This is a genomic window from Acidovorax benzenivorans, assembly GCF_028680575.1.
GTDB lineage: Bacteria > Pseudomonadota > Gammaproteobacteria > Burkholderiales > Burkholderiaceae_C > Acidovorax > Acidovorax benzenivorans.
Map to the genome: position 1 here is coordinate 1 of NZ_JAPCKI010000011.1, position 57,671 is coordinate 57,671.

The 57,671-nt window shown below is 61.8% G+C and carries 44 protein-coding genes (1 of these 44 running past the window's edge); 14 read left to right on the forward strand and 30 right to left on the reverse strand.

Annotated elements, in window-relative coordinates; genetic code table 11:
- Positions 1–283 precede the first annotated feature (283 nt).
- Positions 284–1,816, forward strand: a complete 1,533-nt coding sequence (locus tag OIN59_RS17275) for a YecA/YgfB family protein (protein ID WP_274112305.1) — start codon at positions 284–286, stop codon at positions 1,814–1,816.
- A 271-nt stretch (positions 1,817–2,087) separates the two neighbouring features.
- On the opposite strand, the gene OIN59_RS17280 is transcribed toward OIN59_RS17275, so the two are convergent.
- From OIN59_RS17280 to OIN59_RS17295, 5 genes are all read right to left on the reverse strand, one after another.
- On the reverse strand, positions 2,088–2,231 hold the full coding sequence (locus OIN59_RS17280) for a hypothetical protein (RefSeq protein ID WP_274112306.1): 144 nt from the start codon (positions 2,229–2,231) through the stop codon (positions 2,088–2,090).
- 160 nt (positions 2,232–2,391) lie between these two features.
- Positions 2,392–3,624 carry a tyrosine-type recombinase/integrase gene (locus OIN59_RS17285; RefSeq protein WP_274112307.1) on the reverse strand — a complete coding sequence of 411 codons (1,233 nt, stop codon included), beginning with the start codon at positions 3,622–3,624 and terminating at the stop codon, positions 2,392–2,394.
- 443 nt (positions 3,625–4,067) lie between these two features.
- Entirely contained in the window at positions 4,068–4,433 is a 366-nt protein-coding gene (locus tag OIN59_RS25380) for a helix-turn-helix transcriptional regulator (RefSeq protein WP_407655117.1), read from the reverse strand.
- A 239-nt stretch (positions 4,434–4,672) separates the two neighbouring features.
- Positions 4,673–6,013, reverse strand: coding sequence for a type II toxin-antitoxin system HipA family toxin (locus tag OIN59_RS17290; RefSeq protein WP_274112308.1), 1,341 nt, complete (start codon positions 6,011–6,013; stop codon positions 4,673–4,675).
- A gap of 1 nt (position 6,014) precedes the next feature.
- Positions 6,015–6,278 (reverse strand): helix-turn-helix domain-containing protein, encoded by a 264-nt coding sequence (locus tag OIN59_RS17295; protein ID WP_108625314.1) that lies wholly within the window; start codon positions 6,276–6,278, stop codon positions 6,015–6,017.
- A 463-nt stretch (positions 6,279–6,741) separates the two neighbouring features.
- Here OIN59_RS17295 and OIN59_RS17300 point away from each other — a divergent pair, with 463 nt between their 5' ends.
- The 3 genes from OIN59_RS17300 to OIN59_RS17310 are packed head-to-tail and all read left to right on the forward strand — an operon-like array spanning position 6,742 to position 11,825.
- Entirely contained in the window at positions 6,742–7,662 is a 921-nt protein-coding gene (locus OIN59_RS17300; protein WP_274112309.1) for a DUF4007 family protein, read from the forward strand.
- A complete protein-coding gene (locus OIN59_RS17305) occupies positions 7,655–10,990 on the forward strand; it encodes an ATP-binding protein (protein WP_274112310.1) in 3,336 nt (1,111 codons plus the stop codon). The genes OIN59_RS17300 and OIN59_RS17305 overlap by 8 nt, the downstream gene beginning before the upstream one ends.
- Positions 10,983–11,825 carry a phosphoadenosine phosphosulfate reductase family protein gene (locus OIN59_RS17310; RefSeq protein ID WP_274112311.1) on the forward strand — a complete coding sequence of 281 codons (843 nt, stop codon included), beginning with the start codon at positions 10,983–10,985 and terminating at the stop codon, positions 11,823–11,825. The genes OIN59_RS17305 and OIN59_RS17310 overlap by 8 nt, the downstream gene beginning before the upstream one ends.
- 34 nt (positions 11,826–11,859) lie before the next feature.
- Here OIN59_RS17310 and OIN59_RS17315 read toward each other — a convergent pair whose 3' ends face one another.
- The 10 genes from OIN59_RS17315 to OIN59_RS17360 form a co-directional block, all read right to left on the reverse strand.
- On the reverse strand, positions 11,860–13,320 hold the full coding sequence (locus tag OIN59_RS17315; protein WP_274112312.1) for a restriction endonuclease: 1,461 nt from the start codon (positions 13,318–13,320) through the stop codon (positions 11,860–11,862).
- Between the two features lie 9 nt (positions 13,321–13,329).
- Entirely contained in the window at positions 13,330–14,214 is an 885-nt protein-coding gene (locus OIN59_RS17320) for an SIR2 family NAD-dependent protein deacylase (RefSeq protein WP_274112313.1), read from the reverse strand.
- Positions 14,215–14,225: 11 nt separating this feature from the next.
- Entirely contained in the window at positions 14,226–15,266 is a 1,041-nt protein-coding gene (locus tag OIN59_RS17325; RefSeq protein WP_274112314.1) for a DUF262 domain-containing protein, read from the reverse strand.
- Between the two features lie 43 nt (positions 15,267–15,309).
- Positions 15,310–20,721, reverse strand: coding sequence for an FtsK/SpoIIIE domain-containing protein (locus tag OIN59_RS17330; RefSeq protein ID WP_274112315.1), 5,412 nt, complete (start codon positions 20,719–20,721; stop codon positions 15,310–15,312).
- Positions 20,715–22,274, reverse strand: coding sequence for a hypothetical protein (locus OIN59_RS17335; RefSeq protein WP_274112316.1), 1,560 nt, complete (start codon positions 22,272–22,274; stop codon positions 20,715–20,717). Before OIN59_RS17335 ends, OIN59_RS17330 begins: the two co-directional genes overlap by 7 nt.
- Positions 22,271–24,175: a hypothetical protein gene (locus OIN59_RS17340; RefSeq protein WP_274112317.1), complete on the reverse strand. Its 1,905-nt coding sequence runs from the start codon at positions 24,173–24,175 to the stop codon at positions 22,271–22,273. The genes OIN59_RS17335 and OIN59_RS17340 overlap by 4 nt, the downstream gene beginning before the upstream one ends.
- 202 nt (positions 24,176–24,377) lie before the next feature.
- Positions 24,378–24,998 carry a class I SAM-dependent methyltransferase gene (locus OIN59_RS17345; protein WP_274112318.1) on the reverse strand — a complete coding sequence of 207 codons (621 nt, stop codon included), beginning with the start codon at positions 24,996–24,998 and terminating at the stop codon, positions 24,378–24,380.
- A 24-nt stretch (positions 24,999–25,022) separates the two neighbouring features.
- Positions 25,023–26,000 (reverse strand): hypothetical protein, encoded by a 978-nt coding sequence (locus tag OIN59_RS17350; RefSeq protein WP_274112319.1) that lies wholly within the window; start codon positions 25,998–26,000, stop codon positions 25,023–25,025.
- Positions 26,001–26,225: 225 nt separating this feature from the next.
- Positions 26,226–26,678 (reverse strand): helix-turn-helix domain-containing protein, encoded by a 453-nt coding sequence (locus OIN59_RS17355; protein WP_274112320.1) that lies wholly within the window; start codon positions 26,676–26,678, stop codon positions 26,226–26,228.
- A 99-nt stretch (positions 26,679–26,777) separates the two neighbouring features.
- Positions 26,778–27,089, reverse strand: coding sequence for an HU family DNA-binding protein (locus OIN59_RS17360; protein WP_110958448.1), 312 nt, complete (start codon positions 27,087–27,089; stop codon positions 26,778–26,780).
- Positions 27,090–27,197: 108 nt separating this feature from the next.
- Between OIN59_RS17360 and xseA the strand changes: the two genes are divergently transcribed.
- Both xseA and xseB read left to right on the forward strand, forming a co-directional pair.
- Complete coding sequence (gene xseA, locus OIN59_RS17365; protein WP_274112321.1) at positions 27,198–28,937, forward strand: exodeoxyribonuclease VII large subunit; 1,740 nt, start codon at positions 27,198–27,200, stop codon at positions 28,935–28,937.
- A gap of 3 nt (positions 28,938–28,940) precedes the next feature.
- Positions 28,941–29,279: an exodeoxyribonuclease VII small subunit gene (gene xseB, locus OIN59_RS17370; protein WP_274112322.1), complete on the forward strand. Its 339-nt coding sequence runs from the start codon at positions 28,941–28,943 to the stop codon at positions 29,277–29,279.
- Between the two features lie 183 nt (positions 29,280–29,462).
- On the opposite strand, the gene OIN59_RS17375 is transcribed toward xseB, so the two are convergent.
- Positions 29,463–30,350 (reverse strand): LysR substrate-binding domain-containing protein, encoded by an 888-nt coding sequence (locus OIN59_RS17375; RefSeq protein WP_274112323.1) that lies wholly within the window; start codon positions 30,348–30,350, stop codon positions 29,463–29,465.
- Between the two features lie 168 nt (positions 30,351–30,518).
- Between OIN59_RS17375 and OIN59_RS17380 the strand changes: the two genes are divergently transcribed.
- The 4 genes from OIN59_RS17380 to OIN59_RS17395 all read left to right on the forward strand — a co-directional run bounded on the left by OIN59_RS17380 (position 30,519) and on the right by OIN59_RS17395 (position 35,921).
- Positions 30,519–31,877 carry an MmgE/PrpD family protein gene (locus tag OIN59_RS17380; RefSeq protein ID WP_274112324.1) on the forward strand — a complete coding sequence of 453 codons (1,359 nt, stop codon included), beginning with the start codon at positions 30,519–30,521 and terminating at the stop codon, positions 31,875–31,877.
- A gap of 62 nt (positions 31,878–31,939) precedes the next feature.
- On the forward strand, positions 31,940–32,950 hold the full coding sequence (locus OIN59_RS17385) for a Bug family tripartite tricarboxylate transporter substrate binding protein (protein ID WP_274112325.1): 1,011 nt from the start codon (positions 31,940–31,942) through the stop codon (positions 32,948–32,950).
- A 32-nt stretch (positions 32,951–32,982) separates the two neighbouring features.
- The gene (locus OIN59_RS17390; protein ID WP_274112326.1) at positions 32,983–34,572 is read left to right on the forward strand and encodes an amidase; all 1,590 of its coding nucleotides are present in this window, start codon (positions 32,983–32,985) and stop codon (positions 34,570–34,572) included.
- A gap of 368 nt (positions 34,573–34,940) precedes the next feature.
- Entirely contained in the window at positions 34,941–35,921 is a 981-nt protein-coding gene (locus OIN59_RS17395; RefSeq protein WP_274112327.1) for a Bug family tripartite tricarboxylate transporter substrate binding protein, read from the forward strand.
- Positions 35,922–35,955: 34 nt separating this feature from the next.
- Here OIN59_RS17395 and OIN59_RS17400 read toward each other — a convergent pair whose 3' ends face one another.
- The 14 genes from OIN59_RS17400 to OIN59_RS17465 all read right to left on the reverse strand — a co-directional run bounded on the left by OIN59_RS17400 (position 35,956) and on the right by OIN59_RS17465 (position 53,736).
- Positions 35,956–36,642, reverse strand: coding sequence for a peptide arginase family protein (locus tag OIN59_RS17400; protein WP_274112328.1), 687 nt, complete (start codon positions 36,640–36,642; stop codon positions 35,956–35,958).
- A 68-nt stretch (positions 36,643–36,710) separates the two neighbouring features.
- Complete coding sequence (locus tag OIN59_RS17405) at positions 36,711–37,541, reverse strand: hypothetical protein (RefSeq protein ID WP_274112329.1); 831 nt, start codon at positions 37,539–37,541, stop codon at positions 36,711–36,713.
- Positions 37,542–37,787: 246 nt separating this feature from the next.
- Positions 37,788–38,963 carry an endonuclease/exonuclease/phosphatase family protein gene (locus OIN59_RS17410; protein WP_274112330.1) on the reverse strand — a complete coding sequence of 392 codons (1,176 nt, stop codon included), beginning with the start codon at positions 38,961–38,963 and terminating at the stop codon, positions 37,788–37,790.
- 40 nt (positions 38,964–39,003) lie between these two features.
- On the reverse strand, positions 39,004–39,879 hold the full coding sequence (locus OIN59_RS17415; protein ID WP_274112331.1) for an LOG family protein: 876 nt from the start codon (positions 39,877–39,879) through the stop codon (positions 39,004–39,006).
- Positions 39,880–40,604: 725 nt separating this feature from the next.
- On the reverse strand, positions 40,605–41,678 hold the full coding sequence (locus OIN59_RS17420; protein WP_274112332.1) for an NAD/NADP-dependent octopine/nopaline dehydrogenase family protein: 1,074 nt from the start codon (positions 41,676–41,678) through the stop codon (positions 40,605–40,607).
- Positions 41,679–41,808: 130 nt separating this feature from the next.
- Positions 41,809–42,951, reverse strand: coding sequence for an NAD(P)/FAD-dependent oxidoreductase (locus OIN59_RS17425; RefSeq protein ID WP_274112333.1), 1,143 nt, complete (start codon positions 42,949–42,951; stop codon positions 41,809–41,811).
- Complete coding sequence (locus OIN59_RS17430) at positions 42,948–44,348, reverse strand: FAD-dependent oxidoreductase (protein ID WP_274112334.1); 1,401 nt, start codon at positions 44,346–44,348, stop codon at positions 42,948–42,950. The genes OIN59_RS17425 and OIN59_RS17430 overlap by 4 nt, the downstream gene beginning before the upstream one ends.
- Positions 44,345–44,707, reverse strand: coding sequence for a (2Fe-2S)-binding protein (locus OIN59_RS17435; RefSeq protein ID WP_274112335.1), 363 nt, complete (start codon positions 44,705–44,707; stop codon positions 44,345–44,347). Before OIN59_RS17435 ends, OIN59_RS17430 begins: the two co-directional genes overlap by 4 nt.
- Positions 44,708–45,000: 293 nt before the next feature.
- Positions 45,001–45,912: a LysR family transcriptional regulator gene (locus tag OIN59_RS17440; protein WP_274112336.1), complete on the reverse strand. Its 912-nt coding sequence runs from the start codon at positions 45,910–45,912 to the stop codon at positions 45,001–45,003.
- Between the two features lie 169 nt (positions 45,913–46,081).
- On the reverse strand, positions 46,082–47,149 hold the full coding sequence (locus OIN59_RS17445) for a porin (protein WP_274112337.1): 1,068 nt from the start codon (positions 47,147–47,149) through the stop codon (positions 46,082–46,084).
- A 307-nt stretch (positions 47,150–47,456) separates the two neighbouring features.
- On the reverse strand, positions 47,457–48,425 hold the full coding sequence (locus tag OIN59_RS17450; RefSeq protein ID WP_274112338.1) for a Bug family tripartite tricarboxylate transporter substrate binding protein: 969 nt from the start codon (positions 48,423–48,425) through the stop codon (positions 47,457–47,459).
- A gap of 93 nt (positions 48,426–48,518) precedes the next feature.
- On the reverse strand, positions 48,519–50,294 hold the full coding sequence (locus tag OIN59_RS17455; RefSeq protein ID WP_274112339.1) for a hydantoinase B/oxoprolinase family protein: 1,776 nt from the start codon (positions 50,292–50,294) through the stop codon (positions 48,519–48,521).
- A 9-nt stretch (positions 50,295–50,303) separates the two neighbouring features.
- The gene (locus OIN59_RS17460; protein WP_328517985.1) at positions 50,304–52,346 is read right to left on the reverse strand and encodes a hydantoinase/oxoprolinase family protein; all 2,043 of its coding nucleotides are present in this window, start codon (positions 52,344–52,346) and stop codon (positions 50,304–50,306) included.
- A gap of 487 nt (positions 52,347–52,833) precedes the next feature.
- Positions 52,834–53,736: a LysR substrate-binding domain-containing protein gene (locus tag OIN59_RS17465; protein ID WP_274112340.1), complete on the reverse strand. Its 903-nt coding sequence runs from the start codon at positions 53,734–53,736 to the stop codon at positions 52,834–52,836.
- 440 nt (positions 53,737–54,176) lie between these two features.
- Between OIN59_RS17465 and OIN59_RS17470 the strand changes: the two genes are divergently transcribed.
- The 4 genes in view from OIN59_RS17470 to OIN59_RS17485 are tightly spaced (at most 1 nt apart) and all read left to right on the forward strand, a layout consistent with a single transcriptional unit that may run on beyond the window.
- Entirely contained in the window at positions 54,177–55,223 is a 1,047-nt protein-coding gene (locus tag OIN59_RS17470) for an ABC transporter ATP-binding protein (RefSeq protein WP_274112341.1), read from the forward strand.
- Between the two features lies 1 nt (position 55,224).
- A complete protein-coding gene (locus tag OIN59_RS17475; RefSeq protein WP_274112342.1) occupies positions 55,225–56,091 on the forward strand; it encodes an ABC transporter permease in 867 nt (288 codons plus the stop codon).
- Positions 56,088–56,885: an ABC transporter permease gene (locus tag OIN59_RS17480; RefSeq protein WP_274112343.1), complete on the forward strand. Its 798-nt coding sequence runs from the start codon at positions 56,088–56,090 to the stop codon at positions 56,883–56,885. The genes OIN59_RS17475 and OIN59_RS17480 overlap by 4 nt, the downstream gene beginning before the upstream one ends.
- Positions 56,882–57,671, forward strand: the 5' portion of a protein-coding gene (locus tag OIN59_RS17485) for an NAD(P)/FAD-dependent oxidoreductase (RefSeq protein WP_274112344.1). 320 nt of this gene lie beyond the right edge of the window; the window shows 790 of its 1,110 coding nt (coding positions 1–790); its start codon is at positions 56,882–56,884; its stop codon lies beyond the right edge, outside the window. Before OIN59_RS17480 ends, OIN59_RS17485 begins: the two co-directional genes overlap by 4 nt.

A 57,671-nucleotide genomic window follows, 5' to 3' on the forward strand; every position in this document is an offset into this window, starting at 1 on the left:
ACCACGCTCGGTCACCTGTTTGACGGCTTCTGCCTTGAACTCAGCCGGGTATCGCACTCTCTTCATTTCTCACTCTCCAGTTCAATTTCGACCTTGATAGGTGTCTATTGAACCGGGTGAAGTCCAAGTAATATCACCGCAGCAATCTGGGCTTGCTGAGCCCATTAAATTGGGCACGGCTCCGTCTGCATGTCATCGAGACTAATTGGCCAATCGTCTGACGAGCACGAAAAGGCCCACGGCAAATCTGAATTGTCGAGGCAGTTCTTACGAGGAGGTTTAGATGCTCAAGAAGATAACCAAGTCATCCGGATTCAATGACTCCGAACGAGCGCTAGCTAAGCTGTGCAGTCGCACTTTTCTTGACCTTTGGAGCTATCCGTCACTTTGGAAGCCAGAGGGAAAAAAGGGCATAAATGGTGTGGGCACAGAGCTGTGCGACGTCACGATCGTGTTTGGAAACAGCATCATTCTGTTTTCTGACAAAGACATCAAGTTTCACTCAGACATTGATGCCACCACAGCATGGAAACGTTGGCGAAAGAAAGCCATTGACTCATCTAGAAGGCAACTGTTTGGTGCCATGAAATGGCTAAAAGAACGACCCCAGGACGTTTATTTAGACCCCGAGTGCAAGGAGCGATTCCCCTTCATTGAAGCAGATGAGGAGTATGAGTTCTATCTGGTGGCTGTAACCAGAAACACCTATGAGGCCACTGCTCGTTACTTCGGGGGAAACAGCTCAGGATCGTTGATGTTGCATAGTCTTGAGAACTATCCAGAAGAAGAGACTCCCTTCTGTGTGCGAGATAACCGCAAAGAGCACTATGTGCATGTGTTCGACGAAGTTTCCATGAAGATGGTTCTTCAGGAGTTAGACACTGCTCCGGACTTCATCAAATATCTAAAAGATAAGGAGCATGCAGTCCGTCAACTGCGGTACAGAATAATTCCCGGCGAAGAGGCATTTCTCGGGACTTACATGCTACAAAACGGCCCACTCGTTCAGAGACCTTTTGAGAAAATTGCTGGGGCCGCATCTGGCGACTTCGACTTTCTACAGGTCTCAGAAGGAGAATGGGATGCGTACTCAAGTTCAGGCCTTCAAGCTCATAGACGGCAGTTAAATCGAGGTAGCGCTTTCTGGGATGATTTCATTACTCTTTTTTGCAAAGCAATTTTGGAAGGTTATGCACCTAACCCCCTAGGGGCTACAGCGAATATGCACGAGATAGCAGTTCGTTCGCTTGCATCGGTATCTCGGCATTCACGCATTATTCTTTCGGAGACGTATCAAGCCAAAGTTAAAGAAACGCCGAGGCACGTCCGCAGTTCTCGTATATGGCATACCGAGAACAAAGACCAGCTCATCATTCTTGTGCTGACTCCCCGTCGTCAGGGAAAAACATACGAAGAATACCGTGAAGAACGTAGGCAGTGGATGCAAAGCTATTGCTACGCAGCCAAAGTCCGCTTCCCCAGCAAAAGCTATTTCACAGCGATAGGGACGGAGCCAGGTATCGGCGATATTCGTTCGGAGGATGTTTTCACTCTGCACATTCCGGAGCTTTCGCCCGAAGAGCTTGAGTCCACAAAAAAACTCATGAAGGAAGAGAACATCCTTAACGATACATGGCAGACAAAGCGCTCAATCTATTCTCAAGATACAGACATAAGAAAGCCAATTCGCAATCAGCTCGTTACCCCAGGGCGGAATGATCCGTGTGGGTGCGGGTCGGGCAAAAAATATAAGAAATGCTGTCTTGGTCGTGGCTATGACATGGGCGCTGTGCATGGGTTGGTGCACCCACGATGACCATCACGCGATTCACGTCCAGCGCAGAAAGGGAGGTTAGCCACTCGTTTTCCCCACCAAATACTCCGCCCACCACTGCATCAGTTCGATTCGGTCGACCATGTACGGGTGCGGTGGTATGCGACCCGAATCTCCCTCTGCTCCCCGCGCCAGAGCTGTCTCTCGATCACATCCGGACTCGATCCGTGTTGGTTGTCCACTGCCAAGAACAAAGCCCGGAATCGTTGGGCCGTGGCGATGCTCGTGTAGCCCATTCGCGCGTGCGCTGAGTTCAAGGTGTTCTCGCGCAGGGCTTTCTGGGGTAGTACGGGATTGGGATCACCAGCTCGCGGCCGCTGCTGATGAGCTCGATCCTGGCCAGCACTTCGAGGGCCTGTTTGGACAGGGGCACCTTGTGTTCCTCGCGCTTCGTCATGCGCCTTGCGGGGGATGGTCCACTGGGACGCCTTGCGGTCGATTCCCACCCACCGCGCACTTCCCCCGTGTGCTGCGAGTGACAGCAATGGCTACAACCCGCAGTCTGGCGAGCGGCCACGGCTTTCATCGTGGATGCTGCGGGCTCTTTCTCCCGATACCTATGGCAGCGAGCCCGGTGCTTTTTCGGAACGTAGCTCATCAAGATAATCCGCCCAGCGCTGCATCATCCGCGTACGGTGCGCCATGTACTGCGTGCGGTTGTACGCCCGACCATTGGCGTCCTTGACCGCGTGGGCAAGTTGCGCCTCAATCACAAGCGGATCAACGTCCAAACGCTCCGCAAGCATCGTACGAGCCGTGGCACGAAAGCCATGCCAAGTTTGCACATCTGGCGTGTAGCCCATGGAGATCAGGGCGGTGCGCACTGAATTCTCTGATATGGGGCGTTCATGGTTACGCTCGCCCGGAAACACCAGCTTGCTTCGGCCAGTCAGAGCGTGAAGTTCGCGAAGAATGGCCACTGCCTGAGTCGGTAGAGGCACTAGGTGTGGCTCCCCGTGCTCTTTACCGTCCTTGCCACGCTTCATGCGAGCCGCAGGGATGGTCCAAAGCGCTGCTTTCAGATCAATTTCCGCCCAGGCCGCAGCCCGCAGCTCCCCCGGCCGCTGAAACAGCAAGGGCGCAAGCTGCAATGCAGTTCGCACGATTGGCCCGCCCCGGTAAGCCTGAATGGCGCGCAGCAACGTTCCAAACTGGACAGGATCAGTGATCGCAGCGAAGTGCCGTCCCCTGTAAGGCGAAAGTGCGCCCTTGAGGTCACCTGTGATATCCCGCCCCACGCGGCCCGTAGCGACGCCATAGCGCCACACCTGCCGCGCGAGCATGAGCCCACGGTCTGCCGTTTCTATCGCACCGCGTTCTTCGATCTTGCGCAAGGCGGCCAGCAGCTCCATGGGGGAGATATCGACCATGCGCCGTTCCCCAAGCCAGGGGAACAGATCGCGCTCAAACTGTCGGAGGGCTCTCGTAGCGTGGCCTTCGCTCCACACGGGAATTTGCTTGGTGTGCCACTCCAGGGCCACCATCTGAAAAGAATCGCCCTCGGGGTTCATTGCCTTGAGCTTTTCCACCTTGCGAGCCTGAACCGGGTCAACCCCGGTGGCCTTCTGTTGTTTTGCTGCATCCCTCGCCCTGCGAGCAGCCGTCAGGGAAACCATGGGGTAGCTGCCCAGCGCCAACTGCTTTTCCTTGTTGTTGATCCGGTACTTGAGAAACCAGCGTTTGGACCCGTTCGGGCTGACTTGCAAATAAAGCCCGGCCGAATCACTGAAACGGGCTTGCTTGCGCTCGGGGGGACAAATTGCGTTGCGGCACTCAAGGTCAGTCAGCATGGGGGTACAAAACGATGGATAACAGTAAGCGGTGGGGGTACAGACTCCCCTATGGCGAACCCCCTTCTACAGAGGGAAGTGGGGGTACAAAACACCGATTTCACCAGATTTCTCTGCTTGTACCCCCATTTGTACCCCCAGTTTGCGTTGGCTGGGGATGGACAAGCCTGGACGACCATGGACGCTAAGCCCTTGATTTACCAAAGAAAAAGGGCATCCACTGGATTAGTGTGGACGCCCTTGGACGGGTGTATGGGGCTGGCGTCAATTGAATGAAACCTGGAAACCCGCATAGAAGCTGGATTTCACTTTTTTATTTTTTGACTTGTTCCCCCGTTTGTTCCCCCACCTTGTTCACCATAAGCTGCCGCGTGAAAAGTTTTCGATAGAGGCGGCCTCATGACAAATCAATTTGGGCAACCCAAGATGCCATCACCACATCGTCAGCGAGCTCTACATTGCTCCATCGGAGACAGACCATCCACACGCCGCGCTATCCAGCTTCGTACTGCCTTGGCTGACCATGAGGTCGCACGCTGCCCGATCTTGATAGAACCCGGAAACTGCCCTCGCGCCATTTGGTCGTAAAGGGCCGAGCGGCACATCCCCGTCAAGCGCAGCACCTCTGGCAACCGCAACAGGCGGTCTTCGTCGCCTCCATCTTCCAAAGGCGGCCTTCGCATCGACTCACCACTATCCAGCAGCGACAACGCCTGCCTCATCAACTGGGCAGCACGGTCGGTTTTTTCTCTATCGACAGCCTCCCGTTGGTTCCCGCGGTCCTTGCGATTCTGTGCGGCTGGTCTCATATGGCTCCCTTTCCGATCCTGCGACACCTGTCGCCGATTCCGTAGAGTGCCAGGGACATCCGACCCATTCCATCCATGCAAGCGCAGCCCAGCGCACCAGGGCAAATACTCCTATGGCTGTTCATCCGGCGGGATTTCTCCGTGATCCCGAAGCGGGGCAACTCCAGCCTCCCACACCCATTCGGATACACAACCTATTGAGACACGACATCCAAGCGCGCTCGGCCCCCTCTTCTACCTCACGGCGGCATCCCACCGAGTGTTCGGGCCGCCTGCTCAAGCCCGCCCAGGATGGCGTCAAGAACACGCGGTGAGAAGTCCTGTGGCAATTCGGCTTGCACCTCGGCGATGGCCGCTGGAGTCCGGGCAAGGATTTCTTCGATGATCGGCTCGGCGGTCGAGGCATAGCCGACCTTCTGCACGGTGCTATTGAAGTGCCTTCGCTGGATACCTTGCATCTCATAGTGCCGGTTTTTGCCGAGCAAGGCCATTGCCAACTTGATTTCATGTGGCGACCACTGGTTCGGAGCGTTGCCCAACACCGGATAAACCGACATTACGTCGTACAGCGGGGTCGACTGGAAACGCCCGCGTGGCAGAAGCTGGATACTGAAATTCTTGGCATGGCCATCGGGTGCTCGCAGCAACCAGAACAACACCTGAGCCGCCATCAGCGTTTTCATGTCGGCTTCGGCATTCACCGATTGCCGCAGTGTGCCAAACAACGCCTTGAGTCCAGGGCCGCCGTCGTTCTCATATTTGCGCAATGGCGAGCAGCCCTCGACCTGGCAAAAATCTTCCTGCGGCAGACGCATGAACCACTGCCCATTGGGTGCGATGCGCCTATCGAATCGCTCCACTACCAGCACGCGCTGTCCGCCAAAGGTCGCTATGCGGGCATCGGCCACCGGCAAGCCATAGGCCTTCAGCAGCCGCAAACACAGCCATTCGTTGTCGACGGACGTGCTGAAGTCCGACTGTCGCCCTCCCATCAGGCCGAGCGGGAGCTTGAAGATGTGGCTCGTCGGCGTGGCACCACGCGGCACGAGCCATTGCCCGCCCCACCACAGGAAGGCCGTCTTCTCCTGCGCACCGGCCAGCGAGATGCGGAAATCGGCATCCGGGTCTCGGCCCGCAGCGAAGGCCTGCGGCGAAACGGTTTCGATCAGGTGCCGCTCGATAGCCTCCTCGGACAGGGGATCGCCCTCGATTCGATCGAAACCAGTGGGCACCTCGTCTTCATCCAGGATCTGGACGGCGCCTACGCAATCGCGCCCGATAGCCTTCAACAAATCGAACGGTTCGGTCGAGCCCGTCCGGAATCGCTCGGCCACGCGGCGACGGATCGCGTCACTGTCCGGAAGCAGGTTGTCGAAGTAGTTCGAGACCTTTTCGCCCTTGGCCGGCAGATTCTGCAGATTGAACGGCAGGGACAGGGACAGCGGCCGGCCGATATCAGCCCCCATCCAGTCCGGGTCGTACTGCAGTTCCACCTCGCCGCGAGCGGGAATCGTCCACCGGCCCACGCGGACACCATTGGTCCAGATAGACAAGCTGCGGCTATGCGATCGACGTCCCATCTCACCAATCCGTGGTCGGCGCCGTCGACACCGCAGCGCTACCCCGGGTCCCAACGGCCAGTTCAAGGCCCAGCGCGGCACACCATGCAAGAAGTTGCTCCACACTCAGTTCGTGGGCGTTGAGTTCCAGATGAGAAACCCGTGACTGGCTCAGGCCGATGCGGCTGGCCAGCGCCGACTGGGTCAACCCCTGCGCCTTGCGCGCGGCCTGCAGCATCGACCCCAGTTGGCCGGCAGTGACCAGCGGATGTGATGTCGTCGCCATGGCTGATACCTGAAATTCAGATAAACGGAAAATATCTCAAAAACAGATATTAGTCAAATATCTGACATTCAACTATTTCTTGGCATTGCACAATGCGCTTGGATGATGCAACCTGACGGATGCTCTCACTCGATTGCGCCCAAGCCATGCCTGGTCCATGGACATGATCAGCAAACTAACCCATAGGTCGCACTCTTTCAAATCAGGCGGAGCCACCCGCATGCTCCTCAGGGTGCCAGAGGAGTTCGTCAATCCCAACCACTGAAGCGCAACACAGCGAAGACATCGACGCTGACATCAACGAGAAATCTACACAGAGGAGGCGCAAACCGGTGTATGCGATTCGCCCAAACCGAGCAGCGGACCCATCAATCTAAAATACTGTTGTTTTTTCCAGTATTATCGAAAAAGTCGAACTGGTGGGACTCACCAGTTCACGATACTTGGCGCTAAAATCTAACTTATGAAGACCACATCAAAACTTAGCGGAGGGATTCCGGCCCACTTTTCCGGGCATGAAACATTCCCCCTCCGTCAAATGTGGCTCAAAAAGGCCTTTGACGAATCAATCGAAAGAGGTCTCATCCGCAAATCTACGTTCTCTGATGAGAACGCGATCGCCTCCTTCGGGGTCGGCAAGAATATGGTCGCGTCCATCCGACATTGGGCCTTGGCATGCGGTGTAATGCGTGAGAGCGACGATGGGTTCCGCATAGGCAACCTCGCCATCGAGATCCTTCAAGACGGCGGTCTCGATCCCTACGCTGAGAGTCCATCTACGGCTTGGCTAGCCCACTGGCAACTCGCAGGCCGATGCTTCCGCTCGACCACTTGGCATTGGCTATTCAATCATGTGACGGCCCCGACCTTCACGCGCCAAGAGCTCGAAGAGCCGCTCGCGCGATACGCCCGCGAGCTCGACCCCAAACATCGGCTTTCGGCCTCGACGATCTCGCGCGATTTGGAGACTTGCCTCCGAAGCTACGCGCCTCGCGCGGCCGGCGGCTCGCCCGAGGACTTCGCCGAGCCGCTACTGGGTGAATTGGGTCTGCTGCAAGAAGTCCACAAGGGCCAATACGCCTTCCGTCGCGGCCCCAAGGCTTCGCTGCACGACGGCGTCTTCGCGTATGCCTTGGTCGACTTCTGGGACCGCGAGGCCGAAGGCCAAAGCTCGCTGGCCTTCGAAACCGTCGCATACGCCGAAGGCTCTCCGGGACGGGTCTTCAAACTCGACGAAGAATCGATCGCGCAGCGGCTTATCGCCCTCTCAGACTTCACGGGGCGCAGGCTCGAATGGACCGATTCCGCGGGACTCCGCCAGGTCCACCGCAAGCACATGACCCGGGAAGACATCAAGAACATGGTCAGGCGCGCCTATGACTGAAAAGAAGCAACAGGCTCTCTCTGACATCGTTCAGATCTCCCGCCAATACCAACGCTCGATTCGCGTCGACGCGGACATCGGCCGAGCCGACGCCCTCGCCGGCTACATCTGCCACGCGACTGCGGCCTCCGTGGTTGAAGGCATGTGCAGGCAAATCGCGGACACCAATCAACGCTGCTTCACCTGGACGGGGCCGTTCGGCGGGGGCAAAAGCTCATTGGCCGTCGCCCTGGCGAGCGCGCTGCACCCCGACAAGGCTCTGCGGGCGAAGGCTCGCCAAGCCCTGCATCTGGACTCCAAACCCTACTTCGACAAAGCCTTCCCCGTTCAGAAGGGGTGGTTGATCGTCCCGGCCGTGGGCCGGCGCGGCAGCGTCGTGGCCGAGCTCCATGCCGCCATGCGCAAGGCGCAGGGCAAGACGGTCGACGGCCGCAGCAAGCCCACCTCGCAATCGCTCATCGCCGATCTGCTTGAAGAGGCCAAGAGCCGCCCGCGCGATGGCGCGCTGGTTTTCATCGACGAGATGGGCAAGTTCTTGGAGGCCTCCGCCCTCGGCTCCGGCGACGATGTCTATTTCTTCCAAGAGCTCGCCGAGGCCGCGGCCCGCTCCGAAGGCCGCTTGGTGGTCGTCGGCGTGCTGCATCAGTCTTTCGCGCAGTATTCGGCTCGCTTGGGCATCGACACCCGCGACGATTGGGCCAAGGTTCAAGGGCGCTACGTCGACTTGCCCTTCGTGGCCGCGAGCGACGAGGTGGTCGAGCTCATCGGCCGCGCGATCGTTTTCAATGGAAATCTGCCCTGGATGCGCGAGGCGTCCGAGGCGATCGCCAACGCCATTCGCTCGCGCCGTCCCGCCGTCGGCAAGGACTTCGCCAAGGCCCTCGAAGCCTGCTGGCCACTGCACCCGGCCATGGCCGCCTTGCTGGGCCCGATCTCCAAACGGCAATTCGGACAAAACGAGCGCAGCACCTTCGGCTTCTTGTCGTCGGTGGAGCCGCATGGCTTCCGCTCGTATCTGAACTCGACGCTGCGCGAGAACGCGAGCTGGTATCGCCCGAGCGATTATTGGGACTATCTACGATCGAACTTGGAGCCGGCGATCCTGGCCTCGCCCGACGGGCACCGCTGGTCTCAGGCCGTGGAGGCGGTGGAGCGTGCCGAAGCGAAGACCGGAGACGCCCTGCTCGTCTGCCTGATCAAGAACATCGCGGTCATCGACATGTTCCGCAACGGCTCGGGACTTGCGGCCGACGCCGCGGTCATTGGCGCCCTCTTCTACGACAAGACGCGCGAGGAGCTCGACGCGGCGCTCAAAAAGCTCTCAGAGCTCAAAGTCGCCCTCTACAAGAGCTACACCGGCGCATGGTCGGTCTTCGAAGGCAGCGACTTCGACATCGACTCCGCCATCGCGCAGAGCTTGGCTGCCTCGCCGGGCATCGACTACGGCCGCTTGGCCCAACTCATGGGCATGCATCCGGTGGTGGCCAAGCGGCACTATCACGAGACTGGCTCCATGCGCTGGATGGAGCTCTCGCTGTGCAGCATCGAGCAGGCCGAGAAGATGGCGGCGGACTACCGCCCCAAGAAGGGCGAATTCGGCGCCTTCATCCTCGCGCTGCCGAGCAAGGGCATGAAGCCCAGGGACGCGAGAAAGCGCGCGCAGACCTGCGCGAAGCTTCGCCCATGGCCAGTGATGATTGGCATCCCTGAGAACCACGCCCGCATCGCGGAGCTCTCCGCTGAGCTGGTCGCCCTGGAGCAGGTCAAAGATCGCCACGAGCTCTCGGGCGACGCCGTGGCCCGCCGCGAGGTCTACGCCCGCCTGGCGGCCACCCGCGCGGACTTGGAGGACCAATTGCAAGCGGCCGTGTCGCTGGCGAAGTGGCATGACGGAAGCGAGCAGGTCGTCGAGCCTGGCTCGAAGCTCTCGCCCGTGGCGTCGAGCTTGGCCGAAGATCTATTTGGCGATTCGCCGCCGGTGTGGAGCGAGCTGGTCAACCGCGACAGCGTCTCGAGCAACAGCGTCAAGGCTCGCCGCGACCTGCTGCACGCGATGATCAACGCCGAAGGCCAAGAGGCCTTGGGCTTCGAGGGCTTCCCAGCCGAGCGCGGCCTCTACGAGACCCTGCTCAGAAGCACGGGGCTTCACCGCCAAGACGCGTCCGGCGCATGGCGCTGCATGCCACCTGGCAATGGCTTCGCCGAAGGCTTCGCGCCGCTGTGGGACGCCACCCGCGCCCTCTTCTCGGATGCTGACGCGCGCGTGGGCGCTCACGAGATCTATGCACTGTGGAGCGCGCCGCCGTTTGGCATGAAGCTCGGCATCCAGCCGGTGGTCCTCACGTCCTTCCTGCTGGCCCACAAGGCCAACGTCGCCGTCTACAAGGACGGGATGTTCGTGCCCCGGCTCACCGATTTCGACATCGACGAATGCCTGCAAGACCCTGACCGGTTCTCGTTGCGTTGGGTGGCCATCGACGAGGATAAGAACCAAATCCTTGATGGCATCGCCAAGGTCCTGGCTGAGATTGGCGAGAACGCCGGCGCGGCGGACCCGCTCGAGGCGGCCCGTGGCTTGGTGGCCATGGTCTTCAACCTGCCCGAGTGGGCTCGGCGCACCTCGCGCCTGGGCAAGACCGCCCGGGAAATGCGCGACATGCTCTTGAAGGCCAGCGACCCGCACAAGGTGCTGTTCGTCGACCTTGCCTCCCTCTTGGGCGCGACCGACGGCAAGGCCTATGTGAAGGCGCTGCGCGCGCCGCTGCAGGAGCTCGCCGGCGCTTACGGCAAGATGCTCGCGGAAGTCGAAGCGAAGATGCTCGCCGCGCTCGACGCCAGCCGCGATGACCTGGAATCCCTGCGCGATCGGGCGAACTCTGTCTCCGGCATTTCGGGCGACTACCAGATCGATGGCTTCGCGACGCGCCTGGCCAACTACGACGGCTCGCGCGCGGCCCTGGAAGGCATCCTGAGCATGGCGGCCGAGAGGCCTCCACGCGACTGGGTGGACCGGCATATTGACACCGCCGTATTGGAGCTGGCGAAATTCGCCCGGCGCTTCCGCGAGTCGGAGGCCTTTGCGGGCGTGCAAGGCCGAGCAGCGCACAGCGAGGCGATCGCGGTGGTGATCGGCGCTGGCGCGGACACCAAGACGATCTCGCGCTCGTTCTCCATCCCAGATCGCCATCGCAAAACGGTGGAGGCCAAGGCCGACGAGCTCGCCTCGATGCTGGAAGGCCAGGGCCTGGGGACTGAAGTATTACTGGCGATCCTGGCCAAGGCTGGGATGAAGCTGGCGTCCATCGACAAGGAGGCAGCCAATGGCTGAACGCCACGTTTTGGGGATCTCGGGCGGCAAAGACTCCGCCGCTCTGGCCGTCTACATGGCCATGAAACACCCTGAGCTCGACATCGAATACTTCTACACCGACACCGGCGAAGAGCTCCCCGAGGTCTACGAGTTCCTGGCCAAGCTTGAGGGCAAGCTGCACAAGCCAATCCTGAGGCTGAACCCCAATCGGGACTTCAAGTTTTGGCTGCGCCAATACAACCACTTCCTGCCCAACCCGAACTCGCGCTGGTGCACGCGGAAGTTGAAGCTCGCGCCGTTTGAAGAATGGGTCCGGCCGATGCTCGCGGCCGGCTACAAGGTCACATCCTATGTCGCCATCCGCGCAGATGAGGACTATCGCGAAGGCTACGCAGCCAAGGCCGACAACCTGTTCGTGAAGCTTCCCTTCCGCGAGGCCGGCATCGACAAGGCCGGCGTCATCGACATCTTGGAGAATTCCGGCGTCGGCTACCCCAAGTATTACGAGTGGAGATCGCGCAGCGGCTGCACCTTCTGCTTCTTCCAGCAAAAGATCGAGTGGGTGCGCCTGCGCGAGAAGCACCCCGAGGCCTACGAGGCCGCTAAGGCTTTGGAGAAGGATGCCTTGGAGCACGGTTCTCCCTTCACCTGGTCCAAGGGCGAATCGCTCTCCGAGATGGAGCAGCCTGAACGCGTCGCGGAGATCCAAGCCGAATACGGCATCCGCCGCGCTCGCATGCTCAAAGCCATCCCCATCAATCCGCTGCGGCCTGTGAAGGCCTGCCCGGACGATATCGACGACATCTACGGAGTAGACGAGGGCAACGGCTCCTGCGCCGTCTGCCATAAATAGGGACGATTGAAAGCGTCCATCGACTTAACAAGACTCAAGGCTTTCGGGCCTCGATTTTGACTAAGTCGGTGAATCTGGCGGCAAGATCAACATGCTTCCGAAGGCGTGACTCGATCTGGGCTCGGTCCCACCAACTTGTCCAGATGCCTCGCTTTGCCAACGCGGCCAAATGCTGGACAAGTGAGCCAGCTGGTTGAGGGAACGCGATCAGAAAGTAACCGTTCGCCTCGTGAGCTTCGACAGTGTCTCTGATGTCCAGCACCTTCGATTTGCCGACGGAAGGGTTCCTAGCTTTCACCTGAACGATAACGTTTAGCGCCCTTGCCGGTGTAGGAACTCCCCCATCAACAGCGGCGCCGCCCGCCCCTGGCATACCGTCGCCGATGGGAACTACCCACCGCGCCATGAAATCCCGGCCTCCGTCCCTTTCGTTAGTAGGGCTGGTCTGCCGGGCCCACATGACTCCTGGCTCTCGCTCCAGAAGAGCATAGATGAGGTCCTCGAACTTCGAGCCGTCCATCTTCTCCGGCCAATGAAAGATGTAGTCCGCTGCGAAAACGGCATTCTCTTTGGCCCGACGTTCTAGGAACTTCGTCCGCTCCGCCTCGAACTGTCTAAGCCCACACTCACCTTCCACCGCCACCAGTGTTTGTCCACCCAGGAAGACGCAATGGGACTCGAGGGGAATTGCAATGATTGCTGGTTCGCTGGCCAGAGTGTCCACCCCCCGCCATGGGAACGGAGGGTCCTCTATGGCACGGATGTATCTGAGACCTGTCGACACGACCTTCTTCGGTATCGCGTTCTTTAACCCACCGGCCAAGATAGATGTTCGGCTTCGACCTTCGACCGAAGTCGGCTCATAGGCGAAAAGCGCGCGGCGCAACGCAATCATGCATTCCACAGGAAAGATCGCCACACTGACCCGTCCCTTGTGTGACTTTGCGTAAAGCCAATCTGGGCACTCTCTTCTGCCTGCCATATCGCCGAAGTCTTTGAACTCGCCCGCAGCGTTCAGCAGTTCAACCATCTGATCGGCTTCGCCGTTCTGATCCTTCCACTTGGCATTCGGATACTTGATGTGCTCCCAACCCAACACGTCGTTGAGGACGTGATAAGCATGAGCGGCATAAGCGAGCAACCGCTGCTTCGCCGTGCTGTCGTCGTTAAATTCTCCTATTTGTTCAAAGACCAGCCACCTGGCGTAAATCTCCTCCTCTATCCCAGCAAAGCCGCCTTCGCTGAAAAGGCTTGGAGATGCTGCACCACAGGCCCGCATGACACAAGACCAGAGCAGTGAGAACACGTCGTGGACATCTGTTCTCCCTCCGCATCCGTCCAACTGGTAAGAGCTAGTTCTGACGTAGCCAAAGACCATGCTTCCGCGCTCGGATGTCTCCTCGCCGATGACGAAGGGGTCATGCCGTTCCTGAGCGCACGACTCCCTCATCACGAACTCGTGAAGCCTATTCGTCAAGCTTTCATTGGTGGTCAAGTCGCTTACTTAGTGAGCCACCGGAGCGGGAGCAGCAGGCGCAGCAGGAGCTCCCAATGCATGGAGAAACTCAGTGAGCTCCGCGTAGTTATCCTGCTTGCTAACGGTGATCAATTGGATCTTGAAATCCTTGAACCAACGATCCTTTTCCACTTGTGTCACATCCTCGGCCGCCATCAAAGCGTAGTGGGTTGGCCCAGCGTTTGGCGAAAAGGAATCTGCGATGTAGCTCAGTAGCAGCGAGATCTCCGGGTCGGTCATCGATGCGCCCACGAAGACGAAGGTAAACATCGTGAACATGGCCGACAGCAGACTCTGGTAGGCCCGCTGTCCGAAGAGCAGGTTCCGATAGTCCACGTCCGTCAAGACGATCTTGTTGCCAAGCTTCGTGGCGTCGCCATGGGCTTTGAGGATGAAAAACTCGCGCCTGGACAAACGGCGCTGCACTTCGCCGGCATCGGTGAATGAACAAACCGAGACATCATCGTCACGTTTCCGATAGGCGCGCTCAAGCAGCGTGTCGTAGTTGGTCGTCAAGACAAATTGGAGTTTGTCCAATGCCACCAAAGCCTGATGCAAAGCCGTAGGCGCTGGCTTGGGCGCAATGAATGTCTCCTCGATGAACTGGTCGAAGTGGCTTCCCAAATCATCTTTGAGGCCGGAGGCCACCATCAAGAACTTATCGGTCCGAGTCGCCAGCGCCCGGTATTCAGCTTCCTTTGCATGGGTGATGAGGCCATGCGCAAGGGCCGCATCGATCATCTTGGTCAGCAGCTCACCCCATAGAGGGAGCCCCGCTCCTTTTGAAGCACCCGCGCCTACCAGCACCGCACATCGTCCTGTCCCATAAGCTTTTCGAAGAGCATCGGGAATCTTCGTCGAATCAAATGCCATGTCGAACCTCCTTATAGACAGTAGGCTCGAAGCGACGCGTTTCGAGTCTTCAAGTTCCCGTGGGTCGCGCCCTGAGCTCGGAAGGCCATGATGTAGTCATACAACGCCTTGTTGAGACGGACCTGCTTCGTCGTCCCTTCAGCCTGCAACAACTCCTCTGGCTTACTCGTGTATTTCCTGCGCAGGTCATCAAACTCCATGAAGCTTTCGGCCAAGTCATCGGCGTTGACATCAAGCCCAGCAGTCTGCTGTTGAACGATCAGCCAGGCCAGATCGACGAAGAGCCACTTCTGAGTGATTCGGCGCTTCAACTGCGCATCGACCTCTTCGAGCACGGTCAAAGCCTCATTCACCGCCGATGAAATGACCAGGAGGTCTGGAGCCTTGCTCGGACCGAACTCGAGGATCATCTTCTTGAGGTCTGGGGCCTTGATGTTCCTCTGGCCCTTGTATGCTGCCATCGCGAAGACGTGGGCAACGTAGTCCTGTCGCTTGTATCGCGTATCGGGAATCTTGGTTGAATCAAAGAAAGAGTGGCCAGTCGCAATCGAATCGATGATGTGCCGAGCAGGAGCCAACATCGCATTGCGGAGCTCTGCAGGATTCAACGCGACCCCAAGCTGCAAACGCGCAAAGAGATTCGTGATCTCGTCGTTGTCTGCCGCAGTGATCTCGGCGACGCTGACTTGGAACGCATCGAATTGATCGCGCAGGCTCTGGTGAAGCTGAGAGAACTTGAGCCCGTGAATCGGATGTTCGCCAACTGCGGGGAGCGGGTCGGGATGGTTGAGCGAGAAGCCGTCCGACCTGAACTCCCAAATCGCGCGGATCCGCTGCTGCCCGTCGACTGCGTCATGCTTGTGAGCCCCATTGGCAGGCAGCTTGCGCAGATAGACCTTTGGAATGTCCATCCCGCGCAGGATCGAGTCGATCAGGAGGATTTTCCGGGGATCTTTCCATGCAGCGCCTCGCTGCCAGGTCGGGTTCAGGTTGATCTCCGGACGATCCGCAATCAGCTTGGAAATCGCCCAGTTGTGCTGCTTGATCTTCATATCCCTCCCTATCTATTGCCTTGTTGTTTCGCGTCTCAAACGGCTAGGCATTGTCCGCGCGGATCGCCGCCACCGCGGCCTCGATCTCCTGATCCGACAAGAACGGTGCTTGCGCGAAGACCAAGCTCTGCTCGCCATTGAGCTTGGCGGCCAGGTGCCCACGGCCCAGCAGCAGCTCGGCTCCCGGACGATCCAGCGCGATCTTGGATGTCGCCTCGCTGGAGACCTTCAAGATCAACCGGTTGCCCAGGTTCTCGCGAAGCTGCATCGGCATCACGTCCTTGTCGGGGCGCTGCGCCGCGAAGATCAGGTGGATGCCGGCCGCGCGGGCCTTCACACCCAGCCGCTGCACCGCCGCCCCCACCGCGCCCTTGTAGGCGTCGTCGAGCATCCAGTCCGCGAATTCGTCGTGGATCAGGAAGACCATGGGCAGGCGCTCTTCGGCCGAGACCTTGGAGTTGTAGGTAGGCAGATCGCGCGCGCGGGCCTTGGCGAACGCGCGGTAGCGGTCCTCCATCTCCTGCACCAGTGCTTCGAGCACCTCGCCGGCCTTCTCCTTGGTGGTGACGATCTCGTCGCGCATGTGCGGCAAGTCCGCCAACGGGGCGTAGTCGACGCCCATCTTGGGGTCGATCAAGATGAGCTGGACCAGGTCTTTGGAGTTCGTCGCGGCGATGTCCAAAATCAAAGCCTGGATCAACACCGACTTGCCGCTGCCAGTCGCTCCGGCCACAAGCGAATGCGGCTCGTGGGACGAGAGCCCGCCGAACTCCGCGCCGAGGTTCAGATACAGCAGCGCGCCGTTGATCTCTTGCAGGCCAAGGAGGAAGGACGTGTTGATACCGGCGACGTTGCGGTTGAGCTCGCGGCGCGACCAAAGCTCCCAAAGCGATACCGCTTGGCGCTTGGAGCCAGCGACCGTCACCACGATCTCGCCCGGCTTCGGCTGGACTGTCACTAGGTTGATCGCGTGCGTGGTTAAAAGCTGCGTGCGCTTGTTCTCGATGTCCTCGACGCGCAGCCGATCGGATCCGGCCAGCCGCACCAGGCAGCCATTGGGCGTCAGCCGCGTTCCAAGGATCGCAGCCTGCAGCCCATAGCTGTTGAGTGCAGCCTTGAGCTTCTTGGTGACATCCTGGGCCCATTCTTCCCTATCGGTATCCGACTGCGCGCCGCCCGCGAACTTGGAAGCGACCAGCTCGGAAAGCGCAGCGCCGAGGTTGGCGGATGGAGCGAACGCGGGCGTAAAACCCTGGGCCGAAGCGGGCGCTGCGGCATCGGCTTGGGCTGGCCTTTGTGTAGGAGCCGAAGGCCCTTGCGCCGGGCCGCCGACCGGAGCCGTCGTGACAGCTGCCTCGGGCTCCACGGCCGCTTCGATGGCGGCGTCAACCACGCCATTGGCGAGCTGGCCCATAGCGGCGAGCCAGGGCACCCGGGGAGCGGGCTTCTTGAATCCGTGCCCATCCCAGGGCTGATGGGCCCCCAACCCAGCGCGGGCTTCGAGCCCGCCTGCTCCCTTGGCATAGGCTTCGGCGAGCTTGCGAAGGTCTAGGCGGTCGAAGACCTCCTGCCAGGCTTTCACCCCATCGGACTCCTCCAAGAGCTCCTGGTCAGAGGCTGAGGATGAGCCGACATCCGAGGTGTGGACGTAGACGTGCGAGTAGCCGCGGAGCGAAATTTCCACTTCGCCCTCGCGAAGCTTCGCGCGGGCTCGCTCCATCAAGCCCGTCATCCCCGGTGGAATGTCAGCGTCGATAATCAGGTCGGCCAGGCGGGCGAGCCACACGTCGCGATCGAGTCGGCCGGGGTCGCCAAAGAGCGCCTCGCGGAACATGCCCAACGTGGCCAGGAGCTGATCCTTGGAGTCGCGCCGCGCTTTGGCGAGGCCATCGGCAGCGACATATTTCGATTCGACGATCGAGATGACCACGCGGACGCCCTCCTCCCGCTCCTCGACGTTGAGGGCGAGGATGTCGGCGATGCGGCTCTCGGGCTGCGAGAGCCAGCTCGCGTAGTCGTCGAGAAGGAAGTAGGCAGTCAAGACCTGGCCCCCGCCTGCGGCGGCCCTGAACTCTTCGGCGAGCAGATGACGGCTGAGCACCAGGCCAATCATTTCACCCGCGGAAACGCCGCGCTTAGCGGCCCGCAGCACGATGTCGCCGGAGACCGCCATCGCATCGCGCTTGATCTTTTCCGCGGCGGCTTGGATCTCGGCAGCGTCGAGCTGCAAATTCAACTCATTCAGGCGGCGGCGCACCAGCACGCCCAGCAGTCGCAGCTCGGAGGTCGAGCTCACGATCATGTTGCGGCCGTTGGTGGAGCCGCGGCGGTAGCGGACGACCGTGATGTCGTTGTGCTGGAGCTGGCGCTTGTCGAGCAGCTCGTCGTAGGTGGCGACCCATTCGGCCAGGTCGTGGGCGTCCTTGATCATCCCCGCCAAAGCGGGGCTTTGCAGCGAGATGCGCCGGGCTGGCAGATAGCGCTCGCCAGGCAACGCGTCGAGCTGGCGGCATACGGCGGCGACGGCGGACACGTAGGCCCAGCCGGAGGCCGTCTGCCAGGGGCAGGCCAAAAACGTCGTCGATTTAAGCTCGTTTTCTCCCGAGACGCTGCGGTAAGACCAGCGCGAGGGGGCGTGCTCAAGGTTCGGCCGGTCGTTGGTCCAAGGCACCGAGAGCCATTCGGATTGGGCAGCGCGCGAGACCACGTCATGCAGGAAGGCCACGTCGAAGGCCTTGAAGCCCTGGGCGCTCTCACCAGGAGTCGCTGAGATCGGCGTGACCGAGATACGCAGCTTCGAAATGAAGTTGTCGCTGGTCTCGCTGACCACGGGTAGATCTGGGTCGTCGCCGGCCTTGTTGACCAGCTCGCCGTAGACGCTGCGAAGCTTCGCAGGGTCCGAGTGGCGCACCGACACGCTGCATTGCAGCTTCCCGTCTTCGTGGATCGAAGAGAGCTCGCGCACCGTCGCCAGCGGCAGCTCTGCCGCGTCGGCGTTATAGAGCACCACGCTGAGGTTGGAGGCCTCATGAGGCTGCAATCCAACATAGCGCTCCAAAAGCTCGCGCGCCTGCTTGGCGGCGGCGGCCGGGTCCACGTCGGTCATAGCGTCCTCCGCGCTGCGCGTGGGCGACTCCAAGAGACTGTAGCCGTTTACCGTGCTGCTCTCCGAGACCAGCGTCGGCGCGCCGGTTCGGTTGAGCACGGCGATCTCCGGATAAAACGGGTGGGCGATCTCGTCGGAGAGCTCGCGCATGAAGATCTCTCGGTCGCCGTAAAGGATGCTTCCGCTCGACAGCAGATGGGTGGCGAAGCCCGCCACGCGGCGGGACTTCACGGCCAACGCCTTCATGCGCTCGGGGTGCCACGGCGGAATGATCAACGCAGGGTTGTCGCCGACCACACGGACCGTGCCGACCGACAGGATCTCCGAGGCCAGGCGCGAGCGGCAAACGTCGCCGCGAGCCTGCGACATGAGGGTCGACATCAACGCGCCGAAGGACTCGGCCTGGCGCATGACGGCCTCTCCGTGTAGCCCGATCGAGACGAAGTCCTCCATCGCCTTGATGTAGTCCTCCTCGAACTTGTCCCAGGACGCCTTGACCTCGTCGCGCTGCGACGGGGTCAGGTAGCCGCCCTCCGCCAGATCCTTGATCCGGGACTTTATGTCGGCCCGCAGACTGCGCAGCTTGTTGGCGGCGGGCACGAGCGAGCCGGCGTCTGTGGAGTAGGTGGCCTCCAAGGTGCCGGTGTCGAGCAGCGAAACATTCTGCACCCCGCCCTTCTTGCTCACAAGGCGGCGCGGGACTTCAGTGCAGCCGACCGCGCCTTTCTCCAACAGGCGGCGCATGTCAGCGACCATCGACAAGCCGATGGATGTTGGCTTGTAGCTCCACAGAAGCTGGGTCTTGGCGAGCACCGTCTCCTTGTCCTTGGAGATCTGGACCAGGGCAACGTCGAACTTGATCTGCAAGGCCACGCGCGAGAGCGACGAATTCGGGCGGACCTTGTTCTTCTTGTCGTTGCGAAGCTCTTTCTCCTTGGCGAAGAAGGCCTCGTAGTCGAAAAGCGGGTCGGGAAGGCTCGCGTTGTTGATGCGTTCCACCTTCCATTCAGCCTTGGAGCCCATGAGCTCCTTCAATCCGCGATACATCGCCGAAAAATAGCTGCCGGCGTCGTAGTTGAAGCGCTCGCGCCACTCCTTGCGGCCCTTGGCCACGATGAAGCGCAGGATCCGATCGTCCTCGGCGTCGCGCAGGCCCGCATGCAGGCTGTTGACAACGCGGGCAAAGCCATCGAAGAAGTCATTGCACTCGATGGGCTTGCCATAGAGGGCCTTCTCCCAACGGGCGCAGAGCTTGGCGTCTTGCTCGAGCAGCCGGCGGTGCTTGACGAAGAATTCCTCGTCGTCCTCGGTGAAGTCGGAGCGGCGCTCGCGCGACTTCAAGTCCTCCAAGAGCTTGCGTCCCTCGGGGTCGAGCGAGTTCTCTTGGTCGCAGTCGTGGTCGAAAAAGCGAACGGTCGCATCAGCCAAACCGAGCTGCTTCTCCTTGGGCTTGTCAAAGGCCAGATAGACGCCATCGGCCTCCCATTCGAACTGGGCCAAGGCGGACGCCGCCTCTAGGTCCCCGGCAGGGGCCGCGGCGAAGGCGTCGAGCGCCAGGCGCGCGGCTTCGGCGATCTCAGCGGCGTTGGCGGCGATGCGCTCATTGAGCTCCTCAGGATCCAGCGGCTGGCCGTTCTGGCGGAGTTTTTTGAGCAGCGGAGCGCGCTGGGTGTAGAGCTTGGCGAAGGCCTTCTGCCAAGGCTTCCGAAGCGCCCCGAAGCTCTTGGTATTGGAGAAGAGAGCGCTGTCGCGGGGCAGGCCTGCGCGCGGCAAGGCGAAGCCAACGGCGTCGCGGATGGCTAGGCCCCTGGTGGACATGGCCTCTACTATTTCGGAGCAGAACTCGCCGAGCTGGACGAGGGAGAGCTCGGAAGAAACCAGCAATCCGCCCACAGCCGCATGGAACACCAGGCGGTCGTCCGGCACGGGCGAGAGCCCGCCGGCATGCAACGCGGCCTCGACCCATGGCTCGGGGTCGGCGCGCATCTCCTTGGCGCCGATGGCCATGACGTGGCCGAGCGTGTCGGCTAGGTTGTGCTCGTTGCCGTTGGCCGTGAGGATTGCCGCCTTGGCGGTCGCCGCGTTGTTGCGGACGTAGCCGGCGTTGTGGGAGATCAGGATCTCGGGTGGAAGGCCCTGGCCGTCGACCAGGGCCTCCGGGATCATGAGATCCACTCGGCGGAGCAGGTCGGGATTGGCGAGGATCGCCCGCGCCACCGCCGCGATCTGGTTCGAAGAGAGCTTGTCGAGCCTGAATAGCGCGGCGGAATCCCCCGGCTGCCCCGAGGTGGAAATGCGCTTGGCGAGGATGTCCGCGCCAACGCGCCCGATGATGCGGTCGGTCAACATGCGACCTCTCCCCTGAACGCAAACGGGTTTTCAACAAACGAGCAGGAGTCGGAGAGCCTGCGGACCAGGCCCAACCCAACGAGCCTGGTTTCGAGGTTGTCCCGGTTCTCGCTCAGTTCACCTTGGTCAACAAGCTTAGCGTCGATCAGGCGCGCACCCTCGGCGTCGCCCAGCACCAAACCGTAGCGCTTCCTGGCCTCAGCCAAAAACTCATCGAACTGCATCCGGTCGTCGACGATAGCTACCACAATGGACTTCAGGAGCCGGTCATTGGGGGCGTAACGGGTGCGCCGCGAGAGGCGGCGGGAGCTCAGGCCGATCGCCCGCGACCAGGACGCATGGATCTTGCCTACGTGCTGAGCATGTCGCGCGAGCGCCAACTCGGCGAGCTTTCCTACTAACGCTTCGGGGCTCTCGCCCGAGTAGTCTTCGTCGTCACCTCCGTCTGGAGAGGGCCACTGGAAGCGCTCACGCATGAGCCTCACACGCTCTACCTCGGGAAACTCGCCAGAGGCGGCCTTGGCCCAGCCGGCGTCCATACGAATCGATTCAACATAGGCCCTAACCGCTTTCGCTGGCAGACCTTGGTTGAGCTGGTAGCTATCGCCGGAGAGTGCGCGGACTTTCGTGCGCTCCTTGGAGACGATTTCGCAGACGATCTCCACCGGATCGTCGTCGCCAGCCACGCGCTTGGCCCGCTCAAGAAAGTAGAGCAGCATGTTTAGGCCGGTGATGGCGATCAGATGTTCCAACGCGTCGTAAATCGGCATGTCCTTGGCCAGGACCGAAAGCCAGTCTTCGCAGATTCGGTCAAAGCGCGGGTTGGTGGCCTCAGGCAGATAGCCCGACTGCCGGGAATCGTCGGATCGCTGCGGCGTGCCTTGCATCGCACGGGCGAGTCGATTCATCGGCGCCTCGGGGTCGAAGAGTCGTGTGGCCAGCAGGTCGCCGAGTTCAGCGCCTCGTTTGGCCCGGGTAAGCATCATGTAGAGGAGCTCGCCGGTGCGGGCAAAGAAGCGCCGGTCGTTGCTCATCTTCCCCTTGGAATCGATCTCCAAGTCCTCGTAGAGGGCGTCGGGTCCGAAGGGGAAGACGAACTTGGAGCTCCAGCGCTTGTTGCTGCGCGACTCGAAGGATGACGATCTCAACAGCTCAACAGCCTTCGCGAAGTCATCGAAGGTTGCGAATGAATGGCGCAGGTAAGCCATGTCATCCACGCCGTCGCCATTTCCGGTCGAACCTTGAGAGAAGCGCTCTAACCACTGCCGCCACTTCTCCTCGTCGGGTTGGGCGCTCTCCGAGATGGACTCGACGTAGGGATTGTTGAACAACAAACCACGAAGGCGGATCTGGCGCTGCGGCTGGAACTTGAAAGCGCCGCCAAGGCCCTCATGCGGGCGCAGCGGTTTGTCAATATTCGAACCCAGCGCACCGAGGAACTCAAGCACCGTCAAATGCGGGAGCTGCTCGTCATAGAGCCGGTGCCCCCATATGTTCTCGTCTACAGTGAAGTCGACGCTCTTGATTTCGGGACGTTTAAAAATTTCGCTCATGCCGGGGCCCTCACGGTCACGGGGCGAGCGAAGCCGCGGCCTCCCGGCTCAATGTCGATGAAATTGAGCGTCAGTGCTGAGGCTTCTCCGCCGAGCTCATCGTCATCGCCGGCAAAGCCGGCCTTGCGCACAATCTCTGCTTTGCGCAGCAGTTTCGCCTTGAAGGCCAAGAGGTCTTCAAGGCACTCGTTGGAAAAGCTCGCCGGCAACGCGCCTTCTGCGACGCGTGAAAGGAACTCATACCGGATGGGCGTCAGATCGAACGAAACCGAGTTGCCGGGGCCGGGCGAGAGCGATACATCGAGCTGCGGGCGACCTGTCACCTCCTCGAGCTTGATGGCCATGCCTACGCCGCCCTGCCTGCGTGAAGGCGTCTCGTGGTCGCAGAGCACACTCACTCGGCTTTGCGTGAAACCTCCAGAGCTCGCAATAAAGATGCGGTCGACGTTCTCCAAGAGCAGGCCTGTCATGACCCTGTTTAGGCCGCGAACGATGCGCCCGCGCGTTGCGTCACTCACGGGCTTCTTGGATTTGAGTGATTCGATGATGTCCAAGTAGTCGCCTGCAAAGCGGAAGGCCGTCATCGACCAGCGGGGATACCCTGGCTCGGCCTCGGGCAGCGAGAAGTAGAGCCGGCGACGTTGATCCTCCAACATCTCCAAGAACTCGGTGGCACCGTCTTCCAGGCGCACGCTTTCATTGCCTTCAAGATAAGCGTCCTGGGCTGCGCGGAAATCCGCCGTCGCGCCGTAGATGGGGTCGACCGCCACCAAACGCTTGAAATCGGCCTGCAACCGCGAATCGTCTTTGCCATACACCAACAGACCATCGGCCGCATTTGTCGTCTCTTCGCCTACGCCGAAGCTCGCCATAGCCTTGAAGACCGGGCGGTCGGAGGCCCTGCGCTTTGGCAGATTAGCTCCAAAAGCGTTGGCATAGATACTGGCCTTGCTGATATGCCCGCCCTCCTGGATCTTGGGAACGTCCGCGCAGGTCATAAGGTTTTCCTTCGCCGCCTTCGCATCAGAGTGGCCGAGGACCATGTTTGAGCACAGGGCTAGCAGGTCGCGCACCGGAAGATGAAGCCCATTGAGGCGTGCAATTTCGACCAAATCGCCTAAACGGTGTGCGAGCTGCCCGCCATCGGTTTCGCCGAGAAGTCTGCGGCGATTCTCGTCAATAGGGCAGACTTTGCCGCCCGTGCTGAAAGCGCATCGTCGGCAGTTGTCCCACTCAGAATGCCCGGCCACGGCGCGCGCCACTTCCTCGAGCGTCTTACGGCTGGTCGTTCGACTAAGATCAAATACAGCTAAGCGCTCTGGCGCTGGACCTGCCTGAAGGAATCGCTCTTGTAACGGCTTGCGAAGCGGGTGAGTACGGTTCTGCCGCTTGCCGAGATCGCGCAAGCGATCGAGAAGCTGGCCATGGTTAGCGGCCAATATCACAACTTCTGAATCATCGCCACCGAGCACCGACCTTTCAAGTCGCTGAAGCGGCAAGTCGCTCTCCTCACCATTGAACTCGGAAAGGTCTTTGACAAAAACCGCCAATCGACCATCGATCAATCGCAGTTCCTTCACGTTCCCCTTGTCCGCCCACTCTTTGGGGTCACCTCCGATGCGCGTCCACAAAGCTCGACAGTGGTAGGTCTTGCCATCACCAGCAGTGCCGGCGATCAGCATCGAGCCCGGAACCTTCGACTCGATATGACTAACCATCGTGTCCAACAACGGGGTCGACAGGCGAATAGGCGCCACTTTTGCTCGCCCTAGCGCGTTAGCCACATACTCATCGAACATCGTAAGGTTGTTCGGCGTCGGACCATAGCTCCGCAGAAACTTGACCCAAGCACTTGCTGGCGGCATCCCAAGCGCACCATCGCCTTGTTGCGGCGTGTTCATTCCATTGCTCCTCCGTCGAACGGTATAGTCCGTGCTGACCTCGCAATATGCAGTAAGCCACTAGCCTGGGACCAAGCCGCCCAGGTGCTACAGAGCGTAACACCAACGACGGTCTTCGCCTCGGCTAAGCTGGGTTGAAACCCGGTGAGTGAAAAAGCTCAAATGGCTTCGAATTGCATGGGTGGGACGTAGCACCCCGCGATCACTCGCTTCGTACACTTGGTTGTGCTCTGGCTAGGACGTTGATCCACTGCGGGCCTTTACGATCGCGAAGAACATCCTGGGACGTCCAACTCCGCACTGTTGTGAAGCCACCCGCCGCCACTGCCTCTAAAAATTCGCTGGAGGTGTACAAAGCAAAAAATCTACCGTCACGGTCGATCTGCTCTCCACTACCTTCCTGTACAGAGGCAAACAGCACACCGAGCGGCACTAACGCCTTGTGCAGACGAGCAAGCGAACCAATGAGAGTCTGCTTGGGCAAGTGAAGTAGTGAAGCACACGCCCAGATGCCTTCATACGCCTCTGTCTCGTCAAGTTCTTCGATCCGTTTTACGTCGCAAGGAGCCGAAGAGTATTCATGTGCTAATCGTGCGAGCGATGGCGACGCATCAATTCCGCGGCAGCGATATCCGCGCAGCACGAACTCGCGAAGATCTCTCCCCGATCCTGCACCGGCGTCGAGAATCCGGCTTCCCGGAGGCAACAGGTCCAAAAAAGAGTCGTACAGAGGTGACATGTCCACCCCCACTGTGCGCTGAAAATACTCAGACGCATGCCTCTCGTAGTAGCGATCTGTTCCGTGGCGATTCTGCAAGCTCATACCCATTTTGCTGAGCCACCAATACTATTCATAACCCGCTTTTGCACGCCACGCATTCAATTCTTCAACCAATTTCTTATATCCGTCGTCAACTAAGCCTTGGATTTCTTTGGGAAATACGGCGGCCCTTTCCACCGACATCGCACTGGTACTTGCTCGATTTCGATCATCCCCGTCCTTCCGAGGCTGTGCATGGGCAAGCAGCTGCTTGAGTACGCGATAGTGCGCTAGATAGCGCCCAAACACAGGCATCAGGTCTTGGTCTTCTCGCGCCAAGCCCGCTTTGCCCTCAATGACCTCGACAATTCGGCCTCCAATTGCAACCAGCTCGTCAAAGTAATCTTCGATACCGTATTCCAAGCCGTACACACTCGACAAATGCAACACGGTGCGAAACGGCTCCCATTCACCATCCTTCAGCGCAATCTCGAAAACCTTGCCGTCAAAATCGTCAGTAGGAACACCCTGTCTGAGTCGAAATCGATCCGGAGCCGCACCAACTAGAACCTCATTCATCAAACGATAGAGCGCAATCGACTGCCGTAGTAGCGCATGGAGGGGGCCATAGAGTTCCGAAAGCTGCTTCAGGCGCCATTGCACAAAGTTATTCCCAATCTCCAGCTTTGCTCTGGCCTCAGCGAGTTCGCGAGCATGCTCTGCCGAGCGCTGTGCTTGTTCCGATTGAGATCTGAGTGCCCGAGACTGAGTACGCCACGTCACGAAGCCGCCGGTCAAAGCGCCTATCAGCGCACCGACTACGGCGAGATATGCAGGAACGTAGTCTGGTGGCTTGGACTTGATTGCCTCTACTGATGTGGCTATGGCCTTGAGGTCCGACAGAATTTGCTGATCTACCCCAGTACCAAAAACTGGTTGACTAGAAGCGACTGTGGTGCCTTGCACGCGCACTGGCGGGGGAGCAATGACCGCATTCTTCGCGGCGGCGAGGGCGCAAAGCGGATGCAGAGAGAGCAGCAGCACGAGCAACCATTTCAGTTTCATTTCAACTTCCCTCCTGCCGCTAGGCTCGATTGAACTCAGTCTCCGACTGTCTCCTCGCCTACAACGCGATATGCATCTCGGCGCGCAGGTTGACACCTACAGAGAATTGTTTAAAAGCATATCAGTGCGACTTTCATACAGCCGACTCGATAGGGGGTGACTCAATCGCAGGCCACACCGGCGAAATCTGTCGGTGCAGTCCACGACCTCCTCGCTCCAAGATCTTTAAACCTGCAGCTTGCGCACCGCCTCCCGCTTTCCCATCTTCAACACTACCTGGATGCGCTCAAGCTGTGCCGCCCGCGGCATCGCCTTCCCGCCCTCCCATCGGGCCACGGAGAGCGCCGAGGCCTCCAACAGCGACGCTATGGCCTGCTGCGAGAGACCCAACTGTTCCCGCTTAGCCGCCAGCGCCTCGGCCTTGAACTGAAAGCGACGTCCCTGGCGTGCCGGGACTTCGGCGTCCTGGGTCTGTGCCTTGCCCGGAGCCGCCTGACGCGCTGCCGCCTTGTGTATCCCTTTCACCTGTGACACTAGGTCCTTCACATCCCGCTTGAGCGCTGCGATCTCGGAGCGTTGCGCCGTGACGGTTTTGCGCAGGCTGCCCAGTTCGCCCTTGATCTCCTTGCGCGCCATGCGCAGAACTTCGGCACGGAATGCGTCGGAGAAAGCTGTCATCGTAGAACCCAGTGTGTGGAAGGTGTGGAGCTTAGCGGCCCCAACAAAAAACCGCCCGGGGCCAAGGCGCGCGGGCGGCTTGTGGATCGGTCTGGCGACTTACTTGCCGGCCTTCTCGGCCTTGCGCTTGGCAGCCTTGGGGTCCACCACGGCCTTGAACTTCGCACCGGCCACGAACTTTGGCACGGTGGCTGCGGGGATCTTGATGGCAGCACCTGTGGAAGGATTCTTGCCGGTGCGCGCAGCGCGCTTGGCTGACTTGAAGGTGCCGAAGCCAACCAGTTGCACCGCATCGCCCTTCTTCACGGCGGTCTGGATGGTCTCGATCAGCGTGTCGAGCACGGCGTTGGCGGTCGTCTTGGAGAGGTCGTTCTTTGCGGCGAGGGTTGCCACGAGGTCTGCGCGGTTCATGGTGTGAATGTTTGTGAGAGGTGGTGAACCCTGATTTATAGCCCATGTGCCCTGTGGCCCCGGTACCTTGGTCCACAATGGCGCTGCCTCGCAGCCCCTTGATTTCCCATGTCCCGGCAATACCTGAACGTTCCCTTCGCGCAGAAAGACGCCGCCAAGTCGCTGGGCGCGCGCTTCGATGGCGCGGTCAAACGCTGGTATGTCGATGAGGGGCGGGATCTGGCGGTGTTCGCCCAATGGCTGCCAACGCCCGTAGAGGCGCCCTCCTCGCTCTCACCTTCATCCACGGATCTGGCACTGCCCTTGTCTGAAGGGGCACTCGCCCTCCCCCGCGCCAAAGGCATTCCGCTCTCGGGTCTGCTCAATGGCGTGGCCAGTGCGGTGGCTCAGGCGTTTTCCAAAGGGGTGTGGACCTTGGTGGAGGTGGTCGAGGCGCGGGTGCGCGGCCATGTCTATCTAGAGCTGTCCGAGCGCGATGGCAACGGCCAGCCCGTTGCCAAGGCCCGGGCCATGATCTGGAGCGCGACGGCCGTGCGCATCTTGCCGGAATTCGAGAAGGCCACAGGCGCGGTCATCGGCGCGGGCATCAAGCTGCTGGTGCTGGCGCGGCCGGTGTTCCATGCGCAGTACGGTTTCAGCCTGGAGATCGATGCCATCGATCCCGAGTACACGCTCGGGGACCTGGAGGCGCGCAAGCGCGAGATCCGGGAGCGGCTGCAGCGCGAGGGGGTGTTCGAGCACAACCGGCGCCAGGAGCCGCCCTGGGACTACCGCTGCGTGCTCGTGGTGGCGCCTGAGGATGCGGCAGGGCTGGGGGATTTCCGGAAGGAGTCGGAGCGGCTGGAACGCTTTGGTGCCTGCCGCTTCGTCTATGCCCACAGCCGGTTCCAGGGGGAAGGCGCAGCGCGGGAGATCGTCTCCGCGATGGTGCGGGCTCTGGAAGCGTTTCCGAAGGGGGCGCCGCCCGACGCGATCGCGTTGATCCGCGGCGGCGGCGCAGTCAACGATCTGGCATGGCTCAACGACTACGACCTGGCACGCTTCATCTGTGACCAAGATATTCCCGTGCTAACCGGCATTGGCCATGAGCGCGACAACACGCTGCCGGACGAAGTGGCCCATCAGCGCTTCGATACGCCCAGCAAGGTGATCGCGGGCATCGAACACCAGATCCTGCAGCGCACGCGTGAGGCCGGCATCGCGGCCGAGGCGGTGTTCACTGCGGCAGGCCGCCTCACCCAGCGCGTGCGAGCAGAGGTCGACCGCAGCGAGGCGCAGGTGCGCACCGATGCCCAGATCCATCTTTCCCGGGCGCGGCATGGCAGCACCCAGGCCATGGGCCAAGTGGAGGTGGCATCCATGCGGCAAGTGCACGAGGCTGCGGCGCGCAGCCTGGCGCGGTGGAACGAGGCCCAGGGTGCGGCCCGGTGGCACTTGGCGGCGGCCCGACAGCAGGTGCCAGCCCTACTGCACGATGTGCACGCCCGAGCCCAGGCCAGTGTGGCCGAGGCGCGTGGCGGATCGGATCTCGCGCTCCACGCCGTGGTGGACCGCGGCCGCGCCGCGACCCGAGCGGCCAGCCAGGCCACCGAGGACCGGCTGCAGCGCTTGGCGGAGCGCGCCCAAGGGAGCCTTCAGGCCGCCCGGAGCCAGGCCGAGGCGCTCATGCGCGAGGTCACCGGCCAGGGGCCGGAGAAGACCCTGGCCCGCGGATTTGCGATCGTGCGCACGCCCGAAGGGAAACCCGTGACAGACCAGGGTCAGGCACGCGCCCTCCCCGCCCTTGAGATCCAGTTCCGCGACGGGGTGGTTCCCACCCGTCCGGACGACAGAAACCGGAAGGAATGAGTGATGGAAAGTTTTCGTGAAGCCTATGGCGTGCTGCAACGGCATGCCCAAACGCTGCGCAACCAGGACGAGCCCAACATCGATGATCTGCTGACCATCGTCACCGAGTCGGTGAATGCGTACAAGGTCTGCAAGCAGCGCATCGATGCGGTGGAGGCAGCTCTGAAGACAGCGCTGGATGGTGCGGGCGTTGATGAGGCGACCGCACCGGCACCGACACCTCCAGCGGCGGCCAAGGCACGGACCGGTGCGCGCGCAGCCTCGATCCCTGCCCCGGCGACGACGCCCGTGCAGCCAGCAGCCCCGGGATTCGAGGACATGGACGACGATATTCCGTTTTGAGGGTCAGGAAGCCACCAAACGAACAGCTCGGGAAGTTCTTTGCCGGGATTGCACAAGGACACCTGCGCGGTGTGATTCGATCCACGGCTTTGACTGTATGCCGTGGATTGGATTTCTCTTCGGGCGCGCGAGTGGCGCATGCCTTCTCAAACGTCTCGTGGTCAAGCCGTTCGCCTCACTCGCCTATCCAGTGAGCTGCATCTGCGCCACTAGCAGCTCCTGGAACTCGTCGGCAAGTGCCATTGCTACCGCGCCCTCAGGCCGTAGACACGCGTACTGCGAATGCAGCAGCTCGGTGAGGGGGCGTTGCACCAGGCGCATATCGCCATTCGGCGCCGGGGTCCAGGCGGACACCAGGCCGATCCCGGCGCCCTCGGCCGCCAGCGCGCACACCAGGGGCGAGGTGGGCGTCTCGGCCACCACCTGCGGCACGATGCCCTGGCGCGTGAAGGCATCGTCGATTTGGTAGCGCAGGTAGCTTTGCGGCGAGGGCAGCACCAGCCGCTCGCCCACTAGGTCAGCCAGCGCCAGCTCGTCACGCCCCGTCAGTCGGTGCCCTGCAGGCAAAACCGCCACGATGCGCGCCGGCGGCAGCGGCTGCACCACCACGCCGGCGCGCGACATAGGTAGCTCCACCACGCCAAGGTCGAACTGGCGCGTGGCAACCAGCTCGGCAATCTGTGCCGAGGGCAGCGTCTGCACGAACACCCGTACCTGCGGCCGAGTGGCCAGAAAGCGCGCCACCGCGGCCGGTACCAGCCACTGCCCCAACGCGGGCAGGGTGGCCAGGCGCAGCGCGCCGGCCCGGTGATGGCGGATGTCGTAGGCCACCTGCGCAATGCGGTCGATGCCCACGTACAGCTGCTCCACCTCACGGTACAGGGCCTGGGCCGCCGGGGTGGGCACCAGGCGCCGGCCCTTGCGCTCGAACAGCGCGTAGCCCAGCCGCATCTCTAGCAGGGCGATGGTGCGGCTCACGCCCGGTTGCGTCACGCTGAGCAGACGGGCCGCCCCCACCACGCTGCCCGAAACCATGACAGCGCGGAACGCCTCGATGTGGCGCATGTTCATGTCGATCCTCATCCATACCTCCAAGGCATAAGCAGAACCCTTCTTGTCACTGTACCCGCGTGGCCGGCGCACTTAGCATCAGCACTCGATCCCCTGAATCAATTACCGAAAACCCTACAACCGGGCCTGCAGCCACAAGCAGATGCTATGCCAAAAAGTGATGTATTGATGCCAGAACGCCCCCTGCGGCCAGATGCCCTCGGCCTGGCCCTGCAGCTGGCCCGCCACGCGGCGCAGGTGGATTCCGCCACGCTCAGTCCCGCCACGCGGGCAGCCGTGTGCCGTTGCGTGCTTGACGCCATCGCCAGCGCAGCGGCCGCCCTTGACCAGCCCGGTGTGCAGGCAGCGCAGCAGGCGGCGCCAGTGCTGCACGGCGCAGGCGGCGTTCCCCTGTGGTTCACGGGGCGCACGGCCTCGGTGGGCGGCGCGCTGCTTGCCAATAGCGCGGCCACCGCAGCACTGGATCTGGACGACGGCTACCGCATGGCACGCGGCCACCCGGGCGCGGCAGTCATCCCCACGGCGCTGGCCCTGGCGCAGGCCCTGCCCCACGCCACGGCCGGCGACCTCATGGCCGCAGTGGTGGCAGGCTACGAAGTGGGCGTGCGGCTGGCGGCCGCCCGCACCAGTTACGCGCCATCGGGCGCATGGTCCGGCTTTGCCGTGGCGGCCACCGCAGGCCGCCTGCTGGGCACCCATGCCGAGACCCTGGCACAGGCGCTGGCCATCGCGGCGCAGACCGCGCCCGCCCTGCCCGCGCTGGCAGGCCTGGCCGGCTCGGACGTGAAGGAAGGCATCCCCGCCGGCGCGGCCTCGGGCTGGGCGGCGCTGCAGCTGGCGCTGGCGGGCTCCTCCGGCCCCACGGCGGTGCTGGACGATGCGCGCCTGTTCAACGCGCCTGCGGCCTTGCACGGCTTGAGGAGCACCCCGCTGATCGAGGGCACCTATTTCAAGCCTTTTGGATGCTGCCGCCACATCCACGCGCCGCTGCAAGCCCTGCTGCAGCTACAGGCGCAGCACAGTTTCGACGCGAGCGATGTGGACGGCATCGAGGTGTACACCTACCAAGCCACCTTCAGCCTGTCCAACCGACCGCGCCCGGACTCGCTGGTAGAGGCGCAGTACAGCGTGCCCTACTGCATGGCCCTCTGCCTGCTGCACGGTGCCGACGCGCTGGTGCCGCTGCGCGCCGCGCACCTGGCCGATGCGCAGGTGGGCCGCCTGGCGCAGCGCACCGTGGTGCGCCACGATGCAACCATCGAGCCGTTATTTCCGGCACGCTCGCCCGCCCGCGTGGCCGTGGCGCTGGCCGACGGGAGCCGGCTCGAATCCTCACTAACCGATCCGCGCGGCGACCCGGACCGACCACTGTCTACCGCCGAGCTGGAACGCAAACTGCGCGTGGCCACCCGGGCCACCCTGCCCCCTGCCCGGCAACAGGCATTGATCGACGCAGTGGCCCGCCTGCATGCCGGGGATGTGCGCCCGCTGCTCGCGGCACTGAAGGCCCGCGCAGGCGCGCCATGATGTATTGCACCCTTTTTCACCACCCCCAGCAGAATTTCCACCAGAACCCCGAGGCCACCACCATGTACCTAACGATGAAGCTAGCCCCCTCCCACCCTGGCCGCCGCGCCCTGCTGCGCGCCACGCTCTGCGCCGCCGTGCTGGCCGCAGGGCCTGCGTTGGCAGAGTCCTTTCCGGCCAAGCCGATCCGCCTGGTCGTGCCCGCCCCGCCCGGCGGCGGCACTGACGGCATGGCCCGGCTGACGGCCAACGCCCTCACCGAGTCCGCGCGCTGGACCCTGGTGCCCGACAACCTGCCCGGCGCGGGCGGCAACATCGGCTTCGACGCCGCCTTCAAGGCTCCCAAAGACGGCTACACACTGGCGATGGGCGAGTCGAGCAACATGGTCATCAACCAGTACCTGTACGGCCGCATCCCCTTCCAGATCGAGAGGGACATGCAGCCCATCGCCCTGGTGGCCCGGGTGCCGCTGGTGCTCATCGTGTCGTCCAGCGGCCCGCACACCAGCATGGCGGCGCTGGTGCAGGCGGGCAAGAAGGGCTCACTGTCGTTCGCCTCGTCGGGCAACGGCACGCTGGCGCACCTAGTGGGCGAGTCGTGGAAGCGCAAGGCTGGGCTGGATATGCTGCACGTGCCATACCGCGGCGCAGCTCCGGCGCTCACCGACCTGATTGGCGGCCAAGTCGACCTGTTCTTCGCCTCTGTGCCGGTGGCACTGCCCATGGTGCAGGGCGGCAAGGTGCGCGCCCTGGCGGTGACGGCGGCCGAGCGCGTGCCGCTGCTCAAGGATGTGCCCACCATGGTCGAGGCCGGCTTCAGCCAGATGGAAGCCAGCGTGGTCTTCGGCCTGGTCGGGCCGGCCGGCATCCCCGCGCCGCTGGTGGCCCGCATCAATGCCGAAACCAACAAGGCGCTGCAACGCCCCGCCGCAACAGCGCAGCTGTCAGCCATGGGGGCGGAGCGCATACCTGCCGGCGGGACGGGCGATGCCGAAGCATTTGCCCGCGTGCTGCGCGAGGAACGCGCCAAGTGGGCACCTGTGGTCAAGGCCTCGGGCGCAACCGTCGATTAATCCGCAAGTCCATGAAGAACGAGCACACCGCCATGCACACCCTCCCTGCATTCCTCTCATCCCGCCCCGCCTGCAATGCCCTGATGCTGGCCCTGGCCACCGCCCTCCCCGCCTGGGCCGCCGCAGCGATGCCGGCCGAGCGCATCATCGCTATGGGCCTGCCGGAGCTGCGCGCCGCGCTGGACAGCGGCGCTCTCACCTCTGCCGAACTCGTGGCCGCCTACCTGCAGCGCATCGAGTCCGTCGACCGACCCGCGGGCGGCACCCGGGCGGTGCTGGCCGTCAACGGCGCGGCGCTGGAGCAGGCCCGCGCATGGGATGCACAGCAGCGCGCCCAGCAAGGCGCCGCAGCGCGCAATGCGCCCCTGGCGGGCATCCCATTCCTAGCCAAGGACAATTTCGACGCCGTGGGCATGCCCAACACCGGCGGCTCGCTGGCGCTGGCGCAGTCGGTGCCGACCACCAATGCCTTCGTGGTGCAGCGGCTGTTGGACCAGGGGGCCATCCTGCTGGGCAAGACCAACCTGTCGGAGCTGGCCGCGTCCTACGGCTGGTACGGCTACAGCGCGGTGGGCGGTCAGACGCTCAACCCCTTCAACCCCCTGCGCACGGCCGATGGCTCCAGCAGCGGATCGGCTGCCGCCGTGGCGGCCAAGCTCGCGCCGTTTGCCCTGGGCACCGACACCACTGGCTCCATCCGAGCACCGGCCAGCGTCACCGGCACGGTGGGCATGCGCGCCACCATGGGCTTGGTCAGCCGCGCGGGCATCATTCCCATGTCGCTCACGGCCGATGCGGTCGGCGCCATCACGCGCAGCGTGCAGGACCAGGCCATCGTGCTCGACGCTATCCAGGGCGAGGACAAGGGCGATGCCTCCACTAAGGGGATGGTGCGCCCGCAGCAGCCGCTGGCCACGGGCCTGGCAACGGCCACGCTGGCCGGCAAGCGCATCGCGGTGGTGGAGAACTTCGAAGGCGGCAACCCCGAGGTCGACGCTATGCAGCGCAGCGCCGTGGCCGCCATGGAAAAGGCCGGCGCGCAGATCGTGCGCATCCGCCTGCCCAAGGTGTACGAGACGCTGCAACCCGCCGTGCTGGGGCCCATCGGGCTGGCAGAGTTCCGCCCGCAGTTCGAGGCCTATCTGGCCGGACTGCCCGCGGGCCAGCCGCGCGACCTGCGCGAGTTCATGGTGCGGCTGGAGGCGCTGACCGACAAGGGCCGTCGCGGCATCAACCCCGGGCGCTACAAGGGCCTGCAAGAAAACCTGGACACCCGCACCACGGACGGGCCCGAATACATCCACCTGCTGAGCGTGGTGGTCCCCACTCTGCGGCGCGAGCTGGGCGAACTCATGGCCGCCGGCCGCTATGACGCGCTGTTCTACCCCACGCTGGCCTGCACCGCCCCGGTGGTGCCGGGCAAGGCGGACCCCAGCTTTGTCTGCAAGACCTACGCCTACGCGGCCGGCAAGATCTCGCCCACCACGGGATTTCCGGAAATCACAGTCAACGCTGGCACAGCCGCAGGCAACCTGCCTGTGGGCGTGTCATTCTTGGGGCGGGCGGGCGACGACGCGAAGGTGTTGGAAATCGCTGCTGCGTTTGAGCGATTGAAGCAGTAGAGCGGAAATCTCTTGAATCGGCTTGGGGCACTCACGTAGAGCCATTCAGCTCTTCTGGTTGAGGTCGTCCCAATCAGCTCTTAACCAGACCGGCCGGGCCTTCGATGATCTCCTTGCTAGTCTCTCTAGGCAGTATGTCCTGGCCCAGGGTCGATTGATCTAGGGGGAAACACTTCGGATGCTTGCGGCTACGGAAATGAGGCTGAGGAGGTTCTATAGGGTGTCCCGAGTGTGTATTTGTCGTCCGATCGCGGGCCCGCCCAAGCCCCGCCATCCATGCCACTGTTGGATGGATCCAATTCTGTGCGGGCATGGGTCAAATGGTCATCGATTCTTAACATTCGTAGAACCACCCTACGGAGTTTTAGATGTTCTCCCTGCCCCGCATTTACCGTCCCCGCCTGCTCGCGCTTGCTTGCCTTCTTACGGGCGCCCAGGCCGCAATGGCCGCATATCCGGAAAAACCAATCCGTTTCATTGTTCCGGCAGCCCCCGGCGGAGGCGCAGACACAACCGTACGGATCGTTGCCACTGCGCTGTCCCAACGACTGGGACAGCCCATCGTGGTAGACAACAAGCCCGGGGCAGCAGGAGCCATCGGCCTTGACGCCATTGCCAAGGCACCGCCCGATGGCTACACCATAGGGACCGCCAACCTGTCGAACTTTACCGTCGCGTCCAACGTCTCCAAGACCCTGCCATACAGCCCCACCCGCGATTTCTCCCCCATCGCCATGCTGATGACACAGCCCTATTTGCTGGGGGTTACGGCCACGTTGCCCATCAAGTCAGTCAAAGAGCTGGCTGATTACGGCAAAGCCAATCCCACGGCACTTTTTTATGGCTCATCGGGCAACGGTTCCGCCCTGCACGTGGTGATGGAGCTGTTTCGCACGAGCATGGGTTTTAGTGCCACCCATGTGCCCTATAAGAGCATCGTTGCCGCACAAACTGACCTGATGGGAGGCCAGATCCAGGTGATGGTCGACAACTTCAGCACTATGGCGCCGAACGTCGAGTCAGGTCGTGTCAGGGCTTTGGCGATTACCGGATCGAAGCGCTCGTCCATGTTTCCCAACGTTCCAACGCTGGCAGAGGCAGGCGTCCCAGCGGCGGAGGCTGTGACCTGGGCGGGAGTGGTAGGTCCTGCGCGATTGCCAACGGACGTAGTCAACCGTCTCAACAAGGAAATCAATGCGGTGCTGGCAGACCCCAAGGTACGCAAGCAGTTCGCAGATGTGGCCTCCGATCCAGCTCCCATGACGGTTGCCGAATTCGCCAAGTACATTCAGGCGCAGGACGCCAAATGGAGCGCCGTCATCAAGCAGGGCAAAATCACGACTGACTGATTCGCTCCCCCACGGGCAGCCCCTGCGCTGCCTCTCAGGGTGGCAACAGAAAGTTAACCCCAAGAGCCGCGCAGGCACGCTCGCACAATGCTACGACAGGAGGCCAGCCTCCTGTCAAAATTTCGTCTGGAGACAGACATAGAGTCAGCGCAGCGATGCGACCATTTTCTAAGGCTGGTCGCATTGCCCCGAACAAGGCATCGACATAGGCATCCGAAAGCATCTGAATGGTAGCGTCGTCATGAGTCCTGCAAAAGAAATAGTCCAGATCCACGTTGACGATCCAAGGATCATCACCTTCCTGCAGCCACCAAGCGGTATCGCTTATCAAGTCCTCAGCTCCCGGCTCCTGCCACAAACAAGCCACAGGGCGACGAGGCTCATCACCGATTCGATGAGTTGCGCATAGAACTCGTTTCAGGAGAGGCCCGGATCGTTCAAGAAACAACGCCATGTAGGTGTCCCAGCGAATAAGGTAGGCGTCAATATCCTGGCGTTTAAGCGCTAAGTAGTCCTCGATCGACATACCTCCAAGCGGCGGGCACTGCGGCTCCCATATCTCGAAATCGGAATAGAGAGTGTCATAGTGAGCGTCGATGTGGAGCAACCTGAGAGCTCGCTCTTGCTCAATATGCCGCAGCCAGCACCAGAGAGCGGCACGATGGTTGTCCATGACGTACAACGGCACATTGTCCGACTGCCACAGAAAATTCTGGTTCACAGGACCTGAGTTGTGTCGACCCAGGAACGGCACCAACCATTGCCCAGGCGCTGGCTTCGCACTTCCGTTCATTGCGCACACAGAGGCATAACATCCTGCTCGAAGATCTGCAGCGCGCTGCGATTGCACGGCTTGTAGCCAGTGATACCTTCGAGTTGTTCCACCGTCCCACCGACAGCAACCATGACGTACCTTAGCGAAGTGCCGTCATGATGGATCTGACGGGGAGGCAGCCGGCTGATCAGTTGCAGCATATCGGGGCACTCCGCCGCCAAAAAGCCGTGAAACGTTTCACCTGCCCGTCGAATCTGAACCTGTACGGACGGACTGATCAGGTCCTCGGGGTACCAGCCACACGAATCCCATTGATCTGCCAGCACGATGGCAGGCAGCAATGCGGCTACCCCGCCAGGATAGGGTTGGTGCTTCGCGGTCACGTCAATCACACCGAATGGCGGAGCCACCACGACGGCGTGGGGGGCAACGAACTCGCGGGTATCAAGCGCCCAAAAATAACGTGGGTTTAGACCGCTGGATGCAGGGAACTCGACCGTAAGGGTCGCCTTGGCCACGTAGTTCCATACTCCCAGTCGATCCAGCATTCTTCCCAACATGCCGGATGCATCGACGCATGCGCCCAAGCGCCCGTCCTTGGCAACTGCTGCTTCCACGGCTGCAGCGGCAATCCCAATCTTGCGAGCTGCGTCGGTCAGGTAGTCGGCACTGTACTCACGAGCCTCAACATACTGTGCATACAACTCCATCAGCTCGGGGTGGGAGGCTTCCGCTGAGAGAAATGCCGGATGGTCACAGAACCCAGGACCTTCATCTGGAATGTCGAGCCTTGCGAACACCTGTCGAAGGCGCTTCGCTGCTTGAGGATTGGATAGTCTCCACACTTGTGCGCTTTCTAGTGGTTACTTGGGAATAGGTTTCGTGGTCGCCGTGAGGCACGAACAATTAGAGGCAAGGCAGTTCTAGGCTCTGTGATGACCAGCTTTGTCCTGGGTCGGCCGGTTGAGTTTCACTTTGGCCATGACGTCATCGACAACGCGCATTTCATGAAAGTGCTGATGTTCTTTCTCTGGCCACTGAGCATGCTGAATCTCTTGATGAGACTGAGTGTGAACAAAGTCTTCTTAACATTAGGGCAAGTTCAGCTGCAGCACCAACGGACAGTGATCCGAGGCAGCAAAGGCTCTTCCAGCGAACTTGGCTAACTCGACTTCCCGTGTCCGAGCTCCACGGTTTGCGGCCGCAAGGCCTTGAGATAGCGCAATGTGGTCCAAGCCTTCATTTCTTGCGCAGGCGGTCGATCTTGGTTCACGGAACATGAGGGTCAGCTCCGAATTCGTGGGATCCCCATCATTGACTTCCGGCCAAAGAAGTCTGACCTGCTCAGAGTCGACCGGGATTCCAGTGGCACTTGAACTACCGGCTCTTGCATTTCCAGCCTTGCGACGATTGAGTTCGAGGTCCAGCTTGCGATTGAAGTCCCCTAGCAGGATCAGATGCGCTCCATCAATCGATTCGCGTTCAATCAGACGCTCAAGTGGCCCAATTTGTTTGCGCAGCGTTGGGCAATTGGTATTTTCGGTGCTATCAAGGTAGGCACCTCTGAAATCGAAATTCGCGTCTCCTGCCGGACTTGCACAACCGGATTTCAAGTGCACATTGGCCACGCGTATTTTATGTCCTGCAGGCCCAACCAAGCTCGCAATCAAAGCGGGTCTGGTGAAATGCCCGGCGTTTCGCATATCTTCCACCGCCAGTGCAAAGTCAGTTTCGCATGATGCCATGGTAAGAACATTTTTACGCACGGCTATGACAAGGCGTTGGACTTCAGGACTTGCCACATCACGATCATTCGATGTACAAAAGCTGTATTCATCGTGGGCTCGGCCCAGAGCCGCTCGGGCTGCGGCTTCACCAGATATTTCTTGAAATCCGAGTACATCAGGATTTGCAGAGCGCAAAGTTTGTTCGAGTGCAAGGCGCTTCGCATCCCAGTAGTGGGCTGTAGGCGAAAAAACTGCGCGCGGAATTGGGCTAACTCCAGAGGAGTGGTACTCGGTATAGGCATTGCATGGTGGCAGTCCGCTTGAGACTGGCCGGCATTGCGCGTCACTACGGGGGTCGCACCAACTGCGTTCAGGTTCCGAGCATTGAGCCACCACCTGCTTGAATTCAGGATCGCTGATCCACCAGCCGACATTGAAAGTGGCTACATTGATGCGCGTTGGTTGCGCCGAAAGCCATGCCGGTGCTGTAGCCAGCATTGCAAAGACGGCAAATCGATAACAATTCAAAAATCGCTTCATCTTGAGCTTTCTGACAATTGATTTTTACTGGCGGCCTCGATCACTTGTTTGCAGATGCCTGAATCAACTTCGGCCCGGCTAAGCCAATCAGCTGCTCTGCAGTCTCCACGTGCTGGAAGTGCTGCTCAACTTCATTCGGCCTGACCGTGCCTCGCTTCGCCATGTCTTCCAAACGTGCATAGAAAGAGTCCCAGTGAGGTGTTTTTGGTCCCAGCAGATAGACGGGAATCGGACCTAGCTGACCGCTTTTGATGGATTCCAGAATTTGGAAAATTTCCCATTCAGTGCCCGAACCACCAGGTGCCAGGACAACCGCTGTCGAGTGTAGAAACATGGCGTATTCGCGTATGCCCACGCTTGAGAAAATCAGCCCATCAGTGATTATTTTCTGTTTCGTCCCATCCACCGCACTGTAGGTGGCAAAGGCTTTCTCTGGCTGGCCGCCATGATCGCGTGAATCACCGTAGTAGGTTGTGTAGCCAATACTGGAGCCGCCTGCATTGACGGCCCCACGGGCCGCGGCCTCCATCAACCCCGTGCCTCCGCCTGTAAGTACGGGCCATTGCCTGCCGTACTTTTCCGTCCATCCCTTGGCGAATTTGTAAACCTCCCTGTAGAGGGCATCGTTTGCGGCCTTGATGGAAGGATCTGCTTGAGAGTTCGATTCTCGAATTCGGCTGCTACCGTAGATCGCAACGAACCCGCGAGGATGTTTTTCGGCTTTGAACTTCGCGGCGCAGCGCAGGTCGCGCGCCAACTCCTCTGCAGTCAAACGATCATCAGGTCCTCTGTAGGGTCCTGTGTAGCTGGCATTTTCGACGGTACTGGCACACCCATCAGAGAGCTGTGTGGTCGACGCGCAGCCGGCTAGCAGCACGGCAGATGTCAATAGGACCCATTTTCGTGAATCGTTCATATGCCAAGTCCTCCCGAGTTTTGCAGCATTTAGCCTGCGATGAAATCGCAAGTAAAAGAATTTCTGCGCAAGCTGCGTATTTCGAACCCGTTGGGCACACAGGCCGATTCACGTAGACACTCAGGTCGGCTGGAGCTGGTCACCGGTTTCGGCGGTCCTGGACACAGGCGCTCACATCCGAAAAACTAGGAGATTGACCGACCCGCTCGCCAGCCAAGCGCGCGTCGGCGTCAAGCAACATTGGGGGGAACATGCTGTATCAGCTGCGCACTGGACATGCCATATGCGAATAAGGCCCAGAAAGCCAAAAGCCTCCTTGCGGAGGCCTTCATCTCTGTATACCGGGGCGCCCTTGCGGGTGGGCCTGTCGGCGCATCGGCGCGGACTATACCCTCTCGGCGAATAAACGGCAACTGCCCCCTAAGATCCGATAGCCTCCTGCGGCGCGCATTAGGTCGGCCCGACACAGGTGGCCACTTCCCTAGGGACTACAAAGCTTTCGAGGTTACCGCCGAGCTCTCTGTCCACCGCCCATTTGGTCCCACACCCTGTGCCTCGTTCAGCGATTCCATCGACCAGTTCCACCTGGACAGCGAGCCGCCAACCCGTGTCAGGGATTCTTGAATTCGTTGTCGTCAGAGTCCATCAAGCGGTCGATATCCTCGGGTGGGGCCCATGGAGCTTGCAGTAGGAGATCATCAGGCCCTGAGGCCCGCGATAAATCATCAACAGTAACCATCGCGCGCGAGTCGGCGCAATGCCTCAACGCCTAACTGCTCCAGATCCAGCCCGACGAGAAGGTCGTTCTCCTTCGTGAAATCGCGCCCGTAGGCAGCGCATAGTAGCGCCACACCGGCCTCGTGCAGACGTGTCTCGACGCCGGCAGCCCGGCCCAGTCGCACCGTGGGCACCAGACCAAAAGGCACATCTTCAAGCACATAGCGGCTTTCAGCGGTTGTCGGCCCCATCACACCCAGGCCTTGACGATAGCGCTCTTGGTTCATCTGTGCCACGCTTGCCTGCGACAACTGGTAGGACTGAGCGATGTGCTCCTGCACAGACTTCACCTGAACTCCCAATGCCCCGGCGATGGCCAGACGCTCCGCGTCCAGCGACTCGATCAGCCTGCCCACGGCAGGTGTCACGTTTTCGGCTTGGTTCCACGCCTGCGCATGCTCCATGCGTGTCAGGTTGAGCAGCGCGATCGCCAGATGGTTCTGCGGATTGACATTGCCCAGGGAGACAGTGAGCAGGCCGTCGCGCCGCGTAAACCGATCACCGAATAGCTCGGTACATAGTTGGTGGCCAGCTTCCCCGCTACGGGCCGGCAGCGTCGCCATATCAACCCGGCTGCGGATGGTGCCCACATGCACGGCGGTTGAACTGCGCTGCCGAGCGGTGCAGACAGTGCTGGCCAGCGCGATGATGGGTGCGGAAATACCGCGGCTGGACAATTGTCGATTCAGGTACAAGGCGCCGAACGACAGATGCGAGCTGATGATGAGGGGCAGCCCCGGCCGCACGTGAGGCACGCATGTGTCGAAGGCGAATCGATGCCCGGTGGCGGGTAGTGCAAAGACCACAACCTGAGCCCATGCCATGGCCTGCGCGCAAGACGGCGCCACGTGCGGCGCGAAGCTACCGCTGATGGCTCCCGTGGCGGTCAGCGTGCGGCCGCCGCCTAGTTCCTGAGTGCGCTGGCCTGAGGGAGACCAGAGCATGGCCTCATGGCCTGCCGCTTCCAGCAGGGCTGCCATGCCGAAGGCGATGGCACCTGCCCCTACGATACTGACTCGCATGGCAATCGTTTCCTTTTCAGGTTAAGTAAAAGACAGTTGAACGCGGGGCGGCATTCAGCGCCCGCGGTTACGGCAGACCGGCCACTCGTGAGGCCTGCCGGTGTAAAGAAAAATCAGCGCTGGTCAGCGCTCAGACCGCAGCCATCAGCCTGCGCGCATCCAGCGCGGCTATAGGCCGCCGTGTGCGACCCTGAGTGATCAGATCGGTCAGTGTGGCGCCCACCACGGGCACCAGCTCGAAGCCGTGCCCCGAATAGCCAAAGGCATGGAATACCCCTGGAGCATTTACCGCGGGACACACCACAGGCAGCAGGTCCGCTGTCTTCGCCTCAAGGCCCGACCACACGCGCACCATGCGCACATTGCGCACGCTTGGAAATACGTCCGTCGCAGCTCGCGCGCCTTTGGAGAGCACGCCCATCCGCACCGAGGAGGACTCGGCATCCAGGTCCGCGATGCCCTGCAGACCGCCACCGATAACCAGCGTGCCTTGGTCAGACTGCTTGAACGACAGCGAGCGCCCCATGATCGACACAACCGGCTTGACCAGGGGTGCCAACCGCTCCGTAACGATCATCATCGAGGCCTTGGTCCCAAGAGGAATCTCGTCGCCCACCATGCCAGCGATACGCCCCGCCCATGCGCCTGCGGCGTTCACGATGAAGGGAACCACGATGGATTCTCCATCCACCTCAACGGCAGGACCTTGCAAAGCCAGCGCCCAGTCCTGTCCGCGGCGTTCGATCCCTGTCACCCCGCACCCCTGCCGGATGACGGCACCCGCCAATTCGGCACTGCGGCGGAAGGCTGCGAGCGTGCGGTGCGGATCTGCCGCACCATCGATGCGAGAAATGGAAGCGCCCAGGCATTGGGGGTTGATGGCGGGTACCAGTCTCCGCAATTCCTGGGCGTCGATGATCTGTTCATGTTGGTAGCCTGCGGCGGACAGGCTGGAAACACGCTGCTCCAGTTTGGCCAAGTGCTCGGGGCGGTCCGCTACGCAGATCTGGCCGTTGGGATGAAAACCGCAGTCGTCACCCACGAGCGCCGAAATGCGATGCCACATTTCCATGGACTCCAGAGCCAGGTCGAGCTCTCCGACATCCCGGTTGAGCGTGCGCACGCCAGCGGCCGTCGCGCCCGACGCATGGCGCCCCACCCAGGACTTTTCCAGCACCACTACACGCTTTCCGGCCCGGCACAGGTGCAAGGCCGCAGACAGGCCGTGCAGGCCGCCGCCGACTACAGCCACATCGAAGACGCGCGCGCTCATGGTGCCTCCTGTCCGTTGTCCAGCGATGCCAACTCGCCCAATGTCAGCTGCTTGAACGGCGGACGTATGCGGTGGAACCCAACCTCCTGCACCGTTTTTCCGTGCGCCTGCGCAAGGATGTGGGCAACCGTGTAGCCGCAATGCCGACCCTGGCACGGCCCCATTCCCGCACGCGTCAGCGACTTCACCTGGTTTGGGTCCGGCCGCCCGCCGGCCACTGTTGCTCTGATATCTCCTGCCGTCAGCTCTTCGCAGCGGCAGACCACCGTGTCGTCGGGCGGAGAGAACAGTTCCGCACGGGGCGGGTAGATCGCATCCAGAAGAGGACGTATCGCCATCTCCCGCGCAAGGTGCATGCGCAGCGGCCTGGCCAGCCGGTTGGCGGCATCCGAATCCAGCCGCCCCATGCTCAGGGCGGCACCGACAGCAGACAGCGTTCCCCGAGTGCATGCCGCGCGGGCACCGCCAATGCCACCGCCGTCGCCGGCCACGAATATGCCGGGTTTGCTAGTCATTCCCCATGGGTCCAGCAAAGGCACCAGGCTCAGCTGCGACACGCTCCACGCATGCTCGCACGCAAGCGCATGCGTCATGTGCACAGAGGGGACCACCCCCTCGTGCACGAGCAACAGTTGCAGATCCACCGCGCCTTCCTTTCCAGAAGCCGTTTTGTAGGAAAGCTGCTCCAGCCGCTGCGTACCATGTGCACGCAACTGGGTCACGCCCCGCACTATGGGAAACCCTGCCCGGCGAACTTCGCGCATCCAGGCTGCGCCCTTGGCCAGGTCCTTCCACGCTGCGAGAGCACCCGCAGCATGCGCGATACCCCGCCGCCAGGCCCCCGGGGAGGTCGTGTCCAGCCAACCCGCAATTCGTCCACCAGCACGCAGCAGTTGCACCATGTACAGCAACACCAACGGCCCGCTACCTGCGATCCAGGGCGCCACCTGTGGGATCTCCCGAGCATTTTTCATCAGGATCTGTGAAGCACCAACAGTGAGCACTCCGGGCAAGGTCCAACCTGGGAACGGCGCTGGCCGCTCCTGGGCGCCAGTCGCCAACAGCACGCAGGTCGCCTGCACGCATTCGGCCTTCTGGGCGTGGCTCATGAAAACCTTCCATCCAGGTTCGATCTGCCAGACCTGGGTTCCGGGTTCGTACAACGCACCGCTCGCGCGAAAAGACCGCGCCAGCGGCAGGCCGGCCGCATACTCCTCACCCAGCAGCGAGGCCATGCCAGACTCTGCGCGTGCTTCCACCGCGCGCCAGATCTGCCCACCTGGGGCGGACTGCTCATCCACCACCAGCACTTTCAAGCCCAATTGCCGTGCCTGCACTGCGGCGGACATGCCAGCGGGTCCGGCTCCGATGATCAAAAGATCCACGCTGCGGTTCATCGCGACACCTCACTACCAATCGCCATGGCACCGCAATCTGGCACTTCGATAGCCATTTCGCGGCGGCCGTTCTGACGCTGCACACACATGCCCTCACCGACCTCCACAAGGCAGGTCTGGGTGGAGGCCACCCCGTCCACGATGGCCAGGCATTCGAAGCACACACCCATCAGGCAGTAGGGTGCACGCGGGCTGCCGGTAACTGGAGTAGTCCTGGACGCCGGGGGATCAAGCCGCAGCAGCACCGAGGCAACCGAGTCACCTGGTTCCGCGGTGATGGCTTGTCCGTCGACCGTCAGGGTGAGCAGATGAACACGGACCCGGTCATCGGGAAGCTTTCGAAACAGGGGGGCAGTCATGGGAGAGTGGCTGCAAGCAGCATTGGTAGGCCGCATGCGGCCATGCAGCCGCAAACGAGCGTTGAACAGAACGCCGGCACAACGCTGTGATCGCTCCATGCGCACCAATGCTGGACGCAACAGATCTGCTCATTGCCGCGGGACTCAAATCGCTCGTGGCGACTGCAGTCCCAGACAGAGGGGCAGGAATGGATGGAGAGACGGACCAGGACCATGTACCGGCATTGGTGGATGTCCAGTCATGCTATGGCGCTACATCAAATTCATCTATCCCAAGAAAAGGGTCGACCCATTCAAGCAGCGCAAGTGTTGCGGGTCTTTTCGGTGGCTGTGGCCATGTACTGCAGTAGATCTTTGGCCGGTGCGTTGAGCCGCGTGTCCCCCAATGCCATTGCTTGCACGCTGAAGGGCAGGCCGGGTTGCAACGGCAAGGCCGAACCTCCTTTTCTGCGATGCATGGCTCCGGTGAACGGATCAACCACCGAGATGCCCAAACCACGCATCACAAGTTCGCTGGCAGTGAGGGACTGCGACGTCTCTGACAGGATGTCCAATTCCCCTCCCGCTTCCTTGAGCAGGATTTCCAGTCGCTTTTGAATTGCCCCCGTTAAGGCCACGAAGGGACGGCCCATAAGCTGCTGCATATCCACCGGACGATGGCTCTCCGGCCACTCAGCAGGCCCGGCGATGCAGACGCAATCCGCAGTGAACTCCGCCACGTTCTCGACCTCGCCGACAGCCAAACGGTGTGCTCCGAAGCCGATGTCTGCCTGCCGATTGCGCACGCTGCGCACAACCTCGATGGAGGAAACAATGTCCAGACTCACCACGACGTTTGGATGCTGGCGCCGAAGGAACGCGATCGCATCCGGCATGACCGAGTGCCCCAAAGCGGGGATGGCACAGATAGATAGGCGGCCCATGCGCTGCTTACGAAGTTGCTCGGAGAAGCGGGCGATATCCTCTAGCCCCAAAAAGGACTGCTGCACCTTGGCCATGAGTGCTAGCGCCTCCTCCGTTGGCTTGACCGTCCGGCCGTGCTTCGCGAACAGCTGAAATCCCACGACCCGCTGCAGCTCGGATATGGTTCGGCTCACTGCCGACTGGGAGGTACCCAATGCATCGGCTGCGGCGCCGATACCGCCCTTCATAACAGCGGCCCGGAACGCCTCAATCATCTGGTGTGTCAACAACTGCGTCGGCATGGCGCCCTCCTCGATAGCTTGCAGTGTAGGGCTCGCAAGAGGCGGGCCAATGGTCTCATCCCAGGTTCCTCGTAGCTTTACACGAGCGAAAAAAAGGGGCCAGCGCTTGCTTCGCCGGCCCCCAATCACCTTGGAGAGATTCGCGCTGTGGTGGACGATGCCAGAAAGATCAGAATGTGTGGCGCACCCCGAGGTCGAAGCCAGAGGAGGCCTGATTGGCACCCGTCACTGCGCCATTGAGTGCGGCTGCGGCACCGCCTCGGTTCTTGACGTGACCGTAGGCGCCATATAACGAGGTGCGCTTGGACAGGTAGTGCACATAGCCCAGCGATACCTTGTCGGACTGGGGTGTTCCCGCAGCAGTAGTTTTATATGTGGACCACTGGGCCTTGATTTCACCGGCACCCACCCGGTAGATCCCTCCCAGTTGATAGCCCTTGCCGGTCAGGCCCGCGAGAGTGCCAACCTTCTCGCGGTAGTACCCGCCCATGGCGGTGAACGCACCTATGTCGTAGCGGCCGCCCAGATTGGTGGACGTGATGTCACCCGTGGCTGCGGTGGAGGCGTACTGCGTGCGCGTGGTGGAGAAAGCAACGTTCAGGGGCCCTGCCTTGTAGCCCAGACGCAGGCCGCCACCATTGCCGTCCTTTTCGGTGGCCGCTGCATTGCGCAGGTTTTCACCCAGGTAATACTGCACCACGCCGTACACGCCGCCGAGGTTGGAAGGCAGGAAGTACATGATGCCGTTGGACACCCGTGTGGGAATCGGCCCTGTGAGCGCACTGGCGTACGCCTGTGATGCGGCGACACCGCTGTTGCCAAAGGGATCGAACTCAAAGCGGTTGTAGTAAGCCACCGAGTAGTCGCGCCCCAGGCGCAATTCACCCACGCTGTTGGACAGGCTCACAGTGGAGCGCCTGCTGAAGGTGAGACCGCCGCCCCCAGCGCTACCGCTTGTCTGGTTGTTGGTGCTGGTCGTGCCACCGCTACCGTTATCGGTGAGCAGACCCGCTTCGAGCCAGAAGCTTGCCGAGAGACCGCCGCCCAAGTCCTCCACGCCGCGAAAGCCCAGGCGCGATCCACCTGTGCCGCCAGAGGCGAGTTGCGAGCGATCAGCCACGCTGCCCGAGCCCACCTGCAGGTAGGTGTCCACGACCCCAAACAGGGTGACTGATGATTGCGCGCTGGCCGCGCCGCAAGCGGTGATCGCAAGGCTACACAAAAGATGTTTGTTCACTGAACTTCTCCGATAAAATTCCCGCTTTGGCGGGTTATTGATTGCTTGCCTTGCTGCCACTTCCAAGTGGCCATGCACCGCGCTCGCTTCGGCTTTTTTCAGGCATGGCTGCGCCACCGCTCCGCCCGGATCGGGGCAGGCGCAATGAGGGCTTCTGCAGCAACAGGCAAAACCGTCCTCCTCCTGACCGCAAAGGTCTGGATACGGGCTGTCTGGCGTGTGGGGACTTGTGGGGACTATCGAATAGGCAGTCCTTTCATGCAGTGTTGATTTGCACTTTTCACACTACGGCTTTGCTGGCGTCTACCTACTCGACCTTGATGTCAGCATCGACTATCACCTTGCGCCACTTCTGGATGTCGTCGCGCACACGGGCGGTAAACTGAGTTGGGTTGCTGGCCACAATGGAAAACCCTGCTTCCTCAAGTTTCTGGCGCATCTTGGGCTCGTTAAGCACGGTGCGGATGTCGTTACTGATTTTGCTGACGATGGGTGCTGGAGTGCCTGCGGGCGCGAACAAGCCGAACCACACATCCGACTCGTACCCTGGGTAACCTGACTCTGCGATGGTGGGCACCTGCGGTAGCAAGGGGCTGCGCTTGGCGCTGGTTACCCCCAGCACACGCAGCTTGTTGGCCTTCATATAGGGCATCGTGGTCATCACCACGTCGAAGCTTGCCAGCAACTGTCCCGCTACGAGGTCGTTCATCGCTGGCCCCGAGCCTCGGTACGGGATCGCCAGCATCTTCAAGCCGGCTCGGGCCGCGAACAATGCCATTGACATGTGCGGCGTGGTGCCCACGCTGCCGTTGTAGGGGATTTCGCCAGGCCGAGCCTTCGCATACGCCACGAATTCTTGGACCGTATGGACCGGTACAGAAGGATGCACCGACAACAATTGGGGGATGGTGACCATCTCCGAGATCGGCACGAAGTCGCGTTGGACGTTGTAGGGCAGTTTGGGATAGAGCGTCTGCGCCACAGCGTGCGTCGATACGGTGCCCAGCAACAGGGTGTAGCCATCGGGCTTGGACTTGGCGACTGCATCGGCTCCGATGATGCCCGCTGCGCCGGCCCGGTTGTCGACGATCACTGACTGCTTCCAGATATCGCCCAGTCTGTCGGCCAAACTACGGGCCAGCAAGTCCGTAGACCCGCCCGCCGAGAACGGCACAACGATCTTGACCACTTTGTCGGGATAGGCATCCTGGGCTGAGGCTGTTAGCCCGAACAGGGCGACACCGAGGCTGAATACCAAAGCACGGGCTAAAGTCATGGGATCCTTTTTGGAGTTGAAGAGAAAGCAAAGGAAATTGCACGCATTGCTGCGGCACGCGGGAGAGCGCTCCCGCGCTGGCACTGACCCGGCTCAAGCCGCAGGAGCGGACCGATGCTGTGCTAGATCAAGCGCCGCTTGCGTGCGTTCGGCACCGTAGTCATGCTGCGCGGCCTGCACGGACACCAGTCCGTCACGCAGGTCAGCAGCCAGGGCCTCTAGCGCACGCTCCGATGGCGAGCCAAAGCCCGCGCCGCCTGGCGTTTCTATTCGCACGGTCTCGCCGCGAGCAAGCACCAAGCGCGTGACTTTGGAGGACAGGACCTGCTCGCGCTCACCCTCGCCGGCATTGAGTACGATGCGCCCCCTGCCTCCTTCGCCCCCCCCTTCGGCGCCGGCGGCGCCTTGGTGATGACTATCGGATCGGGCCGAGTACACCGTTCCGTCCTGCAGTGCGCGCACTTCCCGCACGATCCCGAGCCCACCGCGCTGGCGTCCTGAGCCGCCGGAATCGGCAATCAGCCCGTAGTGTTCGACGCGCAGCGGAAACTCGTTTTCCAGCACTTCGGTCGGCAGGTTGCGCGAGTTGGTGATGTGGACGTGAATGCCGTCCATGCCATCGGCGTCATCGCGCGCGCCACCACCGCCACCCAGGGTCTCGCCAAACAGAAAGAGGTTTCCCCTTGCAGGATGCGGCCCCGAGAACGAGATCGATGGCATGGTGTCGCAGCCGGAGGCGATGAGGCGTTCGCGCGGAACCAGAGTGCGGAATGCTCCGATGATGGATCCGGCTAGCCGCTGGCAGGTAATGGTGCGGGCGCCGCACGCTGCGGGGGAACGCGGATTGACAATGGATCCCTCGGGAGCTCGGATCACGATGGCTTCCGACAACCCACTGTTGGCTAACAACTCCGGATCGAGCATTGTCTTGACGCAGTAGTAAACAGTGGCTCGCAGGGCACTTTCGGCCACGTTCAGTGCCCCGCGCGACTGGACGCCGCTGCCCTCGAAGTCCACCACGAGATTGCTCCCTTCCTTGAAAATGGTAGCGGTCAGCGGCACGCGTGCGCCCTCCCCCGTGCCATCGTCATCCATCCACGTGGTGAAGGTATGGCGCCCCGGCGCAAGGGCGGCGATGCGGTGCTCGATACGCCGCGCTGTGTACGTCAGTACGTCGTCGACGGCTTGCCGAAAGGCGGCGGCTCCACCCATGCGCTGAATGAGCGCAATGGCTGCAGCGGCTCCCTTGGCATTGGTCGCAATCTGAACGCGCAGATCGAGCGACCGCTCCTGCGAGAGCCGCGAGTTCAGGGCGATCAGGGCGATGACGTCGTCGTCCACTTCGTGGGCACGGGCCACACGGATGACCGGGATGCGCAGACCTTCTTCGTGAATGCTGGCGGCTCGTGCAGAGATTGAGCCCGGAGTGGCCCCACCTATGTCAGAGTGATGGCCGATGTTGGCCGCAAAGGCGACCAGGTCACCCTCCACAAATACCGGCGTGATGATGGAGATGTCGGGCAGGTGCGTTCCGCCAGCGGCATAGGGGTCGTTACAGACATAGACGTCGCCCTCACGGATATCACTGGTCTGATAGCGCGCCAAGACGCCCTCAACGGCCCCCAGCAGCGAACCCAAGTGCACAGGAATATGGGTGCCCTGGGCCACAAGACGTCCGCGGTGGTCGAACATGCCGACGGAGAAATCCCGCCGCTCTTTGATCTGGGTGGAGAACGACGCCCTCATCATGTTGCTGGCCATGGACTCGGTGATGGCAAGCAGTCGGTTGGTGAAGACCTCCACGGCGACAGGGTCGAAGTGGCGTGTGCCTGCGCTTGCAGGGTTGGCATGGGTGGTGTCGATACGCATGGATAAATCTCAGCCTTGGATACGGATATTGCCGAAACGGTCGATGGCGGCTTGCTGGCCCGGCAGGACCACCGTGGTGGAGCTCATCTCCTCGATCACCACCGGTCCGGAGAGGTCCATGCCTATATGCAAGGAATCTCGGCGATACACCCGCGTATCGATCCAGCCATGCCCCGGGCCGAAATAGATGGGGCGCTCGCTCCACTGCAACTCGCCGACCGGTGCCGGCTGCATGCGCACACTGTCCTTGCCAACCAGTCCCACGGCTTGCACGCGGCAGGTCACGATCTCGATCGCGAGACCCGGGTTATCGTGTCCATGCTGGGCTTTGTGGGCGTGGTGGAACGCCTGGACAAATCGGGCTTGGTCCTGCGCCTGCACGCCACTCACCTCGACCCGGATGTCGTGCGTTTGGCCCCGATATCGGGCGTCGATGTGCATATGGAAACGCCGCTCGGCTTCTGGCACACGCTCCTCGGCCAGCCAGGCCTCGCCTTCAATCAGCATGTCCTTCATGGCTTGGCCGGCGGCCTGCCAGCTGCCATCGTCCAGGGTTGCGAGCTGGGTGCGCACGAAATCACGGCTGATATCGGCCAGAAGGATGCCGCGCGCGCACAGGGTGCCTGGCTCGTGCGGCACCAGCACGCTGGCAATGCCGCACTCCTGCGCCACTTCCGCCGCATGCAGAGGGCCAGCCCCACCGAACGCGAACAGGACGAAGTCGGAAGGATCATGGCCGTGTTCTGTGGAGACCGCCCGTATCGCCCGGCTCATGTTGGCGGTGGCGATGCGCAAGATCCCGTGGGCCGCCTCCTCCACCGACAGCCCCAGCGGACGCGCAATGCGCTCCTCGATCACGGCCACAGCTCTGTTGCGGTCTACGGTCATACGCCCATCCAACAGCGTCGTTGGGTGCAGTCGACCAAGCACGATGTTGGCGTCGGTCAGTGTGGGTTCGGTACCGCCCTTGCAGAATGCGACCGGGCCTGGAACCGCACCTGCGCTTTCAGGACCGACCTTGAGTGCGCCCACGTCGTCAAGCCGGGCAATGCTACCGCCACCTGCCCCGACCACATGGATGTCGACCATCGGCATCTTCACCGGATAGCCCGCTACCAGGCGGTCAGAGGTAAAACTAGGACGCCCCCCTGTGATGAGCGACACGTCTGTACTGGTGCCTCCAACATCGAAGGTGATGATCTCCGACAGCCCTGCGGTAGCGCCAATGACTGTGGACCCCACCACCCCCGCTGCCGGCCCCGAAAGACAGGTCAGAACGGGAAAGCGTTCGACGGTGGCCATGGGCATCAAGCCACCATTGGAGTGGAAGGTCAGCGGCTCGACTGTCACCCCCACCTCAATCAGCCGCGTGCGCAGCCGCTCCAGATAATGCTGCATGCGCGGGGCCACGTAGGCATTGAGGACGGTGGTCGAGGTGCGCTCGTACTCGCGGAACTCGGGCAGTACCTCGTGCGAAACACTGACGTGCATGCCGGGAGCCACGCGCTCGATCACACGGCGAGCCTGCTCCTCATGGGCCGGATTGCGGTAGGCGTGCAGAAACGCCACCGCGATCGATTCGACCCCGCTGGCCACCAACTGGTGCACCAGCAGCTCCAGCGCTGCCTCGTTCAACGGCCGCACCACCCGGCCCTCGGCATCCAGGCGCTCGTCAGACTCCAGGCGGCGATGGCGCTGCACCAGCGGCGCAGGCTTTTGCACGCTGTAGTCATACAGGGAAGGTCGAGTCTGGCGCCCAATGGCCAGCACGTCCCGAAATCCCCGTGTGGTGACGAGGCCAGTAGGAACGCCCCGCCGCTCGATCACCATATTGGTCGCCACGGTCGTGCCATGGCCGAAGTAGTCGACCTCAGAAGGCGAGACCGAGAACCGCTCCAGCATCTCACGGGTGCCCTGCGCAATGGCTACCGATGGATCCGCGGGCGATGACGGCACCTTGAAATACGACAAGGCACCAGTGCCCATATCGGCCATCACGAAGTCCGTGAATGTGCCGCCCACATCAATTCCAATTCGAACCATGCTTTTCATTCCCAACGAGTTGAATCTAGGCGGGGTGGCAAAGCTCAGGCTCTGCAATCCCCAGCAGCCAAGCCGGCAACCGACTGCCTCATGACCACCAGCCGATGCACATGCTGGATCGGTTTCCAGGCCGCGCGCATCAACACACTGCGATCAATGCTATGACGCGGTCTACCAAGGAACAATGCACTGGGAGAGCCTGATCCATGCGAAATTGAGATCGGTTGCGATGACTTGCCCGACCGCGCAAAGTCAGAGGCGCACTGTTGCCGGATCTTGTTCACCAGGATGAAGCTGCCTAGCAAACATTGAACAACCGAGGTGATTGACTAAGGCTTTTGTCAACTGCACTTCAAGGTTGAGACAGCCCTCTGCCGGAGTGAGTGTTGCTGCTACTCGTTGTCGCGAGAGAGATGACTTCGACGCATCTCTGCTGAACTCGATCAATGAAGGATCGTAAAAATGGGGCTAGGTGAGTGCCGTTCAATGATGAAAGTCACGGCTGATCGGCAATTCGAATTTCTTCACGCAGATCCTTAGCAAAGGCGTCCGCCAGTTGCATGCGCGGTCCGGAGTCGGGAAAGATCAGCGCGTAGCCCGAGGTGAACGGCTCCTTGATCGGCCGCACCACCAGGCTTCCCGCATACGGCATGGCTGTGGACCGCCCGACCAGGGTGATGCCCGCACCGGCCGCCACCAGCGCGCAGGCGATGGAGGAGCTGGGCGTCTCCAGCACAACGTTGGGCGCCACACCCAGCGTGGCCAGCAGGTCGTCGATCTGGTGGCGCACGAAGCTTTGGCGCGCCAGCATCACCATGCGCTCGCCATCCAGGTCCTTCAGCGACACCACCTCCTTGCCCGCCAGGCGGTGATCGGCCGGCATCACTGCGGTGAACTGGACGGGGTCGAGCTGCTCGATGGCGATGGCCGAGCGAAACAGCGGCAGCTCCACGATGCCCACGTCCAGCTGGCGCGTCGACACCCGCTCCGCGATCTGCCGCGATGGCAGGCTCTCGAAGTAGACCGTGACCTTGGGGCGCGACGACAGGAAGCGCGCAATGCCGCGCGGCACCACCCACTGCGACAAGGCCGGCAGCGATGCGATACGCAACGCTCCCGCACGGTGGAAGCGGATGTCCTGCGCGATCTCCGCAATGCGGTCGAGTGAGCCGTACAAAGGCTCGATCTCACGGTACAGCGCCTCGGCCTCCGGCGTGGGCACCAGCCGGCGGCCGTGCCGCTCGAACAGCTTGTAGCCCACGCGCATCTCCAGCAGCCCGATGGAACGGCTCACTCCTGGTTGCGTCACGTTCATCAGCTTGGCAGCCCCCACGACGGTGCCCACGCGCATCACCGAGCGGAAGGCTTCGATTTGCCCGACATTGATCGTCGTCTTCATATATACCACCTCAGCATCATTCAAGGAGCCAATGGACATTCCTTTGCCTTGGCAAAGCTACCAACGGTCTGCATCGCGCTGGCAAAGGCCTGCGAGCACGAGATTTTGACCGGGCTGCTGCCAATATGCCAGCAGCAAGGGCTACATGCCAAGTCAGCATGAACTAAGAGTGCTCCGGCGTCCACTCGGCTCGTTCTATAAATAACAAAAGAGCATTAGGTACGCTCGTTATTTACATATTCAGCGCGCATGCTCGTCACTACAATTTGTTATAGCAAGTACAAAAACAGTGCTAAGCGCCTTCCAGATCCGCCCTTTCCCCCTGCAAAAGAGGCCTTGATGAATACATACCCAAACGTCATGAGCGATTATTCCATGCGCCCCATGAAGCCCTTCGCCGAGGCCGCTGGCGGTAGCGCCTCTACAGCGAGGCACCCACGATGAGCTTCCTGGAACTGAAAGGCCTGTCCAAGCGCTACGACGGCGTGACGGCGGTGGCGGCCTGCGACCTGTCGGTCGCCAAGGGTGAGTTCGTCAGCCTGCTGGGGCCTTCGGGCTGCGGCAAGACGACCACATTGCAGATGGTGGCCGGTTTCGTGCAGCCCAGCAGCGGGCGCATTCTGCTGGACGGCAAGGACATCACCGAGGTCAAGCCCAACCAGCGCGGCCTGGGCATCGTGTTCCAGAGCTATGCCCTGTTTCCTCACATGACGGTGGCGGACAACGTGGCCTTCGGCTTGGAGATGCAGGGCGTAGCTGCAGGTGAACGGCGCAAGCGCGTGGCCACCACGCTGGAGCTGGTGCACCTGGGCGCCCTGGCGGGCCGCTACCCGCGCGAGCTCTCGGGCGGACAGCGCCAGCGTGTGGCGCTGGCGCGCGCCCTGGCCATCCAGCCGCCGGTGCTGCTGCTGGACGAACCCATGGGCGCGCTCGACGCCAAACTGCGTGAGGAGATGCAGATAGAGTTGCGTGCGCTGCAGCACCGCGTGGGCGTTACCACCATCATGGTCACCCACGACCAGGCGGAGGCAATGACACTGTCCGATCGCGTGGTGCTAATGAACAAGGGCAGCATCGAGCAGGTCGGTCGCCCATTCGAGATGTACGAGCGGCCCAACGGCCGCTTTGCCTCCACCTTTCTGGGCAAGGCCAACGTCTTCGAGGCCCACCGAGCTGCGCCCGGCGCACTGGTGGAGGTGCAGGGCCACCGCCTACCCAGCAGCGACACGCACTGCACCGGTGTCATGGAGTACATCGTGCGCCCCGAGAAGATTGCGCTTGTGCCCGATGCCCAGGCGCTGCTACGCGGCCGCGTGAATGCGCGGGTCTTCCTGGGCAACCACTGGCTGTTCCAGGTCGACACGCCGCTGGGCGTGGTGCAGGTGACGCACGCCAACAACGGCCTGCCACAGGCGGCCGAGGGCGACGAAGTGGGCCTGGCATGGTCGCCCGAGGACGCCCGTCTGGTACCCAGAGAGGGGAGCTGACATGGACGGCACTACCGAACACAACCTGCTGCCCTACTGGCTCACGGCCCCGGGCGTGCTCGCCACGCTGGCCTTTGTGGCCCTGCCCCTGGTGCTCATGCTGTCGCTCAGCCTGTACCCCTTCCTCCCCTCGGGCGGCATCGGCGAACAGCTCACGCTGGCCAACTATGCCGAGCTGGCGCGCGACGACTACTTTCACACCATCTTCGCGCGCACCTTCGGCATGGCCCTCCTGGTCACGCTGGTGTGCATCGCCATCGGCGTACCGGAAGCCTACGTGCTCAGCCGCCTGTCGCCGCGCTGGCGCACCGTGTCCATCGTCATCGTACTCGGTCCCATGCTCATCTCGGTGGTGGTTCGCACCTTGGGTTGGGCGGTGCTGCTGGGCAACGAAGGCGTGATCAACCGACTGCTGATGGCCTCCGGCCTGGTGGCCGAGCCGGTGAAGATGATGTTCACCTTCACGGGAGTGGTCATCGCGCTGGTCCACGTGCTGGTGCCCTTCATGGTGCTGGCGGTGTGGGCATCGCTGCAAAAGCTCGATACCGCCACGGAACAGGCCGCCGAGTCACTCGGCGCCGGCCTATTCACGGTCCTGCGGCGCATCGTCTTCCCCCAGGTGATCCCGGGCGTGCTGTCGGGCGGCCTCATCGTGTTCTCGCTGGCGGCCAGCGCGTTCGCCACGCCCGCCATCATCGGCGGGCGGCGACTCAAGGTCGTGCCCACCACCATCTACGACGAACTGCTGGGCAACCTGAACTGGCCCCTGGGCGCGGCACTGGCGGTGGTGCTGGTGGGCATCGTCCTGGCCGTCTCCATCGGCGTCAACCGGCTCGTCGAGCGCCGCTACAAGCAGGTATTCCTATGAACCGCACCCCGCCTCTGCTGCTAGCCTTCCACTGGCTTTTCGCGATCTTCATGCTGGCTCCTCTGGCCATGGTGGCTCTGGTGTCGTTCACCGACAAGGGCTACATCTCCATGCCGTTCAATGGCGCCTCCTGGCGCTGGTACGCCGCCATCCTGAAGAACGGCGAGTTCATCGATGCCTTCTGGCGCAGCCTGATCCTGGGCGTCACCGCCGCCACGCTGGCCACCCTGCTGGCGGTTCCGGCCGGCATGGCCATCGCCTGGCACCGCTTCCCGGGCCGCGATGCCATCCTGGGCCTGCTGCTATCACCGCTGATGGTGCCGCACGTGGTGCTGGGCATCGCCCTGCTGCGGCTGCTCACGCAGCTGGGGGCCTCCGGCACCATGTGGGGCCTGACGGCCGCGCACACCGTCATCGTGCTGCCCTACGTGCTGCGCCTGGTGGTGGCCGCGGCCACCGGCTTCGATCGCACCGTGGCCCAGGCCGCGCAATCCCTGGGCGCTTCGCCGTGGACGGTATTCCGCCGCGTCGAGCTGCCCCTCATCGTTCCCGGCGTCGCCGGCGGCTGGATCATCGCCTTCATCAACAGCTTCGATGAGCTGACGATGTCGATCTTCGTCGCCTCGGCGGGAACACAGACCCTTCCCGTCAAGATGTACAACCACATTGCCAACACCATCGACCCCCTGCTGGCTTCCGTCTCCACCGTGCTAATCGTCATCACGCTGGCACTGATGATCGCGCTGGACCGCTTCTACGGCCTGGACCGCATCCTGGCGGGCAAACCATCATGAGCGCGGCACGCGATATCGACACCCTGGTGGTGGGCGGTGGCGTCGTCGGCCTATCCATCGCCTACGGCATGGCGGGCGCCGGCGAGCGCGTGCGCCTGCTCGACGAAGGCGACGACGCCCTGCGCGCTGCACGCGGCAATTTCGGACTGGTGTGGGTGCAGGGCAAGGGCCTAGGCTACCCCGACTATGCACGCTGGAGCATGGCATCAGCCCGCGCCTGGCCCGCTTTTGCCCAGGAACTGACCGCGCTGACCGGCATCGACCTGGAGCTCTCGCAGCCCGGCGGCCTGATGATCTGCTTGACCGAGGCCGAACTGGCCGAGCGCGCGGCCAACCTGCAGGCGCTGCGCGATTCCCTGGGCGAGCCCTACCCCTTCGAAGTGCTCGATGCCGGGCAGTTGCGCGCGCTCTCGCCGCACATCGGCCCCGAGGTGGTGGGCGCCACCTACGGCGCGCTCGACGGCCACGCCAGCCCGCTGCGCTTGTTGCGCGCGCTGGTGCAGGGCTTCCAGCTGCGCGGCGGCGAGCTCGTGTCCGGCGTGCGCTGCGAGCGCATCGAACACCGCGGCGGTGCGTTCCACGTGTGGTCCAGCGGCGCCGAGCATGTGGCCGGGCGCCTGGTGCTTGCCGCAGGCCTGGGCAACCGCGCGTTGGCTCCCATGGTGGGGCTCAGCGCGCCGGTCGAGCCCAACCGGGGCCAGATCCTGGTGACCGAGCGCATGCAGCCATTCCTTCAGCACCCGTCGGGCCATGTTCGCCAGACAGGCGAAGGGGTGGTGCAGATCG

What these genes read in the sequence shown, in the direction of transcription:
- OIN59_RS17275 (WP_274112305.1), top strand. Translation starts at nt 284, where the DNA reads ATGCTCAAGAAGATAACCAAGTCATCCGGATTCAATGACTCCGAACGA.
- OIN59_RS17280 (WP_274112306.1), bottom strand. Translation starts at nt 2,231, where the DNA reads ATGACGAAGCGCGAGGAACACAAGGTGCCCCTGTCCAAACAGGCCCTC.
- OIN59_RS17285 (WP_274112307.1), bottom strand. Translation starts at nt 3,624, where the DNA reads ATGCTGACTGACCTTGAGTGCCGCAACGCAATTTGTCCCCCCGAGCGC.
- OIN59_RS25380 (WP_407655117.1), bottom strand. Translation starts at nt 4,433, where the DNA reads ATGAGACCAGCCGCACAGAATCGCAAGGACCGCGGGAACCAACGGGAG.
- OIN59_RS17290 (WP_274112308.1), bottom strand. Translation starts at nt 6,013, where the DNA reads ATGGGACGTCGATCGCATAGCCGCAGCTTGTCTATCTGGACCAATGGT.
- OIN59_RS17295 (WP_108625314.1), bottom strand. Translation starts at nt 6,278, where the DNA reads ATGGCGACGACATCACATCCGCTGGTCACTGCCGGCCAACTGGGGTCG.
- OIN59_RS17300 (WP_274112309.1), top strand. Translation starts at nt 6,742, where the DNA reads ATGAAGACCACATCAAAACTTAGCGGAGGGATTCCGGCCCACTTTTCC.
- OIN59_RS17305 (WP_274112310.1), top strand. Translation starts at nt 7,655, where the DNA reads ATGACTGAAAAGAAGCAACAGGCTCTCTCTGACATCGTTCAGATCTCC.
- OIN59_RS17310 (WP_274112311.1), top strand. Translation starts at nt 10,983, where the DNA reads ATGGCTGAACGCCACGTTTTGGGGATCTCGGGCGGCAAAGACTCCGCC.
- OIN59_RS17320 (WP_274112313.1), bottom strand. Translation starts at nt 14,214, where the DNA reads ATGGCATTTGATTCGACGAAGATTCCCGATGCTCTTCGAAAAGCTTAT.
- OIN59_RS17325 (WP_274112314.1), bottom strand. Translation starts at nt 15,266, where the DNA reads ATGAAGATCAAGCAGCACAACTGGGCGATTTCCAAGCTGATTGCGGAT.
- OIN59_RS17330 (WP_274112315.1), bottom strand. Translation starts at nt 20,721, where the DNA reads ATGTTGACCGACCGCATCATCGGGCGCGTTGGCGCGGACATCCTCGCC.
- OIN59_RS17335 (WP_274112316.1), bottom strand. Translation starts at nt 22,274, where the DNA reads ATGAGCGAAATTTTTAAACGTCCCGAAATCAAGAGCGTCGACTTCACT.
- OIN59_RS17340 (WP_274112317.1), bottom strand. Translation starts at nt 24,175, where the DNA reads ATGAACACGCCGCAACAAGGCGATGGTGCGCTTGGGATGCCGCCAGCA.
- OIN59_RS17345 (WP_274112318.1), bottom strand. Translation starts at nt 24,998, where the DNA reads ATGAGCTTGCAGAATCGCCACGGAACAGATCGCTACTACGAGAGGCAT.
- OIN59_RS17350 (WP_274112319.1), bottom strand. Translation starts at nt 26,000, where the DNA reads ATGAAACTGAAATGGTTGCTCGTGCTGCTGCTCTCTCTGCATCCGCTT.
- OIN59_RS17355 (WP_274112320.1), bottom strand. Translation starts at nt 26,678, where the DNA reads ATGACAGCTTTCTCCGACGCATTCCGTGCCGAAGTTCTGCGCATGGCG.
- OIN59_RS17360 (WP_110958448.1), bottom strand. Translation starts at nt 27,089, where the DNA reads ATGAACCGCGCAGACCTCGTGGCAACCCTCGCCGCAAAGAACGACCTC.
- xseA (WP_274112321.1), top strand. Translation starts at nt 27,198, where the DNA reads ATGTCCCGGCAATACCTGAACGTTCCCTTCGCGCAGAAAGACGCCGCC.
- xseB (WP_274112322.1), top strand. Translation starts at nt 28,941, where the DNA reads ATGGAAAGTTTTCGTGAAGCCTATGGCGTGCTGCAACGGCATGCCCAA.
- OIN59_RS17375 (WP_274112323.1), bottom strand. Translation starts at nt 30,350, where the DNA reads ATGAACATGCGCCACATCGAGGCGTTCCGCGCTGTCATGGTTTCGGGC.
- OIN59_RS17380 (WP_274112324.1), top strand. Translation starts at nt 30,519, where the DNA reads ATGCCAGAACGCCCCCTGCGGCCAGATGCCCTCGGCCTGGCCCTGCAG.
- OIN59_RS17385 (WP_274112325.1), top strand. Translation starts at nt 31,940, where the DNA reads ATGTACCTAACGATGAAGCTAGCCCCCTCCCACCCTGGCCGCCGCGCC.
- OIN59_RS17390 (WP_274112326.1), top strand. Translation starts at nt 32,983, where the DNA reads ATGCACACCCTCCCTGCATTCCTCTCATCCCGCCCCGCCTGCAATGCC.
- OIN59_RS17395 (WP_274112327.1), top strand. Translation starts at nt 34,941, where the DNA reads ATGTTCTCCCTGCCCCGCATTTACCGTCCCCGCCTGCTCGCGCTTGCT.
- OIN59_RS17410 (WP_274112330.1), bottom strand. Translation starts at nt 38,963, where the DNA reads ATGAAGCGATTTTTGAATTGTTATCGATTTGCCGTCTTTGCAATGCTG.
- OIN59_RS17415 (WP_274112331.1), bottom strand. Translation starts at nt 39,879, where the DNA reads ATGAACGATTCACGAAAATGGGTCCTATTGACATCTGCCGTGCTGCTA.
- OIN59_RS17420 (WP_274112332.1), bottom strand. Translation starts at nt 41,678, where the DNA reads ATGCGAGTCAGTATCGTAGGGGCAGGTGCCATCGCCTTCGGCATGGCA.
- OIN59_RS17425 (WP_274112333.1), bottom strand. Translation starts at nt 42,951, where the DNA reads ATGAGCGCGCGCGTCTTCGATGTGGCTGTAGTCGGCGGCGGCCTGCAC.
- OIN59_RS17430 (WP_274112334.1), bottom strand. Translation starts at nt 44,348, where the DNA reads ATGAACCGCAGCGTGGATCTTTTGATCATCGGAGCCGGACCCGCTGGC.
- OIN59_RS17435 (WP_274112335.1), bottom strand. Translation starts at nt 44,707, where the DNA reads ATGACTGCCCCCCTGTTTCGAAAGCTTCCCGATGACCGGGTCCGTGTT.
- OIN59_RS17440 (WP_274112336.1), bottom strand. Translation starts at nt 45,912, where the DNA reads ATGCCGACGCAGTTGTTGACACACCAGATGATTGAGGCGTTCCGGGCC.
- OIN59_RS17450 (WP_274112338.1), bottom strand. Translation starts at nt 48,425, where the DNA reads ATGACTTTAGCCCGTGCTTTGGTATTCAGCCTCGGTGTCGCCCTGTTC.
- OIN59_RS17455 (WP_274112339.1), bottom strand. Translation starts at nt 50,294, where the DNA reads ATGCGTATCGACACCACCCATGCCAACCCTGCAAGCGCAGGCACACGC.
- OIN59_RS17460 (WP_328517985.1), bottom strand. Translation starts at nt 52,346, where the DNA reads ATGAAAAGCATGGTTCGAATTGGAATTGATGTGGGCGGCACATTCACG.
- OIN59_RS17465 (WP_274112340.1), bottom strand. Translation starts at nt 53,736, where the DNA reads ATGAAGACGACGATCAATGTCGGGCAAATCGAAGCCTTCCGCTCGGTG.
- OIN59_RS17470 (WP_274112341.1), top strand. Translation starts at nt 54,177, where the DNA reads ATGAGCTTCCTGGAACTGAAAGGCCTGTCCAAGCGCTACGACGGCGTG.
- OIN59_RS17475 (WP_274112342.1), top strand. Translation starts at nt 55,225, where the DNA reads ATGGACGGCACTACCGAACACAACCTGCTGCCCTACTGGCTCACGGCC.
- OIN59_RS17480 (WP_274112343.1), top strand. Translation starts at nt 56,088, where the DNA reads ATGAACCGCACCCCGCCTCTGCTGCTAGCCTTCCACTGGCTTTTCGCG.